43 protein-coding genes and 1 pseudogene are annotated in these 51,683 nt (G+C 44.1%); 21 read left to right on the top strand and 23 right to left on the bottom strand.

Annotation, left to right across the window (positions count from 1 at the left end; translation table 11 throughout):
- Together AC4MRV_RS13755 and AC4MRV_RS13750 are read right to left on the bottom strand one after the other, a co-directional pair.
- Window positions 1-805 (bottom strand): pyruvate formate lyase family protein (locus tag AC4MRV_RS13755; RefSeq protein ID WP_491187901.1); only part of this gene is annotated, 805 nt, incomplete at its 3' end.
- Window positions 806-1,127: 322 nt separating this feature from the next.
- Window positions 1,128-2,675: a DUF3360 family protein gene (locus tag AC4MRV_RS13750; RefSeq protein WP_491187900.1), complete on the bottom strand. Its 1,548-nt coding sequence runs from the start codon at window positions 2,673-2,675 to the stop codon at window positions 1,128-1,130.
- Between the two features lie 664 nt (window positions 2,676-3,339).
- Between AC4MRV_RS13750 and AC4MRV_RS13745 the strand changes: the two genes are divergently transcribed.
- The 5 genes from AC4MRV_RS13745 (at window position 3,340) to AC4MRV_RS13725 (ending at window position 9,325) form a co-directional block, all read left to right on the top strand.
- Window positions 3,340-4,110: an ABC transporter ATP-binding protein gene (locus AC4MRV_RS13745; RefSeq protein ID WP_491187899.1), complete on the top strand. Its 771-nt coding sequence runs from the start codon at window positions 3,340-3,342 to the stop codon at window positions 4,108-4,110.
- A 63-nt stretch (window positions 4,111-4,173) separates the two neighbouring features.
- Complete coding sequence (locus AC4MRV_RS13740; protein ID WP_491187898.1) at window positions 4,174-4,944, top strand: ABC transporter substrate-binding protein; 771 nt, start codon at window positions 4,174-4,176, stop codon at window positions 4,942-4,944.
- Between the two features lie 83 nt (window positions 4,945-5,027).
- Window positions 5,028-5,768 carry an ABC transporter permease gene (locus AC4MRV_RS13735; protein WP_491187897.1) on the top strand — a complete coding sequence of 247 codons (741 nt, stop codon included), beginning with the start codon at window positions 5,028-5,030 and terminating at the stop codon, window positions 5,766-5,768.
- Between the two features lie 3 nt (window positions 5,769-5,771).
- Complete coding sequence (locus AC4MRV_RS13730) at window positions 5,772-6,449, top strand: ABC transporter permease (protein ID WP_491187896.1); 678 nt, start codon at window positions 5,772-5,774, stop codon at window positions 6,447-6,449.
- Between the two features lie 146 nt (window positions 6,450-6,595).
- A complete protein-coding gene (locus tag AC4MRV_RS13725) occupies window positions 6,596-9,325 on the top strand; it encodes an ImpA family metalloprotease (RefSeq protein WP_491187895.1) in 2,730 nt (909 codons plus the stop codon).
- A gap of 49 nt (window positions 9,326-9,374) precedes the next feature.
- On the opposite strand, the gene AC4MRV_RS13720 is transcribed toward AC4MRV_RS13725, so the two are convergent.
- Both AC4MRV_RS13720 and AC4MRV_RS13715 read right to left on the bottom strand, forming a co-directional pair.
- Complete coding sequence (locus AC4MRV_RS13720; protein ID WP_491187894.1) at window positions 9,375-11,057, bottom strand: aspartate:alanine antiporter; 1,683 nt, start codon at window positions 11,055-11,057, stop codon at window positions 9,375-9,377.
- Between the two features lie 192 nt (window positions 11,058-11,249).
- Window positions 11,250-11,519, bottom strand: a complete 270-nt coding sequence (locus AC4MRV_RS13715; RefSeq protein WP_491187893.1) for a GrxA family glutaredoxin — start codon at window positions 11,517-11,519, stop codon at window positions 11,250-11,252.
- A 268-nt stretch (window positions 11,520-11,787) separates the two neighbouring features.
- Here AC4MRV_RS13715 and AC4MRV_RS13710 point away from each other — a divergent pair, with 268 nt between their 5' ends.
- Complete coding sequence (locus tag AC4MRV_RS13710; RefSeq protein WP_491187892.1) at window positions 11,788-13,041, top strand: iron-containing alcohol dehydrogenase; 1,254 nt, start codon at window positions 11,788-11,790, stop codon at window positions 13,039-13,041.
- A 24-nt stretch (window positions 13,042-13,065) separates the two neighbouring features.
- Here the strand turns inward: AC4MRV_RS13710 and AC4MRV_RS13705 are convergent, their stop codons facing one another.
- From AC4MRV_RS13705 to AC4MRV_RS13685, 5 genes are all read right to left on the bottom strand, one after another.
- Window positions 13,066-13,920 (bottom strand): MurR/RpiR family transcriptional regulator, encoded by an 855-nt coding sequence (locus AC4MRV_RS13705; RefSeq protein WP_491187891.1) that lies wholly within the window; start codon window positions 13,918-13,920, stop codon window positions 13,066-13,068.
- 284 nt (window positions 13,921-14,204) lie between these two features.
- Window positions 14,205-15,851 (bottom strand): pyridoxal-dependent aspartate 1-decarboxylase PanP, encoded by a 1,647-nt coding sequence (gene panP / locus AC4MRV_RS13700; protein ID WP_491187890.1) that lies wholly within the window; start codon window positions 15,849-15,851, stop codon window positions 14,205-14,207.
- A gap of 141 nt (window positions 15,852-15,992) precedes the next feature.
- Window positions 15,993-16,505, bottom strand: a complete 513-nt coding sequence (locus AC4MRV_RS13695) for a hypothetical protein (protein WP_491187889.1) — start codon at window positions 16,503-16,505, stop codon at window positions 15,993-15,995.
- 145 nt (window positions 16,506-16,650) lie between these two features.
- On the bottom strand, window positions 16,651-17,556 hold the full coding sequence (locus tag AC4MRV_RS13690; protein WP_491187888.1) for a LysO family transporter: 906 nt from the start codon (window positions 17,554-17,556) through the stop codon (window positions 16,651-16,653).
- Window positions 17,557-17,571: 15 nt separating this feature from the next.
- A complete protein-coding gene (locus AC4MRV_RS13685) occupies window positions 17,572-18,492 on the bottom strand; it encodes an HDOD domain-containing protein (protein WP_491187887.1) in 921 nt (306 codons plus the stop codon).
- A 354-nt stretch (window positions 18,493-18,846) separates the two neighbouring features.
- Between AC4MRV_RS13685 and AC4MRV_RS13680 the strand changes: the two genes are divergently transcribed.
- Window positions 18,847-19,434 carry a TfoX/Sxy family DNA transformation protein gene (locus AC4MRV_RS13680; protein WP_491187886.1) on the top strand — a complete coding sequence of 196 codons (588 nt, stop codon included), beginning with the start codon at window positions 18,847-18,849 and terminating at the stop codon, window positions 19,432-19,434.
- Between the two features lie 123 nt (window positions 19,435-19,557).
- On the opposite strand, the gene AC4MRV_RS13675 is transcribed toward AC4MRV_RS13680, so the two are convergent.
- The 3 genes from AC4MRV_RS13675 to AC4MRV_RS13665 all read right to left on the bottom strand — a co-directional run bounded on the left by AC4MRV_RS13675 (window position 19,558) and on the right by AC4MRV_RS13665 (window position 22,713).
- Complete coding sequence (locus AC4MRV_RS13675; protein ID WP_491187885.1) at window positions 19,558-20,106, bottom strand: hypothetical protein; 549 nt, start codon at window positions 20,104-20,106, stop codon at window positions 19,558-19,560.
- A gap of 164 nt (window positions 20,107-20,270) precedes the next feature.
- The gene (locus tag AC4MRV_RS13670; RefSeq protein WP_491187884.1) at window positions 20,271-20,768 is read right to left on the bottom strand and encodes a response regulator; all 498 of its coding nucleotides are present in this window, start codon (window positions 20,766-20,768) and stop codon (window positions 20,271-20,273) included.
- Between the two features lie 13 nt (window positions 20,769-20,781).
- Window positions 20,782-22,713 carry an ATP-binding protein gene (locus AC4MRV_RS13665; protein ID WP_491187883.1) on the bottom strand — a complete coding sequence of 644 codons (1,932 nt, stop codon included), beginning with the start codon at window positions 22,711-22,713 and terminating at the stop codon, window positions 20,782-20,784.
- A 170-nt stretch (window positions 22,714-22,883) separates the two neighbouring features.
- Between AC4MRV_RS13665 and AC4MRV_RS13660 the strand changes: the two genes are divergently transcribed.
- The 3 genes from AC4MRV_RS13660 (at window position 22,884) to AC4MRV_RS13650 (ending at window position 26,030) form a co-directional block, all read left to right on the top strand.
- Window positions 22,884-24,152 carry a DUF945 family protein gene (locus tag AC4MRV_RS13660; RefSeq protein ID WP_491187882.1) on the top strand — a complete coding sequence of 423 codons (1,269 nt, stop codon included), beginning with the start codon at window positions 22,884-22,886 and terminating at the stop codon, window positions 24,150-24,152.
- Window positions 24,153-24,276: 124 nt separating this feature from the next.
- Window positions 24,277-25,359: a 3-phosphoserine/phosphohydroxythreonine transaminase gene (gene serC / locus AC4MRV_RS13655; RefSeq protein WP_491187881.1), complete on the top strand. Its 1,083-nt coding sequence runs from the start codon at window positions 24,277-24,279 to the stop codon at window positions 25,357-25,359.
- Between the two features lie 110 nt (window positions 25,360-25,469).
- Entirely contained in the window at window positions 25,470-26,030 is a 561-nt protein-coding gene (locus tag AC4MRV_RS13650; protein WP_491187880.1) for a hypothetical protein, read from the top strand.
- 49 nt (window positions 26,031-26,079) lie between these two features.
- Here the strand turns inward: AC4MRV_RS13650 and AC4MRV_RS13645 are convergent, their stop codons facing one another.
- A complete protein-coding gene (locus tag AC4MRV_RS13645; RefSeq protein WP_491187879.1) occupies window positions 26,080-28,398 on the bottom strand; it encodes a YgiQ family radical SAM protein in 2,319 nt (772 codons plus the stop codon).
- 237 nt (window positions 28,399-28,635) lie between these two features.
- Between AC4MRV_RS13645 and AC4MRV_RS13640 the strand changes: the two genes are divergently transcribed.
- From AC4MRV_RS13640 to AC4MRV_RS13625, 4 genes are all read left to right on the top strand, one after another.
- The gene (locus tag AC4MRV_RS13640; RefSeq protein WP_491187878.1) at window positions 28,636-31,095 is read left to right on the top strand and encodes a bifunctional diguanylate cyclase/phosphodiesterase; all 2,460 of its coding nucleotides are present in this window, start codon (window positions 28,636-28,638) and stop codon (window positions 31,093-31,095) included.
- A gap of 98 nt (window positions 31,096-31,193) precedes the next feature.
- Window positions 31,194-33,671: an EAL domain-containing protein gene (locus tag AC4MRV_RS13635; RefSeq protein ID WP_491187877.1), complete on the top strand. Its 2,478-nt coding sequence runs from the start codon at window positions 31,194-31,196 to the stop codon at window positions 33,669-33,671.
- 72 nt (window positions 33,672-33,743) lie between these two features.
- Window positions 33,744-34,424, top strand: coding sequence for an HI_1241 family integral membrane domain (locus tag AC4MRV_RS13630; protein WP_491187876.1), 681 nt, complete (start codon window positions 33,744-33,746; stop codon window positions 34,422-34,424).
- 71 nt (window positions 34,425-34,495) lie between these two features.
- The gene (locus AC4MRV_RS13625) at window positions 34,496-34,696 is read left to right on the top strand and encodes a DUF4250 domain-containing protein (protein ID WP_491187875.1); all 201 of its coding nucleotides are present in this window, start codon (window positions 34,496-34,498) and stop codon (window positions 34,694-34,696) included.
- A gap of 27 nt (window positions 34,697-34,723) precedes the next feature.
- On the opposite strand, the gene metR is transcribed toward AC4MRV_RS13625, so the two are convergent.
- Window positions 34,724-35,635: an HTH-type transcriptional regulator MetR gene (metR, locus tag AC4MRV_RS13620; RefSeq protein ID WP_491187874.1), complete on the bottom strand. Its 912-nt coding sequence runs from the start codon at window positions 35,633-35,635 to the stop codon at window positions 34,724-34,726.
- Window positions 35,636-35,912: 277 nt separating this feature from the next.
- Between metR and metE the strand changes: the two genes are divergently transcribed.
- Entirely contained in the window at window positions 35,913-38,195 is a 2,283-nt protein-coding gene (gene metE, locus AC4MRV_RS13615; protein ID WP_491187873.1) for a 5-methyltetrahydropteroyltriglutamate--homocysteine S-methyltransferase, read from the top strand.
- Window positions 38,196-38,253: 58 nt separating this feature from the next.
- Here metE and ohr read toward each other — a convergent pair whose 3' ends face one another.
- Window positions 38,254-38,676, bottom strand: a complete 423-nt coding sequence (gene ohr, locus AC4MRV_RS13610; protein WP_491187872.1) for an organic hydroperoxide reductase Ohr — start codon at window positions 38,674-38,676, stop codon at window positions 38,254-38,256.
- Window positions 38,677-38,790: 114 nt separating this feature from the next.
- On the opposite strand from ohr, the gene ohrR reads away from it, so the two are divergent.
- Window positions 38,791-39,249 carry a transcriptional regulator OhrR gene (ohrR, locus tag AC4MRV_RS13605; protein WP_491187871.1) on the top strand — a complete coding sequence of 153 codons (459 nt, stop codon included), beginning with the start codon at window positions 38,791-38,793 and terminating at the stop codon, window positions 39,247-39,249.
- A 69-nt stretch (window positions 39,250-39,318) separates the two neighbouring features.
- Here ohrR and AC4MRV_RS13600 read toward each other — a convergent pair whose 3' ends face one another.
- A complete protein-coding gene (locus AC4MRV_RS13600) occupies window positions 39,319-41,205 on the bottom strand; it encodes a bifunctional diguanylate cyclase/phosphodiesterase (RefSeq protein ID WP_491187870.1) in 1,887 nt (628 codons plus the stop codon).
- A gap of 313 nt (window positions 41,206-41,518) precedes the next feature.
- The gene (locus tag AC4MRV_RS13595; RefSeq protein ID WP_491187869.1) at window positions 41,519-42,226 is read right to left on the bottom strand and encodes a DNA-3-methyladenine glycosylase I; all 708 of its coding nucleotides are present in this window, start codon (window positions 42,224-42,226) and stop codon (window positions 41,519-41,521) included.
- A gap of 123 nt (window positions 42,227-42,349) precedes the next feature.
- Between AC4MRV_RS13595 and AC4MRV_RS13590 the strand changes: the two genes are divergently transcribed.
- Window positions 42,350-42,520 carry a hypothetical protein gene (locus tag AC4MRV_RS13590; RefSeq protein WP_491187868.1) on the top strand — a complete coding sequence of 57 codons (171 nt, stop codon included), beginning with the start codon at window positions 42,350-42,352 and terminating at the stop codon, window positions 42,518-42,520.
- 51 nt (window positions 42,521-42,571) lie between these two features.
- Here AC4MRV_RS13590 and AC4MRV_RS13585 read toward each other — a convergent pair whose 3' ends face one another.
- From AC4MRV_RS13585 to AC4MRV_RS13575, 3 genes are all read right to left on the bottom strand, one after another.
- Entirely contained in the window at window positions 42,572-43,171 is a 600-nt protein-coding gene (locus AC4MRV_RS13585; RefSeq protein WP_491187867.1) for a thiol:disulfide interchange protein DsbA/DsbL, read from the bottom strand.
- Window positions 43,172-43,239: 68 nt separating this feature from the next.
- Window positions 43,240-43,599 carry a hypothetical protein gene (locus AC4MRV_RS13580; protein WP_491187866.1) on the bottom strand — a complete coding sequence of 120 codons (360 nt, stop codon included), beginning with the start codon at window positions 43,597-43,599 and terminating at the stop codon, window positions 43,240-43,242.
- Between the two features lie 72 nt (window positions 43,600-43,671).
- Entirely contained in the window at window positions 43,672-44,736 is a 1,065-nt protein-coding gene (locus AC4MRV_RS13575) for a helix-turn-helix domain-containing protein (RefSeq protein WP_491187865.1), read from the bottom strand.
- A gap of 185 nt (window positions 44,737-44,921) precedes the next feature.
- Here AC4MRV_RS13575 and AC4MRV_RS13570 point away from each other — a divergent pair, with 185 nt between their 5' ends.
- Window positions 44,922-45,254 (top strand): DUF805 domain-containing protein, encoded by a 333-nt coding sequence (locus tag AC4MRV_RS13570; RefSeq protein WP_491187864.1) that lies wholly within the window; start codon window positions 44,922-44,924, stop codon window positions 45,252-45,254.
- Entirely contained in the window at window positions 45,251-45,733 is a 483-nt protein-coding gene (locus tag AC4MRV_RS13565; protein WP_491187863.1) for a hypothetical protein, read from the top strand. The genes AC4MRV_RS13570 and AC4MRV_RS13565 overlap by 4 nt, the downstream gene beginning before the upstream one ends.
- A gap of 45 nt (window positions 45,734-45,778) precedes the next feature.
- On the opposite strand, the gene AC4MRV_RS13560 is transcribed toward AC4MRV_RS13565, so the two are convergent.
- On the bottom strand, window positions 45,779-46,627 hold the full coding sequence (locus AC4MRV_RS13560; RefSeq protein ID WP_491187862.1) for a sterol desaturase family protein: 849 nt from the start codon (window positions 46,625-46,627) through the stop codon (window positions 45,779-45,781).
- Window positions 46,628-46,639: 12 nt separating this feature from the next.
- Window positions 46,640-47,662 (bottom strand): DUF2804 domain-containing protein, encoded by a 1,023-nt coding sequence (locus tag AC4MRV_RS13555; protein WP_491187902.1) that lies wholly within the window; start codon window positions 47,660-47,662, stop codon window positions 46,640-46,642.
- A gap of 140 nt (window positions 47,663-47,802) precedes the next feature.
- Here AC4MRV_RS13555 and AC4MRV_RS13550 point away from each other — a divergent pair, with 140 nt between their 5' ends.
- Together AC4MRV_RS13550 and AC4MRV_RS13545 are read left to right on the top strand one after the other, a co-directional pair.
- Window positions 47,803-48,837 (top strand): AraC family transcriptional regulator, encoded by a 1,035-nt coding sequence (locus AC4MRV_RS13550; RefSeq protein WP_491187861.1) that lies wholly within the window; start codon window positions 47,803-47,805, stop codon window positions 48,835-48,837.
- Between the two features lie 201 nt (window positions 48,838-49,038).
- Complete coding sequence (locus tag AC4MRV_RS13545; protein ID WP_491187860.1) at window positions 49,039-50,214, top strand: lytic polysaccharide monooxygenase; 1,176 nt, start codon at window positions 49,039-49,041, stop codon at window positions 50,212-50,214.
- A gap of 60 nt (window positions 50,215-50,274) precedes the next feature.
- Here the strand turns inward: AC4MRV_RS13545 and AC4MRV_RS13540 are convergent.
- A pseudogene (locus AC4MRV_RS13540) lies at window positions 50,275-51,683 on the bottom strand (Hsp70 family protein); the annotation flags it as partial.

The following is a 51,683-nucleotide window of genomic DNA, read 5'->3' as shown; positions in this document are numbered from 1 at the left end:
TTTGAGATTTAACAGCTGCTAGGTAACCGAAGTAAGTCCACTGGATAGCTTCTTGAGCTGTAGTCGCAGGACCAGAAATGTCGTAGCCGTAAGACGCTGCCATTTCTTTCATTTGACCTAGTGCACGGTGCTGCTCTTGAAGCTCTTCACGCAGTTGCATAGTCATCTGTAGATCGTCGCCAGCTTCTAGTTTCTCTTGAGTAGAGTGGAACTGAGCTACTTTGTCCTTCATTAGGAAGTCTACACCGTAAAGTGCTACACGACGGTAGTCACCGATGATACGACCACGACCGTATGCATCTGGAAGACCAGTTAGAACACCAGACTTACGACATTTTAGGATGTCAGGCGTGTAGATATCGAAAACACCTGCGTTGTGTGTTTTACGGTATTCAGAGTAGATTTTTGAAACAGCTGGATCAAGAGTCTCACCGTATGCTTTACAAGAACCCTCAACCATGCGGATACCGCCGTTAGGGATGATAGCACGCTTAAGTGGCTTCTCAGTTTGAAGACCAACGATTGTTTCTAGGTCTTTCTCAATGTAACCAGCATCGTGAGAAGTGATGGTAGAGATAACAGAAGTATCGAATTCTACAGGTGCTTTAGTTGCGTTTTCCTGTTTGATACCTTCCATTACCGAAGCCCAAAGCTTGTTAGTAGCCTCAGTACCTTCAGAAACTAGGAAAGATTCGTCGCCTTCATACGGCGCGTAGTTCTTTTGAATGAAATCACGAACGTTTACTTCATTTTGCCACTCACCTGCAGCAAAACCTTCCCAAGCTTTAGCAAATTGCTCTGCCATGACATACCTACCTTTTTAGTAGAAAAAACACGTACCTATCAAACCATTGAGCCAGTTCGATTCCCATCGCTGGAGCGGTACACTCTTATGAATAACAATATGTATAGCCTCTAAATACTCTTACATAAAGGGCATAAAACTATAAATATTGTCACTACTTTTTACATGGTGTCTTATTAACTTGGTTTCAAGGATAAACTAAAAAAATTCTGTAAACCTTAAACTAAATCAATAAAACGCCCTCTAGCTAAAAAAAATTTAAAAATAGTCCTTGATACTCAAAAAAAGTTGAGAGCCAAACTTGGCTCTCAACATACATCTATTAAAGGAATGCAGGGATGCCGTACTGGCCTTCAAGCATACCAACTGCAAGCATTGCGACTAGACAGATAACAAGAACACCTACAGGGATAACAATCTTGTCAACAAATGATAAACGTGCAGCGCGCTCTTTATCACCAATCAGGCCGTTGTTATCAAGTAGCATTGTTAACGCCCATGCTAGTACCGGGTTAACAACTGCCGAGCCGAAAATACAGATACCAGCAGCTTGAGAGTCTTTAGAATCTTTAACCATCTGCATACCCGCTTCAAGTAACGGAAGTGAGACACCTACAAGAAGAGCAACGCGCATTACTGGTGGCCATACCGCGATGTCCATCGGGAAGCCAAGAATTGCGATGATCATAACCAGAAGACCAAGAAGAATTGCACCACCTGGAATAGGGCGCTTCGCAATTGCTGCAGGGATCATGTATGTGCCCCAAGACGACGTAATGTTACCGCCACCTACCGCGGTACCTACCATTTGACGGATAGAACACATAGTCATAGTGTCATCGACGTCCATCAGTACTTTTTCAGTCTTTTTAGGGTAGTTCAGTTCTTGGAAGATACGATGACCAAGGAAGTCTGGCGACCACATTGCTACCGCAAGGATTGCAAATGGCAGTGATGCAATAAAGTGCTCAGCATTTGGAAGACCTAGCATCCAACCTTCTTCTGTGCTGCCCCACCAGTAAACTGGGTTTAGGTTAGGAAGACCTGTTTCGGTTACAAACTTGATATCAAAACCAGCGCCAAAAACGAGTGCAATCGCCAAACCTGTGAAAGCACAAACTGGAATTGCTAACCAACGTTTGTTTACTTTAGCTAGGAAAGCGTACAGAGCGATAGTCACGGCAAGAACGATAAGGCCAACGTAACCCATGCTACCAGCAGCTACGGTGTCAGATTGAAGACCCACTGCCCAAGCTTGGATTGAGTTTATTTGACTCATGGTACCGGTTAAGCCAAGGAAGATAAGCAAGCCACCTGCTGTACCTTGCGAGGTGAGGTTTACTAGCTTAGAGCCACCTTTAAGGAAGCTTAAAAGCAGACCAAATACACCGATAAGGATTGCCAATGCAAGAGGGTGTGCACCCGCTAGAGCGATGGTGCCGATAAGGGGAATCATTGGGCCGTGGTTACCAGCGAGGTTAGCTTTCGGGTTGATAAAACCAGAAGCTAAAACACAGAACAGTAACGCAGGGATTAGCATTTCTACACGAGCAACTTCGATGGCGAAATCTTTACCTAGGTTTACGTGATCCCATGCTGCTGTTAGACCCTCTGCCCAAGACATCATTACCGCAGAGTACATTGCGATAATACCGATAGTACCTGCAAGTGCTGGTACCAAATCTTCTAATTCGAAACGGAAGTCACGACCCGGTAAGTTAAGACCAAATCGACGAGGCTTCATGATTTGAAGTTCGTGGTCTAAGTAGTCGCTTCGGCTTTCAAAATCGGAAGCTGGACGGTGCAGCTCACGATAGCTCTTGTTTTCGATATCCGAATCAGAGTGCGGTTTATTGACTGCGTCTGACATAGATTCCTCATATTTAAAAAGTTAATGATTCTTGGAAGAGCCGCCCTTAATTATTGTATTTGGGCGTTCTTGTAAAAACTCGCACAGCTTCCTGCATTAAAGTCCTTCTTCTATTGCCATGTAGCGCAAAGCTTGCGTGCTTAAGCTTAGACAATAATAAAGACAAAAATTCGCTTATTGAGGCTTTTATCTTTGTCGCGAGTTTAACGTGCTAACCCTTAAGAGTGATTGATTTAGATCACTTTATGAAAGAATGTGAAAGAAAACTACACAGTTATGGGTTGTGGTTTAAATGGTGTTAATTGAACCTGAAATTAATTTTCATAATGTGAGGTTTATAAGACGAGTTTACTCGTGTGAGCACAAGTTCATATCGATGTGTGTACTAAGATTGAAGTAGATCTTGTTTTTATAAAATTGTTAATTAATCGGTGTTTGGTTAAATGTGTTGCTTGATTCGATTTATGCGAGAAATGAAGCTTTTTAAACTAAAAAGTGAATGTTTAGTCATATGATCTGGCTATATATCTCAAAATTGCAGGTTAATAATTTGTTGCATGTTTTGGGGTCTAGTGCTAGTTTGTATCGCAATGTGGGCAAAACCTCCGCATCAACCCATCAAATTGAACACAGATGGGAAAAATAATAACAGGGAGTTAAGCGCATGAAAGATGTACCAGCGCTAGATATTAAAGATTTACATAAGACTTTTGGACAAAATGAAGTTTTAAAGGGCATCTCATTAGAGGCCCACAAAGGGGACGTTATCTCTATCATCGGATCTTCAGGGTCCGGAAAAAGTACCTTTCTTAGATGCATTAACCTTTTAGAGACACCAACCGCAGGTGAGATTTGGGTTAATGGTGAGCTAATTCAGATGAAAAACAACCGCCAAGGTGAAGCGGTTCCTGCAAACGAGAAACAAGTTCAGCGTATCCGTTCGCGCTTAGCTATGGTTTTTCAAGGATTCAACCTATGGTCTCACTTGACGGTATTAGAAAACGTCATTGAGGCACCTGTCCATGTATTAGGTGTACCTAAAGCACAAGCTATTGAAAATGCAGAGCTACTGTTGAAAAAAGTGGGCCTCTACGAACGTAAAGATTATTACCCAGGTCACTTATCAGGTGGTCAGCAGCAGCGCGCTGCCATTGCCCGCGCGTTAGCCGTAGACCCAGAAGTTATGCTATTTGATGAGCCTACATCGGCTTTGGATCCAGAGTTGGTAGGTGAGGTTCTCGGTGTAATGCGTGATTTGGCTGAGGAAGGCCGAACCATGCTGGTGGTAACTCACGAAATGGCATTCGCTCGTGATGTGTCGAACCATGTGATGTTCTTGCACCAAGGTTTGGTGGAAGAGCAAGGTCACCCCGACAAACTATTTACTAACCCAGATTCGGAACGTCTACAGCAGTTCGTCTCTTCAATTTACTAGCTGTATTAAACAGCGAATACAACATAAGCAATATTTAAAATAAAAAATCACAGGAGTATGGAAATGAAAAAGTGGTTATTAGCAGCAACATTAGCTGCAACAGCAGTATCTGGTGTTGCTCAAGCGAAAGATTGGAAAACAGTTCGCTTTGGTATCGAAGGTGCTTATCCTCCGTTTAGCTGGACTGAAGCCGACGGCTCTCTGAAAGGCTTCGATGTTGATATGGCCAATGCGCTTTGTACTGAAATGCAGGTTAAATGTAAGATCGTTGCGCAAGACTGGGATGGCATTATTCCTTCTCTACTTGCTCGTAAATACGATGCGATTATTGCGGCAATGTCTATTACAGAAGAGCGTAAGAAGAAAGTGGACTTCACTGGCAAATACGCGCTTATCCCTAACAAGTTCATCGCTAAGAAAGGCGCAGGTCTTGATTTTGACAACTTAGACGGCCAAAAAATTGCGGTACAACGTGCAACGACGCACGACAAATACCTAACTGACAACTATGGCGACAAAGTTGAAATCGTTCGTTACGGCTCTTTTGATGAAGCGTACCTGGATCTAGCTAACGGTCGTGTTGCTGCGGTATTAGGTGATGCTTCTGCACTGGAAGAAGGTGTGTTGAATAAGGCTGGTGGCGAAGCATACGAGTTTGTTGGTCCATCACTAACAGATCCTAAGTGGTTCGGTGACGGTTTTGGTATTGCGGTTCGCAAGCAAGACAAAGACCTAACTAAGAAGCTTGATGCAGCGATTCTATCTCTACGTGAGAAAGGTGTTTACCAAGAAATCGCTGCGAAATACTTCAACTACGACGTTTACGGTCAGTAAACTCGATAATAAGGCCGCTGATATGTTCCTAGAGGTAATCAGCGGCCAAGTTATATTTAAGTCTAGGGATCAGGAACTCACCTATGCTAGATCTACAAGGATACGAAGCCTCTATATTTAAAGGGGCCATAGTGACCATAGAAGTGGCACTACTCTCATTACTGCTTGCAGTAGTTCTGGGCATGCTTGGTGCGCTTGCAAAAATGGCACCTTACCGATGGGCGAGAGCAATCGCGACCTTATACACTACGGTCATCCGTGGAATTCCCGATTTAGTCCTCATGATGCTGATTTTCTTTGGTGGACAAATCTTATTGAACAACAGCCTCTATTCGATTAATGAATGGCTTAATGAGTGGTTCGCATCGAGCGATCCTAACCATGAATGGACGTCATACCTACCAGATTACATTGATGTAAGTCCATTCATTGCAGGCGTATTGACTATTGGTTTTATCTTTGGCGCGTACATGGCAGAAACGTTCCGAGGTGCAATTATGGCAGTAGATAAAGGCGAGCTAGAAGCGGGTAAAGCTTACGGTATGAGCCCAATCATGTCTTTTCGTCGTATTCTATTACCCCAAATGATACGTCATGCACTGCCTGGTTTTGGCAACAACTGGTTGGTATTACTTAAAACTACAGCGCTGGTTTCCATTATCGGCTTGGAAGATATGGTTCGAGTGAGCGCATTAGCGGCTGGCTCGACAAAAATGCCTTTTACATTTTACATGGCTGTCGCAATGGTTTTCCTATTGTTCACCAGTATCTCAACCGGTCTTCTTAAGATCGTTGAACGTAAATTTAGTATTCATGCGAGGTAGAATATGGACTTTTCATTGATCGTTGAAAGTTTACCAATCTATCTTGAAGGCCTTTGGACAACAGTATGGTTGGTGTGTCTGGCCCTTGTGATCGGTTTATTTGTAGCAATACCACTAGGTGTAGCGCGAAACAGTCATAATTATTTTATTTCAGGCCCAAGCTGGGCGTTTATCTACTTTTTCCGTGGTACTCCACTTTTGATCCAGCTGTATCTGATTTACTACGGAATGGACCAATTTTTTCCGGTTAAAGATACGCTTTGGGAAAACGCATGGTTTTGTGCTTTGGTCGCGTTTGTATTGAATACATCAGCGTACACCGCTGAAATTATTCGTGGAGCGATTAACGGGTTGCCAAAAGGTGAGGTAGAAGCAGCGAAAGCTTATGGCATGAGCAACTTTATGACTTATCGCCGCATTATTTTGCCAAGTGCATTGCGCCGAGCACTTCCGGCTTACAGTAACGAAGTCATCTTCATGCTGCATGGTAGTGCGGTTGCAGGTATTGTCACCATCGTGGACTTAACAGGCGCGGCACGTTTGGTGAACTCACGCTATTACGCACCTTTCGAGTCATTTTTAACGGCAGGTCTGTTCTATATGGCGTTGACCTTTATGATCTTATGGTGCTTTAAACATGCCGAGAAGCGCTTCTTAGCCTACCTAAGACCACTAAGCTAATGATGATAAACGGCACCTTCGGGTGCCGTTCTTATTTGAGTTCTGTTATCGCGCTTCAAACTTTTTCATTCGTTTTCTATCTCAAGATTACTTTGCATCACTGCTTCTTTACACTCCCTAGAAATACATAAACAAAAATAATAAAAATGAGAAAAATGCATATATACAAAGGATTAGCGGTTACTTTATCTCTTGTGCTAATAGGCTGTGGCGGCGGCGGAGGGAGTGCGGAGAGCACTTCACCTGAAGCGATCACAGATGTAGAGCGCGCGTTACGCTCAGGCAATGCGCTTGAAGTAAAAGATTCGAGCGAGTTTATCTTGCACAACCAAGCATTGGTAGAGAGCTATAAAAAACAATTTGATCAGATAAAGAATACCATCAATGGGGATACGACGGGTCTGTTTTGGGACCCAACTCATGACGCAGCGATATTGTCGCCAACCTATGGTTTCAATGATTCCATCTTACTCACCAACAAGGCAATGCAAGATGGATATTCAGACCAATCTCTTTCTATAGGGGTTGCTGGCTTGGGTGATAATGCAAACCGCTATGCAGTACTAGCAAGTAACCCGTTTCGGACAGCTAAGCGGTTCCCTTCCTCTCTTAACGACCCGATGGCGCAGTGGATGGAAAACCTATTAGTTTGGCTGAATGGTAGGGCGATATCAGGGCAAACCGATGTCGTGATTGCACAGATGGATCAGTCTTATTATTTTCCGGATGAAATAGCGACACGGGAATGGCTAGATGCGCGTTTCAATAATGCGGTGCATTACAACTTAGCAAATGAGTGTGATGGAGCAGCTTTACTTAACTGTGTAGAAAATAACCCTGACTTATTGATTTTGTCACAGCATCTTCAGTCGGGGGATGCACTTGATCTGGTGGAGCAAGCAGTAAATCGGGCTCAGCAGTTGAATATTCCTATTTTGTACCTTCACTGGGATGGAGGTATGACAGAGCTTGGTCAATCATTGTTTAACACCTTCCATATCAATTATGTTGGTGATAACTATTGGCGAAAGTTGGGGGTTTCAGATTGGAATCCCAACGTGCTACTTAATTCAGTACCACCTCATATTGAACAACAACAAGCATTGTTAAAACGTCTGAGAGAGGACTCGTTTAGTGTTGATTTAAGTTTATGTGATGATAAATCGTGCCCAGATGAATCGAATATGGGGCTAGAGTTTTACCCTGCGGCTCAAAGTATTCGAGATCAACTACGTAACTTAGATGAACAAGGTAATAGACTTTTTGATTCTGCGAGTTACGAATATGAAAAATTGCTGATTTTGCTGGCAGACCACTACCGACAAGATGTCCAATATCCTATGGACAAAAACACGACAGAGAGAATTGATTTCTTACGTTCTTATTTTGCCGATCATGTTCAGTACAATAGCAGGGATGTAAATCCATCCCAGCCGGATATGGGAAATTTTAGCCGCAGCACTTTTGGAGAGGAAGTGGAACGCGTGACCCATTTGGTTGAACTGGAATCAAAACGAAGTTTTCGTTCTGCAGGTGTTTATGCTTTACCCGGAGAAACCTTTACCGTAACTCGCAATGATAATTCGCCAGTTGTTACTAAAATCGTGATGAATACTTTGCGCAGTGGGGCGACACACGAGTTTTCAGACAATGGTTACAAACGACCAAAATTACTGACTTCATATGCGTATACGGTTAAACCTGGGCAAACTATCCATTTAACCTCATCGTATGGTGGCCCTATTCAGGTGCAGTTTGATGTGAATGACCTGCCAGTAAAGTTGAGTTTTAAGGGGGTAGCGCTTCATCCAGTTTGGCGTAGCAACGAAGATAACGAAAGTTTTGTCGCTAAACTGAATGCGGATCTGTTTGACTGGGCAGAATTAATAACCCCAGGATTTGAGGTTCATTCTAAATCCGAGAAAATGATTGAATCAGTGGGGTCGGAAGATTGGGCTCAACCCGCTGATATGGCGCTGGCCACTGAACGTTACATGCACAATTTCCCCCATGCCTTGGCTGGTTTTCAAGGCCCAGGCATTGATCGAATCGATGATATTCATCAGTATGCTGAAGACAAGGGCTGGCAGATAGAGACCATCGATATCGTCAAACATATGAACGCAGATCAAGCCACGTGTGGTTACGGCTGTTCGGGCAATCCATACGATGCTTATTGGGCTTTCCATCCTTTAGGCCATGGTGACCTACATGAATTGGGGCACGGCTTGGAAAAGGGGCGTTTTAGGTTTGCAGGATGGGACGGCCATTCGACGACTAACTATTATTCTTACTACAGCAAATCACAATATTTTAAGGATACAGGCAAGGTATCAACATGCCAAAGTTTGGACTTTGAAGGGCAGTATCAGCTCTTGCAGCAGAGCCGCCAAGAGGCGGATCCTAACGCGTTTATGGCAGCACAAAACAAGACAGAATGGAGCTGGGGAGCGAGAGTTTTTATCCAGATTATGATGCAGGCACAGCAACAAGGCGTGATTGATAATGGCTGGCACTTACTTGGAAGACTGCACATATTAGAAAGGGAGTTTAATCGCCTAAAAGGAGATGAAGCGGTTTGGTTAGCTAACCGAACCAACCTCGGTTTTTCAAGCTATAGCCGTGACGAGGCAAACGCCATCAACAATAACGATTGGTTGTTGGTCGCATTTAGTACTATCACGAATCGAGATATGCGTGATTATCTGAACATGTGGGGGTTTAGTTTCTCAGATAAGGCAAAGTCTGAAGTTATTGCGAAAAGCCTTCAACCTATGCCTTTAAGCTATTTTGCGTCGAGCAGCACTGGGTATTGTCAGCAGGAGTTTGCTCAAACCGAGATACCGGTTGACGGGACAACGATTTGGCCACTTTAGGTCGAAACAGAAAGAGGAGGCAATGCCTCCTCTTTTTATTCATGGATAATTAACTAAGAATAATCAAAATAGTACCAGCTAAGGTCATTAAGATATTAGCTATGGCGTACGTACCCGCGTAACCTAGTGCGGGAATGGTTGATTTTGCGTAGTCATTCACAATGTCCATGGCAGGGGCACAAGTACGAGCACCAATGATTGCGCCAAACAGCAGAGCACGGTTCATTCTTAGAATATAGGCACCCACCAAATATGCGCAAACAACAGGAACAACACTAACCAAGAAGGCTAACCCTATAACTTGTACACCCACTTGCGAGAGGTGTTCGAACATTTTTCCACCAGCGCTTAAACCAATACCGACCATAAAAATCATCAGACCCAGATCTTTAACCATGTTCAGTGCGCCTTGAGGTACGTACCCAAAAGTAGGGTGGTTCGCACGTAAAAAGCCCAGAGTAATCCCTGATAGCAATAGGCCAACAGCGTTGCCTAATCCAAACGAAACTTGGCCGAATGTCATCGTGATTAAGCCGAACATAATCCCAAGAATAAAGAAGCTACAAAATGCCAATAGGTCAGCCATTTGGCTGTGAATGGAGATGAAACCGATTTTTTCAGCGAGTCCATGAACACGACTTTTTTCACCGCTCACTTGTAGAACATCCCCTTTAGCTAAGACGATGTCTAAATCCATAGGCATTTCGATTTGAGCTCGCACAACGCGATTTAAGAAACAGCCATATTCAGATAAGTTAAGATCAGAAAGGCGCTTTCCTGCAATAGAATCGCTTTTAACAACGATTTCTTCTTCCGCGATTCGTAAGTCGAGAAGGTTACGATCAAAAACCTCTTTACCGTTTCTAAAGCTAGGATCGAGCCTTGCGTGGCTATCAGGGAAGCCAACTAACGCGATCTCATCACCTTCTTGTAAGATTGCATCCCCGTCTGGATGGGCAAGGATACCGTTACGGCGAATACGCTCGATGTAGCATCCGGTTTGACGATAGATACCTAGCTCGCGCAGGTTTTTTCCGTCAGTCCAGTCGATGAGCTCTTGGCCAACGCGATAAGCGCGAATAATCGGCAAATATACCTTGCGTTGGCCCGTACTGCCTAACCCTCTTTCCTGCGCGATTTGTTGCGCAGAATCCGATAGGTTTTGTTTCTGCAGTTTCGGCAGTAGCTTAGCAAACATGATCATGCTGATAAGGCCAATTAAGTAGGCCATGGCGTAACCAACAGATAGATTTTCCAACACTAAAGAAAAATCCATATTACGCGGTACAGTTGCTAATCCCGAGTTAAGTGCATCTTGAGCGCCTACTAGCACAGGGGTTGACGTCAACGCACCAGCCATCATACCGGCTGAAAGTCCAAAATCTAATCCCAAATAATGGCTAGCGAAGTAGGTAATGAACACCGCAGTCGAGAGCACGACCATACTCAAAATGAAGTAGTGTTTGCCATCTCTAAAAAAGATGCCAAAGAAGTTAGGGCCCGCCTCAATACCAACACAATAGATAAAGAGCATAAATCCAATGGTGAGAGCATCAGCATTAAAGGTGAAACCAAGGTGGCCCATTACCAATGCGGTGACCAACACACCGATTGAATTGCCAAGTTGAAGGTTTCCAAAACGAATTTTGCCAATCGCTAGGCCGATGGCGAGAACCACGAAAATGAGGAGGATAGGGTTTTGCTCAAGCAAGTGTACGACGTCAATGTTCACTGGGCAGGTCTTGTATTAGTGCCGGGATAAGATAAGTGTGCGAATTGTATCTCAATATTACAAAATGAATAGTGAAAATTTTTATATTTTACCATTAGTTTACTTAGCCAAATGCTTGATGGGTTAGTGGTAAATCTATGATGTTGAAGGCATAAAAAAAGCCGCATTTAGCGGCTTCATTTTGAGTATTGATTACTTGTCGTCAAAAAGACCTAGGTGCTCTTTCGCATACGCTTCGAAGTCATCACAACCACCAATATGGTCTTGGTCGATGAAGATTTGTGGAACTGTCTCTACAGGTTTACCAACAGTTTTCTCTAGATCCGCTTTTGAAATACCTTCAGCATGAATATCAACGTAACGGTAGTTGAAGTCATCACGTTTTGCTTTCAGTGTTTCAGCGTGCTCTTTTGCGCGAACACAGAATGGACAAGCTGGGCGACCAAAGATAACTACGAACATATGTCTTTCTCCTATATTTTGTTAACAGCAACTATGCCCGATTCAGAGACGGAAATAAAGAAGCATTTACCTGTTGTTTCGATAGATGAAACCTATTGATGAAATTTTGATCTGCAGTCTAAACTTATCGGTATAAAAAGCGAATTAAGTCGATAAAACGGTATTTTTTGTATGGCTATTTCGTGCAAGGTGCACTAGTTCAATTTAATTTGCTAACGACACAGGCATGCTAATTACAGATTAAGTTAGTCCAAGGAGTGTGCTGGTTATGTTTCAGTTTATGACCTCAACCCGAATCATCTTCGGCGAAGGAGCGCTTCATTCTTCTCTCTCTGTCCTCAATCAATTTGGGTACAGTGTGATGCTTGTTTCCGGTCAAAGTATTGAGCGTGCGAAGCCAATTATCCACTATTTAAACTCGCAAGGGATGCGCTACCAGCACGTGGCGATTTCAGGTGAGCCTAACATTACTATGGTCGAAGAAACGGCATTGGTAGGGCGAAAGTTCAAACCGGATATGGTTGTTGCTATTGGCGGAGGTAGCGTTGTTGATATGGGTAAGGCATTGGCTGCCATCATTCCTAATCAAGGGGATGTTTATGACTACGTCGAGGTTGTCGGACGAAACGTCCCCTTAAAGTCCAAGCCTTTGCCTTTTATTGCTATTCCTACGACTGCGAGTACGGGCTCAGAAGTGACGAAAAATGCAGTTCTTCGTTCAGGGCAAGATCAAGTGAAAGTTAGTTTGCGAAGCCCAGATATGCTTGCTGACGTAGCGATCGTTGACCCAACATTAACCTACGGTACAGACATATATACATCAGGGCGGGGAGCAATGGATACGTTCACTCATCTGATGGAAGCTTATGTGTGCGGCGATCCAAATCCCCTAACGGACATGATATGTGAAGAAGGACTTCGCAGACTGAGTCGCTCACTATTAGCAGGTTGTTTAGAAGATGACTATCGAGCCAGAGCTGATCTGTCATTTGCTTCAATGCTTGGGGGGATGGCCATTACCAATGCTAAGCTAGGGGCAGCCCACGGGCTCGCTTCCGCATTAGGAGGCAAACTCAATGCGCCTCACAGTATTATTACTGCTCGATTAGCACCGCATGTAATGGCAGAAAATATTAAAGTTGCTCGGAAACTTGGGCGAAGTGACTTGTTGAGCCGATACAAAAAAATGGCTCAAATATTAATGGAACGCGAAGAAACGACCATAGAGCAAAGTATTACTTGGGTGAGTTGGGCGTTGTCCAAGCTTAACTTACCCCAGCTCAGTCAATTTGGCGTATGCGCCACCTCTTTTGAATTGGTAGCGGAAGATGCTCTAAAGTCGATAGCGATTAAAGGCAATCCGATACCGTTAACGAGGGAACGTTTGATCTGTATTCTTGAACAAGTCTGTGAGTGTAACGGCGAATGTGAACACAAACAGGAAGATGCAGTGATGTCGCAGACTACTTTATTACATAGTAGTGCTCCGCTTGAAGTGAATAAGATATCTAAGACGCAATAAAAAAGGAGCCGTTAGGCTCCTTTTTTAGAATTGAGATAGCTTGTCGTATCGAGAGTCTTTTAGCGCATCTTTCACACGTTTTAAGTTTTCTCTAAAACCAGTTCCACGTCGTAATGTAAAGCCTGTTGCTAACACATCAATGACCGTCATTTGTACTACGCGACTCGCCATAGGCATGTAAACGTCAGTATCTTCTGGTACATCAAGAGAAATGGACAGAGAGCTTGCTTTATCAAGCGGCGAGTCCTTCGCAGTAATCGCAATGACTGTTGCACCATTCTCGCGAGCAAGGTTCGCGATTTCAACCAAACTCTTTGTTCGTCCAGTATGAGAAACCAAAACAATCACATCGTTGTCGGTACAGTTGATGCAGCTCATGCGTTGCATCACGATATCTTCGAAACAAGTAATTGGAATATTGAAGCGAATAAATTTGTTTTGCGCGTCTTTTGCCACAGCTGACGATGCACCTAAGCCGAAAAACGAAATACGCTTCGCTTGAGTCAGTAGATCAACGGCACGGTTAATCTGCATCGAGTCGAGGCTGTTTTTAGCGACATCTAAACACGCCATTGTGGATTCGAAAATCTTATGGGTGTAGGCATCTGGGCCGTCGTCTTCTTCTACGTTTCGGTTTACATAAGGAGTACCATTAGCCAAACTTTGCGCCAAGTGAAGCTTAAAGTCTGGGAATCCTTTTGTGTCTAAACGTCGACAGAAGCGATTAACAGTCGGCTCACTAACGTCTGCCATTTTTGCCAGCGTAGCAATACTAGAGTGAATCGCAGTCTGAGGTGAGGCCATAATTACTTCTGCCACTTTGCGCTCTGACTTGCTGAAATTCTCTAGATTTTTCTGAATTTTTTCTAATGTGTTCATAGTGTTCACGAGGGTAAGAGAACAACTCGCCAGATATACCAATCGAGCTTTGTCGAGAGGAAACAAACTGTTCCCTAATAGGTACTCACTATCTAGCGCCATGAAGCCAGTATAAACCTAAGCCATAGGTTTACAGTAACATTTATCCGCTTAAATTGGTGATAATATGACAAGCCTCAAACTAAATTTTGTGAAAACTACACAAATGAATTAATGAGGCTCTGGTTTCATAGCTTGTTTAGCTATTCTTGTTGGTCAAATTACAAGATTTAAGAAAGAAACTTTCATTCTGCGTTGATATTTTCAACGATAGATTCAATTTTCGACATCAACTTAGGTGCTGTTTTGGCAATTTCTCTTTGCTCTTCCAGTACTGAACTGAGTATGTCTCGACCTGTTAACGGGTTCGCAAGCACCACACGGAAAACGATGGTGTTTAATCGGTCCCATTGACTAGGGTTCAATCTGGTTCTGGATACGAATGATTTACCCGTTTCACGTTGGCGCTTCTGAATAAATTTAGTTAACTCATTGAGAAGCTCATTTAGTTCGGCCTTTTGGGTTGCATCGGCTTGCTCGAGAGCTTGGCGAACGTGTTCTGGGACGTAACGGTAAGTCAGTAGACACAACTCAGGTTCAGATACCAGTTCGAAGTCAGGCTGCTGCTTGATAAGCGAAGCAAAGTATTTTGCTTTTTCGATGCTTTGATCAATTAAAAGTTCGTAACCAGGTCGACTAATGATGTGCATAGCCGCATAGACCAGCATTGCCATGCCTGAGCGAGAACCTTCTAGCGTATGGCTACCTAAATCTTTAGAGCCCTTGCGCAGAATATATTGAGCGTGGTGCTCGATAGACTTCATCGCGTCGGGGTTTTTGAACAGCACCATTCCTGCACCCATTGGGATGTACAACTGTTTGTGTGCATCAATCGTGACAGAGTCCGCGAGCTCAACACCATCTAATAACTGGCGATAGTTATTAGACATTAACGTTGCTCCCCCCCATGCAGCATCAATATGAAAGTGGCAGTCTTGATCTGCACAAATTTCAGCAATTTCACGCAGTGGGTCAATGCTGCCTGTTTCTGTGGTGCCAGCAACACCAATGACAGCAAAAGGTTTGATATTTTGAGCTTTAAGCTCTGCAATTTTATCTCTTAGAGCTTGAGGTACGATGCGGTTATTACTATCGGTTTTAACCGCAACAAGACCTTCTTGGCCAATTCCCAATACGTCAGCGGCTTTTTTAAGAGAATAGTGGCCGCGTTCAGAAACTAATACAGCTAATCCTTCATAGCCATAGTGTTTCATCGCCTTAAACAGTCCTGCTTTCTCGACACCTTTAAAGTCACCTTGTGCTCTCAAAGCGTTATTTCGTGCTACCCAAAGCGCGGTAATGTTGGCGATAGTGCCACCAGAACAGAAGGCACCCAGAGAGTGGTTCGCACTGTGCATCCACTTTTGATAGAAGCCATCATCACGCTGATAGATGAGTCGATGAAGCATGCCAAGTACTTGGCGCTCAAGAGGAGTGAATGCCTTAGACGTCTCTATTTTTACCAAGTTTTGGTTCAGGGCTATCATAATTTTTGATAGCGGCATTAAGAAATAAGGCAGAGCTGACGTCATATGGCCAATAAAGCTTGGTGCAGACGTATGAACAGAGTGTGATACAAGGGTATCAAGCAGGTGCTGGGTATGGTCTGAGACAAACTCAGGTTGTTCAGGGATCGCAGCATTGGAGAAGTCTTTTTCGATTTCTCTCAGAGGCTTTTCTTCGGCGACGATATGCTCTCGAAGAAACTTATTTAAGTTACGCGATAACTCTTCGTCAATTTTGGTTAGCGTTGAGTCTGGCCCTTCAGGTACTGTGAAGATTCGGAGTAGGCTCTCGAAGCTCACATCAGCCGTTTTGTGTTCAGATACCATACAGCTACATTGCTCTAATCTTTTTTGTTGCAAGCGGGACAATCTAAACGAAAACGGGAACAAAGTCCCGTCTTAAATTAGTCAAACTTAGTTTTAACTACGCCAAATTGGTCGCGATTTGTGCGAAATTTCGGCAATAAGTTATTTGCAGTTAATCGACTCTAACTCTTTGATCGCTTTATTATAGCGTTGTAGTGCGGAATCAATCTTTGTAGGGTGGCTTAGCAGATCAGCGAATGCAGAGCGTAACTCGTAATTTTTCTCATGTGGCTTTGATTGGCGGTCATTGAACGTGACTTGAGCTAACTGGCCAAGTTCGTCGCTACGAGAAGCGAGCACTTTAATGTCTTTTTGCTCTAACTGTAACCATGCTTCAACTGGCTGGCCCGAAGCCACTTTTGTAGCATCATTCTCGAGATAATATCTAACAGCTGCGCGATTGAGCTCAAAGTGGTTAACTCGACCATTTAAAAACCAGTCCGAAACTTCTTTTAAATCGGGATATTGTTCAGCAGTCAGTTTTGCTAGATCTTCATACCAATGCAGGGATGCATCGATATAAGCGTCGTATTTCTTGGATAAGCAAGCGTTGTCCGCTGCAAAAGCCATAGATGAAGAGGCACTTAATAGCAGCGCAACGATCAGGCGTTTCATAATGATTCCTTTTGAATAATAGTTATTTTCTATTTCTATCTTGCCATTATCTGGCATTTGAGTAGCTGACTTTAATTTAGTAGTTACTAAAGTAACCAAGGGCATCGCGGTTAATATAGTGAATTTTTAACTCAAATCCTGCGATCTAGCTTGCAAGAGAGACAAAGAACAACATCATTACCGGCACAAGTAGACTCAAGATAAAGCCGCTTACAATAGCGATAGGCACACAACGCACGCCACCAGTGGTTTGTATGACCGGCAGAGTAAAGTCCATTGCCGTCGCCCCAGCATAGCCGATAGCAGTACAAGGCTTTGTTCTAATAAATAATGGGATGAGGACCAGAGCAATCAACTCTCTTAGTAGTTCAATCATGAAAGACGCTCCTCCATAAATTGGACCGAAAGCATCGCCCATTAGAATCCCAGCAAGGGAATACCAACCGAAACCAGAAGACATAGCCAGTGCTTTAAACAGATCAATATCTAGGATTTGGGAGGCGATAACCCCGCCGAGCATCGAACTTGCAATTATGAGTAGCGCGATAATCATTCCATGTTTATTGAGCAGTATTTGACGTAGAGTCAAACCGCTGTTTCGTAACTGGATACCTATGAAGAAGAGCAGTAAGAACAGAATCCATTCGCTAGCAGTATCGACCCAACTTAAATCAAACGGGACGGCTAAACCAATGAGCAAACCACCACCGACTACCAGGATGAGCTTCATGGATTCCATGGCCATGCTCGATAAAGGTAGCTTGTTATTCGCGGTATCTGTTTTGATTGGAAGTAGTTTATCAACTAACGGTAGAACAGCGAGATTCGCCAAGCTCAAGCAAGTGAAGAAAACAGCGGTATACTTCAAAATAACTTGTAGGTTTTGGCCTAGATTATCAAGCGCAGCTAAGCTTAAACCCATCAGCGCCAAAATGACGTAAATAAGGTTAGACGTTGTTGCGTTAATAGTGTCGAGAAGTGACTTTTTTGAAACTGATATTAAATACCCCACGACAAGTGGGGCAAAGATAAACAACATCCCTGAGAACATGATACTTCCTGTGTATTACAATCCACTCGCGCTGATTAGCTCGTCTATTTGCGCGTTGAACTCAATATCACTTAAATTACTGAGTTTGTACAGTATATCTGCACCTGTAACATCAAATTCTACCGTATGTTCGTCTATGTTTTCGTCTTGACGACGGAACATTAGGATGTGATTAGCGATTCTAGCAAGGTCTAAATAGCTGACAGCTTTTTCTGATGCTTTGATGGCGTGATTGGATGCCACTTCCAAGAAGTCTTCATCGAACCCCCAACTCTCTAGTACCAGCTTGCTTGCGTTCGAGCATTGGTTATCAAAGATCTGAAAAGCGATATCTTCGTTTAGGTAATTGCCATTCTCTAAGTAGTGGTGATATTCATTAACAATACAGAACAAGCCGATATCGGCTAACAGGCCTGTCAGTAGTGCTTTATCTGATTCTAAGTGAGCATAAGAGCGAGAGCCGCTCTCACGGAATCCTCTAGCGACTAACACCATAGTTGCTGCAAGTTCTCTCGAATTCATAGCACTTTGAACAAGAATCTTATTACACGAACCACTTAGATTAACCGAGTGTTTAAGTTGTTCGATTGCTTGAGCGGTAACGATATCTCGGACACGAAGAATACCCAAACGGGAAACGGCAGTGACCAAATCCGTGCACGTGATATTTCGACGATTGAAAATGACCGAGTTAGCGACTCGTATAACAATTGCAGCTAGACCTGGGTCTTCAAGTAATGAGTCAGCGACATCTGCAACCGTCGTAGTATCTTGAGTACACAAACGTTGAATCTTTAGAACTACGTCAGGTATTGGGGGTAGAGAGATCTTTTTGCTAGCAATCGAATGTTCAATCAGCTGAGAAAACTCTGACTCGATGCCTTTAATCAATAGATCTTTATTCTGTGGAAGCCAGTAAAACGCTAGATGATTCATACAATAATAGAGAGTGAATTTAACTTTTACAGTGTAACGTTTCTTGACGTATTTAAGCAAACAATTGCTTTCTAATATTGATATTTTTCGTAATGATTTTTTAGTATGCATTAACCATTTTATTTGTATGGTTAATGAGCTGGGCGTGATTGACTTCTCATTAAAATCTTATTTAAGTTCAATCGATGTGACCTATGCACAGACTTATTTCGTTTCGTTAACTATCATTTGAATACTTACTGAGGTTAAACAAACAATACTATTAATTCTATAGTTTAGCCGTCAGGTTTTTCGCTTATAACTGCTGCTATCTGGTGATCATAAATAATCGGGGTTTCGATATTTGAAGGATCAATGGATATGACAGAGCAACATTTTATTCAGTACGTAAACAAGTTTGGTACGTTTCAAAAGCGTTCGATGTTTGGTGGAACAGGATTGTTCAGGGAAGATGCCATGTTCGCTTTGCTAAGTGCAGACAAAATCTTTATTCGTGGTGGGGACCAATTGGATAAAGAGTTTTCGACGCTTGGTTGTGAAAAGTACCGCCACGTAAAAAAACAAACCACAGCTACTGTAAATTATTATGATATTACAGTGTTGTTTGAAGAGCGCAGCGAGCGTCTCGATGAACTGGTTCATCAGTCGATAGAGTTTTCTGTATCTGAGAGACAGTTCAAGCGTTCAGCAGCGAATCGACGCTTGCGTGATTTGCCGAACATGCAGCTCACTTTGGAGCGCATGGTCAAGAAAGCTGGTATCGATGACGTTGAAACCTTTATGGAGTTGGGTGCTCCGGCAGTATTTTCTAAGGTTCAGCAGGCTTATGGCAATGATGTCGATGTCAAATTGCTATGGAAATTCGCTGGAGCGATTGAAGGTATTCACTGGAAATTGATTCAAGAGCCGCGTAAGCGCCAGCTACTTGCTGGATGCCAATAGTAATGTGATAACGTCCTAGAGGCGCTGTTCACACATTTGCAACAGAGACGTTATCCAAATATTAAATAATAAAAAACCGAGGGAAACCTCGGTTTTTTTGTATTTCTATATTCAGTACTTTGCTTAGAACTTAAAGCGTGTAGTGAACATTAGCTGATCACCGTACGTATCGTTAATACGCGCTTCACCGCCAATAGAGAAAAGTTCTGTAGAGTGGAATCGAGCGTAAGCAGAACCAATCCAATCTTCTTCACTGTCGATAGAGGTGTAACCAACCTTGCCACCAACTTCCAACTGTGGACCAAGCCACTGACGAACACCTAGGTTTAGCTCAAGACCTGTGTCTGTGCCACTTGAATCTTCGGTGTCGACAAGACGGAAAAGCATCTCACCAGTAAAGTCAGCCCAGTTATTGATTGGGGCGTGGAAACCGAAGCCAGCGCCAGCGTCAAAGTCACCTTCGAATTCAGAGTCTATACGGCCAATCACGTGCGCGTTAGGGTGAACGGTTTTGCTCATTGCAGCACCAAACGTCACTGGACTAGCACCGATACGCGCTTCAACGTAGTCGTAGCTAAAGTTACTCATTACTGTTGGGCTGTTTGGATCAACTTGTGCAAAAGATTGACCAGATGCTAGCACTAATGCTGCTGCTAAGATTGTTTTACGCATAAGGACGATAAACCTTTATCTTGTTAATTTCCTTGGTCTTAAGCGACGACGCGCCATGACGATAAATCGACATCATAATGCATCCCGGCGATCGCCACTATAAAAATGTCATTGTTTTGTCGTGTTATTGGAGCTATTGCAAGCAATATGCCAAAAGTGCTTACTTACTCACCGTAATTTAAACGATTTTTCGCCATAGCTTCAAAAATTTTCTCTGTGTTAAGTACAGATGCCCAAGGCATTAATTCAGGTTCATTATCAATCATAAACAGAGTGAGTTGTTCCGTGATTACTTTCCGTAACTCCTCGCCTCTCCAGGGCTTAGCGATGTAAAAGTGGAGGCTAGAATTGTTGATTGCTTCAACGGTATCTTCTAGCCCAGCCTGGCCCGTCAGGAGAAGTTTTCGAGTAGCTTTAGTCGTCTCACTCTGGCTAAGCTCAATGAGAAAACTAATACCTGTTTGTTCCGGCATAATGTGGTCGCAGAGAATAAGCGCCAATTTAGTGCCGTCCTGTTCGGCTTCCTCAATGATCTGCTTTGCCTCTTGGACAGATTCTGCCGCTTCTAACGAAAAATGCTCTTCGAAGTCATCCAAATCTTGAACAACGCTATCGAGTACTTCTCGTTCATCGTCGACACATAAGATTAGATATTTGTTCATGTTTGGTTCCTCGTTATTCGTTAGACTGGGCAAACGGCAGCCACACTGACAATGTTGTGAATTGGTCTTGTTGAGATTCTACGGTAATGAATCCGCCATGCTGTCTCACTATTTGTTGGCAGACAGAAAGACCAATGCCTAGGCCAAAATTGCCTTCTTTCTTAGTAGTAAAATTAAGCTCGAAAATTTGCTGCTGTAGTTCTACAGGAATGCCGTGGCCGTTATCTTTGAAGCTAACTACAAACCATTGTCGTCTGTCACGTTGCTTCAATTCAGTGGTGATCGTCAGTTGACCGCGTTGTGGGAAAGCATCAATGGCATTGGAAATAAGATTGGTCCACACTTGCTGGAGCGCGATCGGTAAACAGTAAACAGATTCAGTGGAACAGTAGTTCTTTTCTACTTTATGTACCTTCAGTTTGCTTTCGAAGATCACGAGTGTGTCTTCGATACCTTCATGTATATCAGCATTAAGAAACCTTTCGTCATCTGAGCGTGCATAACCTTTAAGACTTTTTACCATATCAGCGATTCTAAGCGCGCAGACGTTTATAGACCTTAGCGTAGCGCCAGCAAGATGGTAATTTTCTAACTCTTCTAGCTCTTGTAGTAAGTTAGCGTCTCCTTGTTTAGCTTTTGTAAGCCAATCTTGGTCGGTAGAGAGGTTCAGTTTCACTAATTTTTTTGCGACTCTGCGTTGGTGAATCTGCGCATCGACTTGTTTGACTTGATCTCGCTCCTCGGCAGTAGAGCGGGGTGTAGATGTTAATGCTCGAGTTAATACCTCTAAGTTTTGGCGGTTGTCGTCTTTTGTAGGAGAAGAGACTAAAGTCTGTATCTTATTCGTGAGTGTTTCGGTTCCTCTGAGAATGGCCGCGACAGGGTTGTTGAGTTCGTGTGCGACACCGGCTATAAGTTGGCCTAGCATCGCCATTTTTTCTCTTTCGATGAGTTGCTTCTGAGCTGTTTCCAGTGATTCCAAGGTTTTTTGCAGCTCTAGCTTGGTCGTAATGCTTCGTTGCAAACGACGGTTAAAATGACGCAGTAATAGGTTGGTAAAGAGCGGTAGTAGCTCCGTGTTAGAATGCATCACTTCAGCGAACACTTCTCGCTCTAGCTTAATCACTTCTGTAGGTTTTAAGGTAATCGCCGTTGAAAACGACGGTTCCCCAGTAACAAAAGACATCCCCCCAACAATGTTTCCTTGAGTATGTCTCACTACCTCTCTTTGCATGCCTATATCGTCTCTCTTATATAGGGCGACTTCACCTTTGGTGATAAACCAGAGGTAGCGGTTTTCCTCTCCTTCGCGAGTCAATAGGTGCTCAGCAGAATAAGCGCGGCAAGCATGGTTCTCATCTTTCTCTGCGAAAAATGTTAATAAAGCGTCTGTAACTTGTTGGGCGAGTTCACTATCAGACAGGCGATGGTGCTCGCTGATAAAACCCTCTCTATAGGAGCGCATCTTGTTATCAATATGAGCGCGCAATAGACGCTGGTGGTCAAGGATCTGACTATAGGCTAAGAGGTTGTCGGCATCGTTTTCTAAAATAAAGGTAGTCAGTTCTTTTTGGACTGTTTTCCTGACAAGGTTGTCCTGTAAAGGCTTAGTTAAACAATGATCCAAACGACCATCATTAACCGCGGACAAAATGGCTTGAATATCTTGCCCACAACTAATTAGGATCTTGCGCGCCTCTTGGGTGTGGCTCATCTTATCGAGTTGAATGAGAAAATCAGCGCCATTGAAGTTTTCGTGGTGACTCGCAATAACCAAGGCGACAGTCTGTTTCTGTTCGAAACAATAATCCAGCGCAGCATTAGCATCTTCGATGGTATCCGCTGTATGGAGGTCAAAGCGAGTAGCAAAAGGGCTAAGTTCACGGCGCAGTTGTTCTACACTAACGGGATTATTGTCAAGGCACAGGACAGCAAATTGATTCACACTTCGCCACTAATGTTATATGTACATGAATTCACTCTAACAGGCTCTTAGAAAAGTTATTGAGAGCTAGGTATTAGATTGTTCGTTCATTTGCTCTATATGCCAATACTCTGATTTATCTCAATGTTTTTTGGTGTACACTGAATAAAACCCATTATAAAGAAGATAACATGCATCAGCTTAAAAAATATGGCGCGATTGGCGGCGCTATTTCTCTAGCATTATGTTGGCCGCTTGCCGTTGGTCAGATTGGCCAAAACGTGATTTCAGATGGTGTTGACCAGCTCAACACTAGCTCGGTAACGGCAGAAATTGTCAGTTATGAACGAGGTTATTTATCATCAGAGGTTCAGACTCGCTACACGGTGAACGACCCTGAGTTGATTGAACAACTTGCGATTGATGGCTTACCGAATCAGTTTGTCGTTAATAGCCACATTTCCCATGGCTTACTTAGCCTAAAAGCGCATTCTGTTTTAGATAATATGGATGAGTTACCCATAACTCTCGACACGGTTACGCAGTTAAACGGTAATACAGACTTCACGTTAGCGCTGGACTCATGGCATCAAGCGACCGAAGGAAATGATGGTGCAATGGTTTCAATAACTCCGTCACGGCTTACAGGTCACGCGACAGTGCTAGGTGAAATTACCTACGACTTGAGCATCCCATCCATTGAGGTGGACTTTAATTCGGGCGAGAAGCTGCTGATTGCTGATGTTAAGGGCAATGGTCAAGGCCGAAAACAAAATGGTTTTTGGTTGGGAGAGCAGCAAATCAGCGTTGGCGATATGTCAGTCGCTGATTCTGCCCAAATCGAGCTATTCGGCATGAAAAATGCCCAATACGATTTTTCATCCTCTGTTGAAGAAGCTTCTCAGCGTGTAAGTAGCCAGCATGTAGTGGGTGTCGAGGACTTAGTCACCGCAGAAGGTAAAGTTGACAAACTGTCGCTTGATCTTGAGCTAGGCGATCTGGACAGCAACTCGTTTGAGCGCCTTCTGGAGCTGTATCAGAGTAATCCTATTTTGACCGCGGAAGATATTCAAACTGCGATTCCATATGTAGAGACTCTTTTTGCCAAAGGTTTTTATCTGTCCATGAACAAGATGGCGTTAACGCTTGGTGAGAAAGGCGAATTTGAAAGTAAGTGGAAGATTACGGTTCCGCAGGGAACAGATAATGTCACTCAGAACCCAGCGATGATCTTACCGTCTCTTACAGGTAACTTAGATACATTTTTCTCCAATGACCTTGTTGAACAATACCCCTTTATCAAACAAGGGGTAGATGAAGCGATCGTTATGGAGTTTGTCGAGCAAACGGAGAAAGGTTACCAAATTCAAGCTGAGCTAAAAGATGGTAATTTGATTTTCCCTAGTGGTCAGGAAGTGCCTCTCATGGCGTTGCTTCTACCAGCAATGATGCAACCATAAGTTTTGTTTTTCTGCGTTTATTTAGAAAAGAGGTCTTAAGACCTCTTTTCTTACTTTTTATCGTAGAAAAAACGTGGTATTAATCGAGTTAGTTTTAGATAAAGCACGAGCAAGGAAAGTCAGAATGGATAATGTATATAACTTTAGCGCGGGCCCTGCAGGTTTGCCTAAAGCAGTGATGGAGCAAGCGCAAGCCGAATTTATTGATTGGAATGAACTTGGAACTTCAGTGATGGAAATAAGTCACCGCAGTAAAGAGTTTATTAAGGTTGCTGAAGATTCAGAGCAAGATTTGCGCGATCTACTCAATATTCCGGATAACTACAAAGTCCTATTCTGCCAAGGCGGCGCGCGAGCGCAGTTTGCCGCCGTACCTCTAAACCTACTTGGGCAAGCTAAAAAAGCGACTTATATTGATGCTGGCTATTGGGCTGAGAGTGCTATCGACGAAGCGCGTAAGTATTGTGATGTTGACGTATTTGACGCGAAAGCCACTAAAGACGGCAAGACAGCGGTGCGAAGTGCGAGCGAGTGGGTAATTGACTCTGAGTCGGCGTACGTTCATTTTTGTCCGAATGAAACCATTGATGGTGTTGAAATCAGCGAGCTTCCTGTTACCGATAAGCCAATTGTAGCGGACATGTCATCAAACATTTTGTCTCGCCAAATTGATGTCTCTAAGTATGGTGTTATTTACGCTGGTGCGCAGAAGAACATTGGCCCTGCGGGGATTTGTATTGCTATCGTACGCGATGACTTACTTGATTTGGCCCATGAACTTCTTCCAAGTTTTATTAGCTACAAAACCTTGGCAGAGAAAGACTCAATGTTCAATACGCCACCAACATTTGCTTGGTATCTATCAGGCTTAGTTTTCAAATGGTTGAAAGCGCAAGGTGGCGTTGCTGCGATGGAACGAATCAACCAAGAGAAAGCGACTCTATTGTACAACGCAATAGACAGTTCGGATTTCTACCGCAATGAAGTACACCCTGATAACCGTTCTCGTATGAATGTGCCTTTCCAACTTGCTAAGCCAGAACTCGATGGCCTTTTCTTAGAGCAAGCGAAAGAGAAGGGCTTGGTATCTTTGAAAGGTCACAGAGCGGTAGGAGGAATGCGAGCGTCGATCTATAACGCGATGTCTTTGCAAGGCGTACAAGCGTTGGTTGAATTTATGAAAGAATTCGAAGAGAACAACGCTTAATCAAGGTGCGTTCTTTATTGAAGGCCTAGCTATTTAGTTAGGCCTTTTTTGTTTGTTATCGCCGACGAAACGGGTACAAATAGACTAAGCTATTAACTAAGTTATCACTAATGTTCTGGTTAATTGTGACTATTCATCAGCGAAATTTGATGGCGCTTTGTGCAGCTGTTTCGGGCATTCAAATCTTACTGTTAGGTTTTACCTTACCTACTCTAGTTAGTACGGTCCTAATTTGTGGTCTTGTCGGTATGGCGATGAGAACAGCTGAAAAGGACGCAAATGACACACTACAACGTGTTACGACATCGTTGACAGATTCCATTCTCCCAGAATTAGAACAACAAATCCGGTCTGTGCAGCAGCACTCTCATCAAACACTCGCTGACGTGTCGAGTGCATTAGTACGTTTACAGAAATGTCGTGCTGTGTTGGACAAGATCCCCGATAGGGCACCGAAAGATATTAAGCTTGCGCTTAAAGGGATGACGTTAATGCAGAACGAAATGTCGCATTCACTGTCTGAAAGTAAGCACCTTGAGGCGGAAAACAAACAGTTAGTTAAAGGGATGGAGCTGACTCGTAGGGCGTTAAAGCGTGCTCGTTTCTCCCATTGGCAAGAAGAGCACCTACTTGACTCTATTAAATCAAAGCGTATGGATACGTCATTGTAGCTATCTCACTTAATAAAAATCGCAGCCGAAGCTGCGATTTTTACTGATGTTAACGGTGTTTAGGCTTACGGTTTCCGCTAGGCTTACCGTTGTTTCCAGCTTTGCCTGCTCCTGTTGGTTTGCCACCACGGCTATTTTGCGATTTCGAAGCTGGGCCAGAGTTATTTGGGCGTCCCCCTTGAGGCTTCCCGTTTCTTGAGTTTGATTTGCCAGATCCTTTGGCCTCACCGCGATTACCACCGTGCATTTTTTCGAAGCCAGGTTGGCTCTTTGTATGCTTAGTTGCAAAACGCTGTGAACCATGACGGCCTGATTTACGGCGCTGGGCAGGCGTTTTCGCATCAAGGTCTTCAGCTGGGATCAAACAACCAGGTTTATCTCCGATCAAGTGCTTTTTACCCATATTAATCAGGGCTTCACGGATCATTGGCCAGTTAGCTGGATCATGGTAACGCAGCAGCGCTTTATGCAGTCGACGTTGGCGCTCTCCTTTCGCGACAGGCACTTCCTCACGCTTCTTGTATTTCACACGTTTAAGCGGGTTTGTCTCTGAATAGTACATCGACGTTGCGTTACACATTGGCGATGGGTAGAAGTTCTGTACTTGGTCACACTCAAAGTTGTTTTTCTTCAACCACAATGCAAGGTTGAGCATGTCTTCGTCTTCGGTACCTGGGTGCGCTGAGATAAAGTAAGGAATTAAGTACTGCTTCTTACCTGCTTCTTCACTGTACTTCTCAAACATCTCTTTAAACCGATCGTAAGTCCCCATGCCTGGTTTCATCATTAGATCCAGAGGGCCTTTTTCGGTATGTTCGGGAGCGATCTTTAAGTATCCGCCCACGTGATGAGTGACAAGCTCTTTCACGTATTCTGGAGACTCAATAGCAAGGTCGTAACGAACGCCAGAAGCAATCATTACTTTCTTCACACCTTTCACTTTACGCGCGGCACGGTAAAGATCAATGGTGTGTTTGTGGTCGGTATTCAGTTTGTTACAAATACCAGGGAAGACACACGATGGGCGACGGCAGTTCGCTTCGGCTTTCGGATCGCTACAGCCTAAACGGTACATGTTAGCGGTTGGGCCGCCAAGATCAGAAATTGTGCCTGTAAAGCCGGGTACTTTATCGCGGATTTCTTCCAACTCGTTGAGGATAGACTCTTGAGAACGGTTTTGAATGATACGACCTTCGTGCTCAGTAATAGAGCAGAACGAACAGCCACCAAAACAGCCCCGCATGATGTTAACCGACGTTTTGATCATGTCGTAAGCCGGGATTTTCGCTTTACCATACATAGGATGAGGTACGCGAGCGTACGATAAGCCGAATACGTAATCCATCTCTTCCGTTGAAAGCGGAATTGGGGCTTGGTTTACCCAAAGCTCACGATCACCATGACGTTGAATCAATGCACGCCCAGAATAAGGGTTTGTCTCTAAGTGCATGATTCGACTCGCATGAGCGTATAGGATTCTGTCGTTATTGAGCTTTTCAAACGGCGGAATACGTACCGCAGTTGTCGCGGCATCGTGACGAGATGGGCGAATTGTGATCGGCTTTGCTTCAGGTTCTTGTTGCTTAGCTTTGGTATCGCATTGCTCTTCAACCGCATATGGATTGGGCGGGATGAACGCTTCTTTACGTGGTTTCTCGATTCGTGATGAATCAATCACATTGTAGCCTTCTGGAGCGGCAGGAAGGTTTACTGCTGTACCACGTATATTGGTTAATGTAGAGATCTCTTCGCCATCAGCAAGACGGTGAGCAACTTCAACAAGCGCACGTTCAGCGTTACCGAATAACAAGATATCTGCTTTTGCGTCGAACAGCACTGAGCGTCGTACTTTATCTGACCAATAATCGTAGTGCGCCAGACGACGTAAACTTGCTTCGATACCACCGAGAACAATTGGCACGCCTTTGTATGCTTCGCGACAACGTTGAGAATAAACTAAAGTTGCGCGGTCAGGGCGTTTGCCACCTTCGTTGTTTGGCGTGTAGGCATCATCATGACGCAGTTTTCTATCTGCTGTGTAGCGGTTAATCATGGAGTCCATGTTACCGGCGGTAATTCCAAAGAAAAAGTTCGGTTTACCTAACGCCATGAAAGCATCTTTATTGCTCCATTCTGGTTGAGCAATGATCCCTACGCGGAAACCTTGCGCTTCAAGTAAGCGACCAATGATGGCCATACCAAAGCTTGGATGATCGACATACGCGTCACCGGTTACAATAATAATGTCACAGCTATCCCATCCGAGAGCATCCATCTCTTTTCGGCTAGTAGGAAGAAAGGGAGCGGTACCAAAGCACTCTGCCCAATATTTCTTTTGCTCGTGAATAGGTGTGTTTTCGCTGTACATATTTTGCTCTCGGATCCAGGGAGCGCGAATTATAGCGGCTTGGCGCGTATCTATCTAGCCCAACATATCCATAGAATATAGGCGGATTTAATCCCAGGCTTGTTTAATATCGTATGCTTAATCATATGTACAAGTTTTATCGACTATTTGGCGGATTTGTTGAAGAACTCATGTCCTGATTGATCTAAATAGGATAGATTTGTCGTTAATATAATTATTAAACTGGTTTGGTATCTTATGGATGATATCGAAGAAAAGCGCAATCAGTCAGGTGATGCAGCGCTATTTGAACAGCCTATGCATGTTGTTTACGACTGGGAAATGAATCTTGGCCGAGGCATCTTCTCGTGTGATGAAGAAGGGAAAAAGCTCCTATTTGGGGACGTTCTGGACAACATCTCGATAAAGAAATTGATTCAACTGGTCCCTCTTCAGCAAAGAGAAACAATTAAGCACTCTTTTCAACAAGTTCTGCGTGATGGTGAAGACCGTTTTCTGCAATGTACTTTGTTAACTCCTCAGCATCTTTTTGTCTATGTAGAACTCGCTATTTACCGAGTGGACGAAATGCATTTAAAAGGCACTCTTTCACCTTGCTTTATTGTACCTAGTGCTCATGAAGCGGCAGAAATCTTCTATTCAGTTTTTGAAAACTCACATCATGGCGTTTTAGTCACCGATTCTGAAACTCGGATTATGGCTTGCAATCGATATTTTGAGGAAATGACAGGCTATTTGAGGAATGAGATTGTCGGATTGAAAACCAACATATTCAACTCTTCCAACCATGATGATGAGTACTATCGCGAGTTGTGGCACTCCATTGAAAACAAAGGCTATTGGAGTGGTGTGATTTTGTCGCGTAATGCGAAAGGGGGGACATTCCCACAAAGTATTACCATCCAAAAAATATCATTAGGTAAGGGCACTGAGTATTACTTGGGTTTTTGCACAGATTTATCCCAAGAGTTTGCACGTATTGAAGACATGGATTTAGGGGGCGTTGATGTTCTTACTCAACTGCCGACTGCTGAGAGTTTCCTAAATGATCTCGTGGTTAAATGTCGCAGCATTGACCCCAATGCCACTCTATTAGTACTCGCAATTCACCCTCAATTTGATACGCACAGTGGCAAAAAAAGCAAACAACAGTTTGCAAGTTATTTGAAAGAACAAACCAGTGCTGCGTTTTGTGGTTATATGGAGAAAGGTCGTTTTTTGGCTTGTATTCCGGTCACGATAGACAATCCTAGCCACAAAGTCCGCGATATTGCCAAATCTCTAACGACATTCTTTCACTGCTTCAAACATGCCCCCAAAGGCGTCTACGAGGCCGTCAAATCTGGGTTACTTGGAGTTTCGATCTATGGCGTGGATGCGACATCTCCGAGTCGTATGATATCTCACGCTTGTCAGGCAATTCTCGAACTTCACTCCGGAGAGAGCCGACGGATAGCTTTCTATGATCACGACATACACTTGCAAATTGAACGCAAGAAGCGACTGGAAGCTCATGTGCAAAAAGCAATCAGCAACGAAGAAGTGGAAGTGTATTTTCAGCCGATTGTGAATGTCGCTAAGCAAAGAATAGAGAAGTTTGAAGCTTTGTGTCGGTTACCGCCTTTAGAAGGCGAGGAAGTGACGACCGATGAGTACATCCGTATTGCTGAAGATGTCCATAAGGTGGTTTTGCTTGATGATATGGTATGCAGTTTGGCATTTAGACAATATAAGGAATTGAAACAAGCATTTGGAGAACATATTGGTCTCGCGGTAAATCGACGATTAAACAGTAAGTTAGACGTTGTTGATGTGTTGAAACATACTGTTAAGGTGCTTGATAGTGAAGAAATGCCGCCTAATAAGCTAACCATAGAATTTACGGAGAGTGCCTTTCTAGAAAGTGACGTACGTAGCCACCACATATTAAAGATGCTTCGGGATTCAGGCGTTGAAATTGCTGTGGACGACTTTGGGACGGGATGTGCTTCTTTCCACTATTTACCTCAAAGCTACTTAGATTTAATCAAGATCGATAATCGGTTTATTACCAACCTGGAGCCTGAGAGTAATGAGTATTTTACGGTCGATACTCTCGTAAAACTAGCGCATCAGTTCAAAGTGCGTGTAATCGCCGAAGGTGTGGAGACAGAAACCGCATTTAACGTTGCTCGATCTATTGGCGTAGATTACATGCAAGGTTATGTGTTTGCGAAACCAATGCCGATCGAAGAGATCCTTGCACACCCCAATTACCTCTCATGGCCCAATGAAGTCAAAGTGGTGAGTGACCAAACAGTGAGTGAGCTCGTCAACAAACAGTCGCATCACTTGGATCCAGGAGACCCACTGTCTTTAGCTTTTCAGTATTTTGAAGGCATCGAAGAGGACTACTTACCCGTGGTCGATGGGAAGCGTTGTGTGGGTATCGTAGAGCGCTCAGTCATGAACTTACACATGACGCCAAATATGGGAACCGATTTGGAAAACAGCAAGGAACGTGACAACTGGAATAAAAGCGTAAACCGTATGATGACACCTGTTGAAACCAAGTTAGAGTGGACTGAACCATTAACTTGTATCAATGAATTGATCGAACAACAGAAACCTTTTCCTTGGGTATTAGTAGATGAAAATGACGCTTTCAAAGGATTAGTGGAACTAAAGGCGGTATTCCAGTTTGTTGCTCGGCGCTAAATTAATTTATTAAATAGTCAATTAATGCTTAGGTGCTAGGCAAACTCTTGTTCTAAAGTTAAATGTGGGTGACACAACGATAAGGTGAGCAAAGGACGATGCTTCGCGGGCCTAAAGTACTCGATACTAACTTTAGTCAAAGTGCTGACTCAACGTTGATCTCAATTGAATGGACTTGGGATATCAAACATCACAAGTTGGATGTCGATCGACGCGCGTTGGGTCAACTACTTCACTCTCGACTTCCGGAAGTGTCAGGCAATGTCATTTTGTCGTGCTTGGATTATAACGATCAGGCCAAATTTATCGAGCTCATCAAAGAAGCCTGCTCTAGCCAGCAAACATTAACCTATGCATGTTGTATGACCCTCGATGGCGATCAATGTTGCTATGTGAACTTTTCCTTCTCTGGTACAAGCAACTTAACGGTCGAGGGGCATATCACCCCGTTACTTTATTTTTCTGTCTCAACATCCCTGTTTAATGAGTTTTTTCAGCAGTTGTTTGAAAACCCGCACCATGGCGTAGTTTTGCTCAATGGCAGTAAATCCATGTTGGCATGCAATACTTACTTTCTTAATCACACAGGATACAGCGCGCGTGAGCTGTTGATGAAACATGTAAATACTCTTGACTCAGAGAAGCACAGTGAGGAGTTTTACCAAAATATCTGGCGTGAAGTAGAGGAGAAAGGTTACTGGTCCGGTGTCGTCCTGATCAAGCAAGCGCGTGGTAAGACAATTCCACAAGACCTGACCCTTCAGCGAGTAAGTTTTGGTGGGCAGACGTTTTATTTGTGTTACTACCTAGATTTGTCAAAGAACCTATATCGAGTCGCAGATATAGAATTAGGTGGTGTGGAGCTGCTTACCCAATTGCCGACGGAATCTCAATTTACTCATATGGTGGCAAAGCGCTGGATCAGTGAAAATTCAGAAGCGATTAGTATGGTTGTTGCGTTTGTTCCATCGTTCGAGCAGTCCGATGATTTTGAATTGAAATCGACGCTTTCAGAGCACCTTTCACGCAATCGTATCGCTCAGCAAGTGGGCTACATTGGCAATAATCATTTCGTTGCGTGTTTGGAGTGTCCCAAAACAGACTCTCCTGGTCAGGTGCGTATTATCCATCAGACCATCCGCCGCTTTTTTTCGACTCTGAACCATTCCGCAGGGAAAGTCATTCATCGCGCAATCTTAAAAGGTAAGGTCGGGGTTTCTGTGCTAGGGCATGATACCTATAACCCTAAACTGTTGGTCAGTCATGCTGTTCAGGCCCTATTGGAGCAGAGCAACAACAGCCAAGGGCAAATCACTTTTTATCATGGAGCGATTCATAAAGAAGTATTACGTCGAAAAGAGCTTGAAGAGTGGGCGACAAAATTGATCAAGTCGCAGAGTATTGAAGTGTACTATCAGCCCATTGTTGATGTAAGAACGTGGGATATTGTTAAGTTTGAGGCTTTAAGCCGTTTTAAAGGCCCGAATGGTCAGCTTCTCAATACTCAGGAAATGGTGACAATAGCAGAAGATCTTGATTTAGTTTCAGATTTAGATTGGTGTGTGGGCAAAAAAGCGTTGGAAGAGCTTACCGAAATTCAGGAAAGGTTTGGCGCTAAACTCGGTGTCACAATTAACCGTTCACTCAATACAAAACTGGAAGTGGATGAAGTGTTACAAAGCGCGGAATCGTTGATTTATCAATACGCAAAGACACCAGATTTAGTCACCATCGAACTGACCGAAAGTGCCTACTTTGACAGTGAATCTCGCCAGTCTTCGTTGATTAGAAACATACGCCGTAAAGGCGTAAGTATCGCGATTGATGATTTTGGTACTGGCTATAGTTCGTTTAGTTATCTCAGCGACTCTAACTTTGACTTATTGAAAATCGATAGAGAGTTTGTAGTCGATATTAAGATTGGCTCCCATAAGTACTTTATCGTCAAAATGATTACAGAACTTGCGCATACCCTGAGTGTAAAAGTTGTCGCTGAAGGCGTAGAGACTCGCCATGAGCTCGAAGTTTTATGCGGGCTAGGGGTCGATTTTATTCAAGGCTACTTTTTCTCTAAACCACTACCAATGCAAGAGTTAGAGAAAGCTTGGGGTTACTACGATAAACTGGAAGACTTTCTTAGCCGTACTTCTAGTATGCGCAAAGTAGGTATCTTAAGTATCACTCAAACCCATATCCCAACGTTAGAGCCAAGGGATACGCTGGAGCGAGCGCTCATGCTGTTTGAATCGGGCCATTATAACCTCCAAGTAGTGCCCATCATTGATGGCCAAACCTGCTTGGGGATTGTAGGCAGGAAAGAGCTTAACTACCACATCACCCCAACATTAGGTACCAAGCTAGAAACCACGCGAGATTTGACTATTGCTAAGAAACGCCTAAACCAGGTGATGCAGCCGGACGTATACAAAGTCTCGTATCAAACAAAGCTCATCGAGATCTCAGACATTATCCGCAGCGGGATTAAACTTCCCTGGATAGTCGAGAATGAGTTGGGAGAGTACCTCGGCATCGTAACTACGCAAGATGTGTTGAACTACTTTGCGAGTCTGCGCTAATCGCTAAGCTAACACCCAAGCGGTAAGTTTGTTATTATCCGCTCCCATCAAATTCAAATAGAAAGTTACATCATGTTGCAGCAATTATTAGCCGTGGCCGCTCCGATGCTTCTGGGTGCACAGCTTATTTTGACTCTTATTCTTATCAAAGGTGATATCTGCCCAGGTCAACGTGGCCGTATTCACAAAGTGCTTCCAGCGATCGCAGTACTTTGGCTTGCTGTTGCCTCTCTAAAAATCGAAGCAATGATGGTTGTGTTTGCCATCGCGTATTTTTACTCTCAGGTGCAGACTAAGAAGACGCGCGATCAAGGGCCAATTTGGGTGATGTATCTTGCCAATGGTCTAGCTCTCTCTTACGTAGCGATCATGATTGTAGAGCAAGGGAGTGTGGCTGGTGGGATTAATGTTTTCGCACAATTATTACTATTAGGGGCGTTGTTTGCTCACCTATTGTTGACGGTTGCTAGAACGCGTTTACAAGCATTTCATCGTATTCTCCCTGTTTCAGGCGTTATTTCAGCGATGCTGATGACGGTCGCAATTGGGCTCAAAGCCGCTTCTTTGGATGAGCAAGTACTCACACAAGTTATGCAGCCACTTCTAATTGGGTTTGGTCTGATGATTGCAGCAGTGGTGGTTTGGTGCTGGCATATGCTGCTTTCACGAGATGTGAGTAAGCCGCAGTTGGGTTTCGCGCTTGCAGTTATGATGCTAGCGGTAACATCAAATCAAGCGTTGTTTGCACTTTAGATCAGCCTCACTTTTCTTTTGCTGATTTATAGCTAGTCTTGTTGGTAGATGTACTAAAAAGGAGCACGGCTATGGATCTGAGTAATGTGAGCAGCTTAGATAGCATCATTCTGCTTGGTATTGTTAACGAAAAGCTAAGGCTGGAATGTGATAGCTTTGAAGAACTGGTAAGTATGTACGAAATGGATGTGGAGTCTGTCGTTGGCAAGCTCGATGTGCTCGGCTACCAATATGATCCATTAACCAATCAGTTTAAGTCATACCCAAGATAATGTTAAAGGAGGCATATGCCTCCTTTTTTATACGGTTTTTATGCCATCCAAATGGCTTTTCGATTGCTGACGAGCGGTAGTGAAAAACGCTTGTAGGTAGTGTTTATCTTTGTCCGAATGGCGCGTTGCGGCAAACAGCCTTCGCCATAGCCCTTGGCCGAGTGGGATGCTGGTAATAAGGCCCTGGCGGGAAAACTCGCTAATTGCCCAGTTTGGTAGTGCTGCGACGCCAAGCCCTGCTGAAACCATCTGAATCAGCATCAGAGTATTGTCTGCTTGCTTCCATTTCGCGGGCTCGATACCAGCAGGTTGAAGAAAGTGCTTAACCACGTCAAGACGACTTTTCTGTACTGGGTAGGAAAGCATGGTTTGATCCGATAGGTCTTCTGGCTCAATAAACGCTTTACTTGCTAAAGGGTGAGTCGTCGATGTGACCAAGCGCATTTCAAAGTCAAACAATGGCTCATAATGCACCTCTGAACGTGGCGCGATATCGGAGGTGATGACTAAATCGAGCTCACCTCCAACCAGTGCCGGTAAAGGTTCAAAACCAAACCCAGAAGAAAAATCTAGTGCGACACTTGGCCAAGTGACTTGATATTCACGCAGCGCCGGCATCAACCACTGAAAGCATGAATGGCACTCGATGGCCATGTGGAGTCGTCCATTCACATCCTCTTTCAGGCTCGCTAGTTCATTTTCTGCTTTTGCTAAACGGGGCAGCAAATCATCGGCAAGTCTTAACAATATCTTGCCTTCCGACGTGAATTTCACCGGCCGAGTTTTACGTAAAAACAGCTGTCCTCCAATTCGTGCTTCCAAATCTTTTATCTGGTGCGAGAGGGCAGATTGCGTTAGGTGCAATGTCGTTGCAGTGGCAGTCAATGAGCCGGTATCACGCAAAGTGGTTAATGTTTTTAGGTGCTTTAGCTCTATCATGAAATCCCTTCAGGCTGAGTTTGTTAGCATGAGTATTTTTAACTTACGCTGTTTTCTAGGATGTGTAAACATCTAGACGTCTAAAATATTTTGCGTGTTAGATTTGAAACAAGCTTCAACTGAATTCTTCAAACATGAAGAAAATTAATAAACAAGTTGAATATTTGGAGATTGTTCGGTCAGGAGATTAGCGAGATAGTTTAGCCATCCAGACATCTTAGGGTGTGCTGAACTAAATTATCAAATCGTTAAGAATCAGAATGACAGGACGAATCACATGACAACAACGACTCATATACTTGGCTATCCGCGCATTGGTGAAAAACGAGAACTAAAATTTGCACTTGAGAAATATTGGCGAGGTGAGATTGATCAAGCCGAGCTAAGATCAGTGGGCACGGATTTGCGTGCGAACAACTGGAATACCCAGCAGCAAGCCGGCTTAGACTTTGTAACAGCTGGAGATTTCGCTTGGTATGACCATGTACTCACGACCACTTTGTTACTAGGTCATGTACCAAAGCGCCATCGTTCAGGTTTTCCTGATTTAGATACGCTGTTTAAGGTCGGTCGTGGTCAGTCGCAAGACAGTTGTGGTTGCTCTGGAAGTGCTGCTTCGGATATGACGAAGTGGTTTAATACCAATTACCACTATATCGTTCCAGAATTTAGCCAAGACGATAAGTTCGAAGTCAGTTGGCCGCAGCTGTTTGAAGAAGTGAACGAAGCAAGCAAAGCCGGTCATAAGGTTAAACCCGTTCTACTAGGCCCAATTAGCTACTTGTATTTGGGGAAAGAAGTTGATGAAGGCTTTGATCGATTAACATTGTTGCCTCGCTTGCTCACCGCCTACCAAGCGATTTTGGCTAAGCTTGTTAAGCAGGGAGTCGAGTGGGTCCAAATCGATGAACCCGTTTTAGCTTTGGAGCTGGATAAACCTTGGTTGGACTCTTTCAAGTTGGCTTATCAGGTGATTCGGACTGATGTAAAAGTGCTGCTTACCACTTACTTTGACTCGGTTCTTGATAGCTTGGATAAAATTATTGAGCTTGATGTTGATGGTCTACACATTGATCTCTCAGCATCACCAGATCAGCTCGATCAAGTGGTAAATAAGTTGCCTGCAGACTGGGTGCTCTCTACTGGTGTGGTTAACGGACGTAACGTATGGAGAGCGGATCTAAGTGCTCAGCTGGCTATACTCCAGCCGTTGAAAGACAGTTTGGGCGATAGGCTTTGGGTGGCGAGCTCGTGTTCGTTGTTACACAGCCCCGTTGATCTAACTCTTGAGACTGAGCTGTCTGAAGAAGTGCGCAGTTGGTTTGCGTTCGCGAAGCAGAAAGTTACCGAAGTCGCTTTGCTTGGCAAAGCGTTAGATGGCGATCAAGACGCGATTTTGGCGTGTGATACCTATAGCGCACCCATTCAAGCGAGAAAAACGGCGACGCACGTTAATAAACCTCAGGTACAGGCACGCCTAAATGCGATAACCCACCAGCTGGCGGAGCGCAGTGCTCCTTATGTTGAGCGTGTAGCTCATCAACGTGAAGTATTGGGGTTGCCCCTATTTCCGACCACAACCATCGGTTCTTTCCCACAAACCAGCGAAATTCGAGTGCAACGTAGCGCGTTTCGTTCAGGTCAGTTGTCATCAGCGGAATACGAAGTGGCATTAAAAGGACATATTGAAGATGCTGTTAAACGTCAAGAAGCGTTAGATCTGGATGTCTTAGTGCATGGGGAAGCTGAGCGTAATGATATGGTGGAATATTTTGCAGAAAACTTAGCGGGCTTCCAAACCACCAAATTTGGCTGGGTGCAGAGTTATGGTTCTCGCTGTGTTAAGCCTGCAATCGTAGTGGCAGACATTGAGCGCGAGAAGCCTATTACTGTCGGTTGGTCGACTTATGCTCAATCGCTCACTTCTAAACAAATGAAAGGTATGCTGACAGGGCCTGTGACCATTCTATGTTGGACTTTTCCTCGAGAAGACATCACACGCAAACAGATCGCAGAACAACTGGCACTGGCGTTACGTGATGAAGTCTCTGATCTGCAAGAAGCGGGTATCAATATTATCCAGATTGATGAGCCAGCAATTCGAGAAGGTTTGCCGCTGAAAAAGCGCGATCACAAAGCGTATTTGCAGTGGGCTGTCGACGCATTTAAGATTTCTGCTGCCAGCGCAAAACCTGAAACTCAGATCCACACTCACATGTGTTACTCAGAGTTTAACGAAATCATTGATTCGGTTGCTGCACTCGATGCAGATGTGATTACCATTGAAACTTCGCGTTCGAATATGGAACTACTCAAAGCGTTTGAAGAGTTTAACTACCCTAATGAGATAGGCCCCGGTGTGTACGACATTCACTCGCCAAACATACCAACTCAAGAATGGATCGAAGAGTTGATCAATACTGCGGCGAAAAAGCTCCCGGTGGAGCGCTTATGGGTTAACCCTGACTGTGGTCTCAAGACACGTAATTGGGCTGAAACAGAAGCGTCATTGGCCAACATGGTGTCAGCTGCGAAGAAACTACGTAAAGAATTTGCTTAGATTACTTGAGTGATCTGCAAAAAGCCGACTACTGAGTCGGCTTTTTTACGTTAAAAGGTTAGATAGCTTCGCCGTTTACAGTAACGTTTACATCAACATTACCGCGGACTGCATTTGAATATGGGCAAACTTGGTGGGCAACTTTCGTCAGCTCAAGAGCTTGTTCTTGTGGCAGTTCAAGTTGTGCAGCAAGAGTGACGGTCAAAGCGAAACCACCATTCTCATTTGGGCCAATACCGACTTCAGCGGTAACTGGGGCATTCTTTAGTGTGACTTTCGCTTCTCGAGCTACATGAAGAATTGCGTTAGAAAAACAGGCTGAGTAACCCGCAGCAAAAAGTTGTTCAGGGTTAGTTGCTGCGCCACTGCCACCCATTTCCTTTGGATAAGCAAGTTCAAGATCTAAAAGTCCATCATCTGTTTTTACTTGACCATTACGACCTGCCAGAGCAGTAGCTTGAGTTTTGTATAGGGTAGTCATGGTTCGTTTCCTTATTGATTTGTATTGTGTGCAATTTAATTGCTTGCAATCTTATATCGAAATTAATGTAGAATGCAACTATATTGTGCGCAATTTATTTTTTTGGGTGATATTATGAGTGAATGCCAAACACAACCGAGTTTGAGTGATGACGAGAAATTGTTATTGGATAATCAGGTCTGTTTCCCACTCTACAGTGCGGCAAATGCGGTGATTAGAGCCTATCGCCCGCTGTTGGATAAATTGGACCTGACTTACTCACAATACTTAGTGATGATGGTGCTGTGGGAGCAAGATGGTGCGAGTGTGAAAGATGTCGGCTCTCGGTTGCACTTAGATTCTGGGACACTAACCCCTTTGCTAAAGCGTTTAGAAACAAAAGGCTATGTAGTAAGAGGGCGAAGCGAAACAGATGAACGGGTGAGAGTATTGAACCTAACTTCATCAGGACAAGCTCTTAAACAAACTGCGTGCGCAGTGCCGAATGCGATGAAATGCAAGATAGACTTAGAACTTGATGAACTCATCTCGTTAAAGGTGCTTTGTGAGAAAGTGCTAAGTAAGCTGAGTTAATGGTCCCCATCGAGGTGATGGAGCTAAAAGTCTATTATGTTGGCGAATAAAGCCAACGCTATTTCCTAACTACAAGCGGCTTGTCAATTGCACAGAGAAGTCGTTTGCCGGAACAGCCTTACCATATAAAAAGCCTTGAGCGTAGTTGCATTCTTCGGTTCGAATGAAGTCTTCTTGATATCGTTCTTCTACACCTTCTGCTATCACCATCATATTGAGTTTATGTGCCATTGCGATGATGGCTCTTGTTAGCTCACGATTGTGCTGATTATGTTCCAATTGATTGATAAAACTCCGATCAATTTTTAGCGTATCAAAAGCGTATTTCTGTAGATAGCTGAGCGAAGAGTAACCTGTACCAAAGTCATCAAGAGAAATGCTGACGCCGAACTGACGTAACTGAGCGAGTACATTTTGTGCGTACTCTTCATCTTGGAGCAAAATGCCTTCTGTAAGCTCCAGTTCAACGCATTTTGCTGGCAATTGGTAAAGATCAATAATGTCTTGTAAGTGCTGGACAAAGTGTCGCTCTCGGAACTGGATAGGTGAGATGTTAATCGCCATTTTGAACGAATGTGGTGATGAGCGATGCCATTGTGCGGCTTGTTTCAGCGCTTGATGCAAAACGAAGTAGCCGATTTCAATAATTTGGCCGTTACTTTCTGCTAAAGGAATAAATTGATCTGGAGAAACTTGCCCCAGCGTTGGATTATTCCATCTTAGTAGCGCTTCAGCACCGATGATTTTCCCTCCTTGTTTCAAACAAATGATCGGTTGAAAATGCACTTCAAGTTCGTTATTCGTTAGCGCTTCAGAAAGGTGTGATTCAAGTCGTAAGCGCTCTTCTGCGGCTTTTTGTGCGGCAAAGTTAAAGTATGAGACCTGCAATCCTTCATTTTTGCCTTCACTCATCGCAGAACATGCTCTCTGGATTAGGCTGAATGAGTCTGTTGCATCCATAGGGGCCAACGCGACCCCTACATGACATTGCAAATTGAAAGTCATATCGTTGACGTTAAAAGGTTGAGTGCACGCTTTAGTAATGCGTTCAATGACTTGTTCTTGTATCTCAGGCTTACGCGGGTGTTGGGCTGCTAGGACAAAGTCTGACCCCACTATTCTTGCCAGTTTCCACGTCTTAGGGAGTTGGTAGCAGATCCGTTGGCTCAACGATGACAAAACCTGATCACCGAACATATAACCATAGCTTGCGTTAACGAACTTAAAGTTTTTCAAACTGAAGTAGATCAGAGTGATTTGCTCATCATCTTCCAAAGATGCCATCTGCTTTGCGAGATCGTCCGCCAAAGTAATTCGGTTGGGGAGTTTAGTGAGAGGGTCGTAATGGAGGTGAAAATCCAAGTGGCTTTCAGCGGCTGTGCGTTGTTCGACTTCTGTGAGCAATCGGCTACTTAAATCAGCCAGTGTCTTGGTTCTTTCTGCGACTTTGTCTTCCAGTTCTTGGTTGAGTTGGGCAAGCTCTTCTTTGCGGTATAAGGTCTCCAGTTGACCTTCAATGGCAGTTTGAAAACGACCTAGCAGTGACATCGCGTCTTCATCAAAGTAGCGCTCTTGGCTATCAAGCATACAGATGGTTCCAAAGGGGGTGTCATCTGGCCAAAATACAGGTAAGCCGCAGTAACAAATCATGCCCAATTTGATGTCTGGATTGTGGTCCCATTCAGGGTCATTGAGCGCATTGGGGACGTTCAACATACGCCTCTCGCTAATCACGGTTTCACAGTAAAGGCCATGCCCAAGCGAGTCTTTTGCATTTTGTGTGTAGGGGTTGTTGTCGCTTCGACTGCTGGAGAATACTTCGATTTCACTTTCGTGAATGCGCATGATAAGAGCCGCGGGGCATTGCGTCATTTTGGCGACTAAATCTACGATTTCTTGCCAGCTTTTGAATACCGAATCAGGAACGATTAATTGAGAGGTATCTATGTTTGCCATGACGCTTGTCCCATGTGTAGTCGCGTTGATGTCCATTCAGCGATGAGGCGATAGGATCGCTTAATTGAGTATAGGTGATATCAACCCATAACCGCTGTGAATGTATAAAGGCTTTCGAGCTAATACTTGTTATAGAAAGTCAGGAGTTTTAAAGCGCCAATTTCAGATCACATATCTTGACGCCTTTTATGAGAGGGCAGGCTTAAATACCTGGAAGTCATTCGTAATTTGAATGTAAGTGAGCCTGCAACAGCTGGTCATATTGTATTAAAGAACTACTCACAGCAGTTTGAGATAAGCTGATTTTCTGGAATTACTGCTCTTCAATTGGGCTTTGGACTCGGTTGTCGCCGCCGCTAAAAGCAATGGTTTGGCTGATTTGAGTGAGACTAAAGCCACTTTCATTTTGCCAGTGGGCAAATGCTTTGCTTGCCGCGTCGAGTGAACGTTTAGTGTCTCTGCCGCCTTCAATTACTTTGTAACTGCGCAGATAATCTTCGACATCGCCCGACAGAATAAAAGTATCAACACCAAGTTGACGAAGGCTATATGGCCCGGTGTTACCACCAAGTCTTTGACCATGCTTTTTCAAATACAGCCATAAACCAGTAATGTCTTCATTCGGCCAGTTGGCCACCATTTGACCGAAGCTCCCATGATTCAATGAGGCTTCGTAAATCATTTGCGCGTTGGCTTGGATCGATTTGACTTTTGCGTGGTGGCGGATGATACGAGTATCTGACGCTTTGGTATCCCACTGCTCATCGGAAATCATCAACAGAGGTTCAATCTTGAAGCCAAAAAACAGTTCTTCAAAATTTGGCCATTTGTTGCGTACCACTTTCCACGAGATGCCACTTTGAAACACCTTCATACTGAAAGCTGATAGCCAGCGGTCATTGGGAATTTGAGCGATCTCTTCTCGGCTTAAAGGAGTGCTCAAAATAGAATTCAGTTGTTTTTCGCCACCTTTTCGCTCGGCGGCTCGTTGGTAGATATCTGCGAACTTTTCCAAGGTCAAAGTAATGACTCCTTCATTGAGTTATTGATACAAATTAACTGGGCTAAGACACTAATTTACGACTCGATGACATTTTAGAACGACATGAAAATAAAGTCAGTGACAAAACTGACGGAGTTGAAAATGAAAAAAGTATGTCTTGCTGTATGTCTTACAGCATTGTTAGGAGGCTGCCAAATCACCAGTGTGGAAGGAGAATACAAAGATGTCGAGGTTAAACTAAAAAGCAAAGAAACTCACACTAGCAGCGGCAAGTTCTGCCCCCCAGGTCAAGCGAAAAAAGGGAACTGCTAACACATAAACAAAGGCCAGCGAATGAGCTGGTCTTTGTTTGTTTGGGCGAGGTTATAGAGTGAGCAGGTAATTAACTAGCTGATTGTACTCTTCAAAAGAGCGAATCTGATCCGGCTTTACTATGTACTTGTTGTTAACGAGTACACCAGGTACACCAGTTAAGGTACTTTGCTTGAACTGCTTGTCGAAGCCTCGTTGCATGGAATTGACTACAAAGCTGTTGTAAGCAGAATCAAACTTTGCCGCATCAACACCATTATCAATGAAGATTTGGCGCAGTGCCGTTTCATCTTGCGGCGCACTTCTTAGCTCGTGAATCTGTTTAAACATGGCTGGTACCATGGTTTTCTCTGCGTCTAATGCCACCATAGTCGCATAAGATTTTGCCATGGGAATCGCCATGTCGTTACCCATAAATGCGACATGTACTTTTTCAAACTTTGCTCCTTCCGGTAGCGAAGCTTTTAGGTTATCAATAACAGGTTCGAACTTGTAACAGTGAGGGCAGTAGAAAGAGAAAAACTCGGTCACTTTCGGTGCTGATGACTTCTCTACATCCAAAGTCTTGTAGTGTGTCCCTTCTTCGAATTGTGCCGCATGGACATTGAACACGACGAGTAGTGTCGTAAATAGTGCAAATAACTTCTTCATTGCATAATCCTAAATTAAGTAAATAAATCTTTTCCGTCAGCATTCGTTTCTGACGTTGTTAACTGAATTTAAGAGGCAATAATCGGAGGTCGAAAAAGGGTTTGTACTCGAGCGATGGCTTTGTGGTTTTCATCTTGTCCAATTAGAGCAAGAGAGGAGAGCGGTAGGTAGTGAGTTCCCATTGACTGAGCGCATGGCATCTTTAATAAGCAGATGGAAGCGCAACAGTGATGATTCGTTTGTTGCTGGGAGTGATCTTGCTGCGGACACTCTAATGGGTGAATAGGGGCAATCGCATATAAATCACTTGTTGAGTGAATGTCATGTTTCCAGTTTTCCTCACCGGCTTGCACACTTACCGCTACGCTGGTAAAAAACAGCGCAAACACAGTAAGAAAAGTAATACAAAACTGGCGTTTAATGGGCAACAAAACATCCTCTGAGATTCTTCGTCGCTAGCTTAACTGATTTATGAGTAAATAAAAACGCTACAGTTTCAGCTACGTGTTAGTGAGCCCATTCCCAAGCTGTAGCGTCCTATATTGAGTAGGGGTCATTCCACTGACTCTGGAGAATTCTCGGTTGAAGTTCGATTTACTTTGAAAACCACAGTTAAGAGAAATTTGGGTAACAGAGTCTTTTGTTTCGGTGAGCGCTTGCTGCGCGTGCTTGATTCGATATTCGTTAATTAGTTTGGATATATTACGTTGGTGGATTTGATTTACGGCCATAGAGATCTGTTTAGCTGGATAACCGAGCTTTCTGGACAGTTTAGATAGCGTTAACTCTGGGTCTAAGTAACTTGATTTAAGTCGCATGTTATCGTCGAGTGCTTGAACGATCTCGTGAGCCTTCTGTTTGGAAAGGGAGTTATCCTCGATTTTAGTCTCTGCGCTTTTATCCAGTGTTTTACCTGTTGGTAGCTCTAAAGCTGAGTCTGCTGGTTCCGTCGTGGTGTTAATCGCTGTGGTGATAACGGCTACTGATAAAATTGGTAGAAGTATCAAGTGGGCGATAGTAAGTATATAGGTCGCGTATGCGCCTTGATTGATTGCGAAATCAATAGAAATTGCAGCGTCAACCGCCGCAGATAAAAGTAAGCTAAAGCCCGCGATTAACTGTGAGCGTTTAACAGACTCCCAATGTCCCAAAGAGACATTGACCATCACTTTGCTACGGCATGCTTGGCGAATCAAAGCTCCACCATAAATGACATATATCAGGGTTAGGATGAGATCCACGGGGAGAGCGATTTGAGCTTGAACGAGCAAAGTTAATGCAATGATGAAGGGCGCTATGACATGCATTTTTGAGTAACGATTCGTTGTCGCATGAGCAAACGTGAGCCAAGCTGCAACAGGAATCATGCTCGCAAGAATGGGTTGTAGATAATGGAATATGGGTAATGGCAAAGACCAACGCAGTCCAACAGTGGAAGTCGTAATACAGCATAAGAGCAAAAATCCACAGGCGGTTTTTGCATGCTGAGAATGGCGCAGATACAGAGTGACCGCAATCAGGGCAAACAACATTGCGACCACGAATGGGATGGGAATTGCCAACATCACTTTATCCTTAATTATTGACTGCGTTATCTCAATACGACTTTTGCCTAAGCATAAACAAATGCTTGTTTTATAAAAAGCTCCCAACTAACTAAAATCGGTTTTTGGACGACCTTAAACCTGTTTTAGGACGATTTATCCGAACTCATTTCCTACATTGTCCCTCGGTATTTAAGGAGGGCAGTATGTCATTTTACTTATTAGCTTGGAGACGAGCCTTTGATATTAGAGGTCGCTCATCTCGCAAGGAATTTTGGTCTTTTATATTCGTGCATCTCTGTATTGCACTGTTTGTCATCGCTTTGGATTTATCAGGGGACGAGCCAATGCATCTTGATGTGGTCTATGAGGTAGCGTGCTTCATCCCACTCGTGTCACTCATTGTTCGTCGTTTACATGATATTGAGTTAAGTGGATGGTGGGGATGGGTGTTTATCATTCCTGCAATAGGCCCGGTTTGGTTGATTTACTTACTAGCAAAACCCGGTTTGCTGCAAGACAGGAGTACGGTGCAATGAAGAACTGGATGATGATGTTCATTTGTGCACTCTTGTCTGGAGACTCGGTCGCAAAAGTGGATTTAGCTGTACCCAGTGACGCCCTCGGTGTCTTTACTGTTTCTTCTATGACGCAAGGAGAGTTGCTATGGCTAAAAGGACGTGTAGGTGAAGGAAAATACATCAGTGTTGATGGTCTCGGTCGGCATTGTTCACTTAAAGTCCCTATCGTATTAGGTGAAGTGGGAGAGGTCAGTGTCGGAATTGAAACTGTGGATGGGTTATCAATTGTTGTCACAAGCCACGAACTCAATAAAGCACTAATGGCAGGTCAACGAGTGACAAGTGGTGATTGGGATTTGTCGTATACGGCGCACTCTCCTGGAGTCGATGGTTACATTGTAGGGAGCATTAACTCGTCAGAAAGTTTTGCTCTCAACTCCAGAAGGCGTTGGATATCTTGGTTGCTCGAAGATAAGCCAACCCCAATATGTATGTAGAAAGCATTGAGATCCGGTACGTTGCAGTCCGGATCGCGTGAACTATTAATCTTTTGGCGGTGAGAGCAATATGCTGAGCCGCTGTCGAAAGGGCAGTGGTTTGCCAAATGCCGCAGACCACATCTCTTTCCATTCATGGAATGTGACTGTGATTGGATTGAAGCTGTTTACGGGTTTTGTGATGCCGTAACGAACAGGCTCAGCTTCTGGCTCAAAAGTCCCAAACAGCTTATCCCATATGATTAGCACTCCTGCGTAGTTCTTGTCTATGTACTGTGGGTTGGTACCATGATGCACGCGATGGTGAGAAGGCGTGTTAAAGATGAACTCAAGCGGCCCCAAGGTACGAATCCATTGTGTATGAACAAAGAATTGTAAGCCGAGGTTGAGCAAAACAACGAAGATGACCCACTTTGGCTCGAAACCGATAATGACCAAAGGCACCCAAAACAGCCACATGCCAGCTAGTGGGTACATCAAACTTTGCCGAAATGCGGTGCTGAAGTTCATGTTTTCAGAGCTATGGTGGGAGACATGGGCAGCCCACATCCAGCGTACGCGGTGGCTAGCTCGATGAAACCAGTAGTAGCAAAAATCTTGTAATACCATCAGAGATAGGAAACTGAGGACCGTCATCGGAATATCAAACATCCGCCAATCGAATAACCAAAGATATAGGTTGACGATAAGCAATCCGGTAATTAGGTCAGCAATCTGATGCATTCCTGCAAGTGTGAAATTGCAAAGAGTTTCAGGTAATGAATAGCGTGAGTTTTCTGGCAGTTTTTGCCTGCGTTGACCAAGCCAATACTCTGCAAGCATACAGAGGACAAAAATAGGTGCGAGAACGATCAACAACCATTCTGGGTGATTGACTAAACTATCGATTGTCATCGGTACTTCCTCCTACCAACGTGCAAAATGGTCTTCGGTAAGCCCTAACACATTGTTGAGTGTATGGACTTGTCCAGTGTTATCTGTGACTGTTCCTGAGAAGTGGCCGATAAACTGACGAAAGTTACTTTTGAGTAACCAGAGGTTTAGCTTTTCACTGCGCTTATTTTTGGGCTGAAACTGTAAGTCGATCTGTCCCGACTCTGAAGTGATACGCCAGATGGCATTTATGTCATCGCGCTGAAAATGAAAATGGACAGGACCAAGTAAATGACGCTCTCCATTGATCCAAACAACGTTTTCGCAACTGCCTGTTTCATTAACGCCTGCGGCGAGGTTTAAACCTACGGTGGTACCAGTTATTTCTGCACTTATGCTTGCCCAACGCCAACTTGTTTCTCGGCGCATATATCCAGCGGAAAAGTCGTAACCAGCAAGGGCGTGTTCGAGATCAACAGGACGACCATTAACGATCAGTATGCCTTTCAATTTCAGAGCATTATGTTTTTGAGTGTAGGTCCAGCCGGAATAACCAGTAGGCGTACACATTGAGAGTGGTAAGCTTGAGTCTTCGCCACTTAAGTATAGGTCGGCTGTAACATTGGCAGTCTTTATTTCGACTTGCCACTCCCCTTGGCGAATATGAAATTGAATTTTTTGGTTAGCTATCCAAGCGGTACCTTGATAAGAAGAGCGAGACATTCCTTTACCAAAATGGAGCGGTCGCAACCAAGTTTGTTCGACGAGTTTATCTTCTTGAACGTCGTAGATATAACAAAATGATGAACTTAGATAACGAATATCAGCAATGGCGACACCAATTACATAACGCTTGGTAAAAATGCTCACGAACTGGAATTGTTTATAGTGGAAGTATTTGCTGAGCCCACTGGCTGGTTTATCCATTACCGTTCGGTAGTCAAACGCTCCAATCGCAAGCTTTTTAGGTATGCCGTTAAAATGTCCAAAGAGTGGTTTGCCATCGTTGCAAATCAGCGCATCTGGTGCGTTCAAATTATCTTGTCTTAGAATCATTTGATTTAACCATTTGTTCACAATTTCTTCATTGTGACTTGAATCGTGACCATCGATGAGGTCATATTCGGACATAATTAAAAGAAAGATCACTAATTTTTAATTAGAGGAGGGCTTAATTTCACATTGGAGGAAAGAATTTGGAGTTAATTGCGCAGTATTTGCCGAGTGACCCGCGCGAACCTTTAGGTGCTCTCGATATCGCTTTATTGACGAATGCACTAGAGCGAAAAGGGGCGAATGTTGACGGGTTAATGAAAGAACTTGGAATAATCAGATGTGATTGGACTGGCCACGATGCGGTGATGAGTTTTTCGGATAAGCTCCGTTTGTTTCGTGCAGTTTGCCATTTGTATCCCGATGAGGGCATAGGTTTACTTGCAGGAGAGCAGGCTAGCTTGAATCACTTTGGGGTCTTGGGTTACGCGATTAGGACCAGCCCTTCCGTTTTGGAGGCTGTCAAAACGGGCTTTAAGTATCTTAGACTAAATGGCCCATTGTTTTTGGTTCAACTATTGGTGGACGAAAATCGCGCGATTATCCATATCGAAGAGGCAATGGATATTGGTGATTTGCTGCCATTTTGCAGCGAGTTCTTCTTAACAGCCGTTATCGCTATCTATCACCAACTGACAGGACAAAAACTGACTTTATTAAACTTAAAGCTTCCTTATGCAGAGACTGCTTATTTAAAGCGATATCAGCAAGCTTTTGAGTGCCCAATTCAATTCAATCAGCCGCATATTGAATTGAGCATTCCGCTTGAGTCGCTGCATCTTCCGATAGCCAAGTATGATGCTATTGCTTTGAGCCATTCACTGCGATCGTGCCAGTCCGTTATAGAAACACTTGAATCACCGGAGTCTCTTGTTCAGCAGATAAAGCTGACTTTATATCAGCAACCTATGGAACTTCCCACGCTAGAGCAGATTGCCCAAAACTATGGTTGTTCTTCACGGACTTTAAGGCGTGAGCTGGCAAAGCATGGGGTGAGTTTTCAATCATTGCGTAGCGAAGCAATCTGTAACCTTGCAACGGAGATGTTATTGCAAACGGAGTTAACGGTTGACGAGATTGGATTTCGTCTCGGTTATAGCGACAGCGCTAATTTTCGTAGGGCGTTTCGTTCGTGGACCAAGCTAACGCCTTCTGCATTGCGTAATCAACTTAAGTAGGCATGAGCCTCCGCCTTGAAGTGGCTCGTAAAGATTCGTCGGTTGCTGTTATATGCGACAAGAATGTTGGAAAGCACTCTATGCTATAACAAACTTTGACTATTAATTCGCCAGCCAAATAAAAACATCCTGCTAGTTTTGTGGTGTCCATAGTTAACTGCTTGTTTTTGAGCAGATTGTCAGCACATTTAAGGATGAATAATGAAAACTAAATTTAAAGTCGCTATGTTGAGCGTCGGCATCTCTTCGGCGTTCATATCGTTTAATAGCAATGCACATGGCTGGGTTGAGTTTCCAAATGCTCGTCAAAACATTTGTTATGAAGATGGCGGATTCTGGACCAATGAAATTCCAAATTCAGCATGTCAGGCCGCGTTTAATGAGTCTGGCGCGTATCCTTTTGTCCAGCGAAGCGAGGTTGCCGCGAACGTACCTAACTATCGCGATATGGCTCATGTAAAAGCAATCGTTCCAGACGGCCAGTTATGTTCAGCGGGCGATGCGGCGAAGAAAGGGTTAAGTATCCCGTCAACGCATTGGCAGCGCACTAATGTCAATCCGGATGAAAATAACCAGATTGAATTGGTCTTTTTTGGCAAAGCGCCTCATAACCCTTCTTACTGGGAGTTTTACTTAACCAAACCAGGCTACGATGAAACGCAACCTTTAACGTGGGACGATTTAGAACTCATAGACACAGCTGGCGATGTGCCTGTCGATGCTGAGAAGCGCTACCGAATGAAGGTCACGTTTCCTGCAGAGCGCACAGGTGATGCCATTCTTTATACGCGTTGGCAACGTATTGATGTAGCGGGTGAAGGCTTTTACAACTGTAGTGACATTACATTGAGAGGAAATGGCACTACGCCGCCAACGAACCCCGGAGAGCCAACAGATCCAGGTAATAATCTAACGGCTCTAGGTTACTTTGTTCCTCAAGGCTTTGGGCCTGTAGAAGCTGGCGATACCGTGCGTTTCCGCACCTTTGATGCGTCAGGTCAGGAAATTGTTGATATCAATCACCCGATTAGTGCCAACAATACAAACACATGGGCGGCAGAGCTGGCGGATCAATTTAACTCGCAGCAAACGGGCGATTGGTATGTGGGTATTTGGCATCAAGAGATGAACCACTATATGTTCGACTCATCAAATATTCACGCTAATCAAGTACTAGCACCAAATGGAACATACAGCTATGCACTGTCATTGATTAAAGCGGATGTACCGCCAGTAGAACCGGTCAATCAGTGGAACAAAGACGCGGTTTATACAAAAGGCGACACCGTGACTCATAACGGTAACGAGTGGACGGCGCAATGGTGGACCACTGGTGAGGAGCCTGGAACCACGGGAGAGTGGGGCGTCTGGCGTTAATACTAGACGTTAGTGAACAGTTAAAAAAACTGCCAGCATTGCTGGCAGTTTTAGGTTGGATTAATGGTTGACGAGCGTTAGTCCACTCGGCAGTGCATCACCAAAGACCCGCTTCGACTCGCTCTCAGACAGCTCTTTGACTTCTTCAACCAGTGATACCCAAGATTCTGGTACCTTGCTTTGCTTCAGCTTAGCCAATACTTTTTCGCGATAGTCATCTGAAATATCGAATAGGCGGTCACCCGTCTTACGACAAATCATTACGGCTGCAAACGCGATCATTGGCTCTTTTTGCCAGTTCTGTTGAAGCAATTTAGGTAACCACTGTTCCGCTTGCTCACGAGGAACGACGTTATGCTGACTGCCATACAAAGGTGTACGAGACGCCAAGCGACCCATTGCCCACCAGTGCGCTTGTTCGAACTGGTTATGGTTGATGGCTTTGCTCAAGAACCACGTTGCCAATAGAACTTTGTCTTCGACTTCTAGATGCTCCAAAGATGCAGATAGGCGCACCATGGACTCATAACCCATATCTTGTGCCGCTTTGGCCGATTGAGGATTCTTCATCGCACCAGGGTGTAGGTATTTTGCGATATCGGCTAAGATGGTCTCTTGTTGATCTTGGCTTAGACCACCTGCGATACGACGCCAGAAGACCCACCAATCCGTCCAGCCTTGGTGGTTTTTAAACTGGATACCTTGCTGATATAGTCCCCATACCTGCTCGATACGCCATGAATCCGTGGCATCGCCAAAGCCCGGACGCAGTGCAAAACCTGCCAAACGAAGCCAGTTTTTCTCGTGCTGTTCAGAGCGACGGCGACGCTTGCGACCTTGCGCAAACGCATCGAATAGTTGACGTAAGGTCGTGAAGTCCCATTCGTCGCGCTTGCCAAGTTTTTTCTCAAGATCTTTGGCTAAGGTTTTGATCTCTTTACCATCAGCGCTTTTTTTATTGCCACTGTAGATTCGACCGATCAGTTCTTTACACTCATTGAGGCGAGGGTGCAGTTCAACCTGATCGCCTTCCTCGGTTTGCTTATTACGAACTTCGAATTCAAGTTCCCAACGTTTGCTGTCTTCTTCTGCGCTGACACATTCCATCTTAAGCGTGCCGACTTCGGTCAACTGACACGCAAGTTGTACTTCTACACGCTCTTTCTGGTTGGCTTGCAGTTCGGCACCTTCACCTTCAAGGGTGGTGATATAAGGCGGTAGAGGAGCAAACAAGTCAGGGTCAACGTCAACCATCACACCGTTTTGAATTGCGGTGTTATTGGTTAAGGTGTCGTGGGTAGAAGTCAGCAGGTTAAAGCGGACGGGTTCACCTAGGGTAAGCGAGAAGCGACGACCACTTAAGCGGATCTCGTGACCTTCTTCTGTGCCTTTTGCGAGCAAACAGAGCGCTTTACCCATCTTGTTCTTTTCTTGAAGATGCAAGAAGTAAGAACGGGCTGCACCACCAC

Source organism: Vibrio sp., from assembly GCF_984391705.1.
The sequence above is the reverse complement of the archived record's forward strand: the minus strand, read 5'-3'. Positions and strand labels throughout refer to the sequence as shown.

Bases quoted from the DNA above. Each gene is read 5' to 3' on its own strand.
- AC4MRV_RS13750 (WP_491187900.1), bottom strand. From the start codon at position 2,675: ATGTCAGACGCAGTCAATAAACCGCACTCTGATTCGGATATCGAAAAC.
- AC4MRV_RS13745 (WP_491187899.1), top strand. From the start codon at position 3,340: ATGAAAGATGTACCAGCGCTAGATATTAAAGATTTACATAAGACTTTT.
- AC4MRV_RS13740 (WP_491187898.1), top strand. From the start codon at position 4,174: ATGAAAAAGTGGTTATTAGCAGCAACATTAGCTGCAACAGCAGTATCT.
- AC4MRV_RS13735 (WP_491187897.1), top strand. From the start codon at position 5,028: ATGCTAGATCTACAAGGATACGAAGCCTCTATATTTAAAGGGGCCATA.
- AC4MRV_RS13730 (WP_491187896.1), top strand. From the start codon at position 5,772: ATGGACTTTTCATTGATCGTTGAAAGTTTACCAATCTATCTTGAAGGC.
- AC4MRV_RS13725 (WP_491187895.1), top strand. From the start codon at position 6,596: ATGAGAAAAATGCATATATACAAAGGATTAGCGGTTACTTTATCTCTT.
- AC4MRV_RS13715 (WP_491187893.1), bottom strand. From the start codon at position 11,519: ATGTTCGTAGTTATCTTTGGTCGCCCAGCTTGTCCATTCTGTGTTCGC.
- AC4MRV_RS13710 (WP_491187892.1), top strand. From the start codon at position 11,788: ATGTTTCAGTTTATGACCTCAACCCGAATCATCTTCGGCGAAGGAGCG.
- AC4MRV_RS13705 (WP_491187891.1), bottom strand. From the start codon at position 13,920: ATGAACACATTAGAAAAAATTCAGAAAAATCTAGAGAATTTCAGCAAG.
- panP (WP_491187890.1), bottom strand. From the start codon at position 15,851: ATGGTATCTGAACACAAAACGGCTGATGTGAGCTTCGAGAGCCTACTC.
- AC4MRV_RS13695 (WP_491187889.1), bottom strand. From the start codon at position 16,505: ATGAAACGCCTGATCGTTGCGCTGCTATTAAGTGCCTCTTCATCTATG.
- AC4MRV_RS13690 (WP_491187888.1), bottom strand. From the start codon at position 17,556: ATGTTCTCAGGGATGTTGTTTATCTTTGCCCCACTTGTCGTGGGGTAT.
- AC4MRV_RS13685 (WP_491187887.1), bottom strand. From the start codon at position 18,492: ATGAATCATCTAGCGTTTTACTGGCTTCCACAGAATAAAGATCTATTG.
- AC4MRV_RS13680 (WP_491187886.1), top strand. From the start codon at position 18,847: ATGGATATGACAGAGCAACATTTTATTCAGTACGTAAACAAGTTTGGT.
- AC4MRV_RS13675 (WP_491187885.1), bottom strand. From the start codon at position 20,106: ATGCGTAAAACAATCTTAGCAGCAGCATTAGTGCTAGCATCTGGTCAA.
- AC4MRV_RS13670 (WP_491187884.1), bottom strand. From the start codon at position 20,768: ATGAACAAATATCTAATCTTATGTGTCGACGATGAACGAGAAGTACTC.
- AC4MRV_RS13660 (WP_491187882.1), top strand. From the start codon at position 22,884: ATGCATCAGCTTAAAAAATATGGCGCGATTGGCGGCGCTATTTCTCTA.
- serC (WP_491187881.1), top strand. From the start codon at position 24,277: ATGGATAATGTATATAACTTTAGCGCGGGCCCTGCAGGTTTGCCTAAA.
- AC4MRV_RS13650 (WP_491187880.1), top strand. From the start codon at position 25,470: ATGTTCTGGTTAATTGTGACTATTCATCAGCGAAATTTGATGGCGCTT.
- AC4MRV_RS13645 (WP_491187879.1), bottom strand. From the start codon at position 28,398: ATGTACAGCGAAAACACACCTATTCACGAGCAAAAGAAATATTGGGCA.
- AC4MRV_RS13640 (WP_491187878.1), top strand. From the start codon at position 28,636: ATGGATGATATCGAAGAAAAGCGCAATCAGTCAGGTGATGCAGCGCTA.
- AC4MRV_RS13635 (WP_491187877.1), top strand. From the start codon at position 31,194: ATGCTTCGCGGGCCTAAAGTACTCGATACTAACTTTAGTCAAAGTGCT.
- AC4MRV_RS13630 (WP_491187876.1), top strand. From the start codon at position 33,744: ATGTTGCAGCAATTATTAGCCGTGGCCGCTCCGATGCTTCTGGGTGCA.
- AC4MRV_RS13625 (WP_491187875.1), top strand. From the start codon at position 34,496: ATGGATCTGAGTAATGTGAGCAGCTTAGATAGCATCATTCTGCTTGGT.
- metR (WP_491187874.1), bottom strand. From the start codon at position 35,635: ATGATAGAGCTAAAGCACCTAAAAACATTAACCACTTTGCGTGATACC.
- metE (WP_491187873.1), top strand. From the start codon at position 35,913: ATGACAACAACGACTCATATACTTGGCTATCCGCGCATTGGTGAAAAA.
- ohr (WP_491187872.1), bottom strand. From the start codon at position 38,676: ATGACTACCCTATACAAAACTCAAGCTACTGCTCTGGCAGGTCGTAAT.
- ohrR (WP_491187871.1), top strand. From the start codon at position 38,791: ATGAGTGAATGCCAAACACAACCGAGTTTGAGTGATGACGAGAAATTG.
- AC4MRV_RS13600 (WP_491187870.1), bottom strand. From the start codon at position 41,205: ATGGCAAACATAGATACCTCTCAATTAATCGTTCCTGATTCGGTATTC.
- AC4MRV_RS13590 (WP_491187868.1), top strand. From the start codon at position 42,350: ATGAAAAAAGTATGTCTTGCTGTATGTCTTACAGCATTGTTAGGAGGC.
- AC4MRV_RS13585 (WP_491187867.1), bottom strand. From the start codon at position 43,171: ATGAAGAAGTTATTTGCACTATTTACGACACTACTCGTCGTGTTCAAT.
- AC4MRV_RS13575 (WP_491187865.1), bottom strand. From the start codon at position 44,736: ATGTTGGCAATTCCCATCCCATTCGTGGTCGCAATGTTGTTTGCCCTG.
- AC4MRV_RS13570 (WP_491187864.1), top strand. From the start codon at position 44,922: ATGTCATTTTACTTATTAGCTTGGAGACGAGCCTTTGATATTAGAGGT.
- AC4MRV_RS13565 (WP_491187863.1), top strand. From the start codon at position 45,251: ATGAAGAACTGGATGATGATGTTCATTTGTGCACTCTTGTCTGGAGAC.
- AC4MRV_RS13560 (WP_491187862.1), bottom strand. From the start codon at position 46,627: ATGACAATCGATAGTTTAGTCAATCACCCAGAATGGTTGTTGATCGTT.
- AC4MRV_RS13555 (WP_491187902.1), bottom strand. From the start codon at position 47,662: ATGATTCTAAGACAAGATAATTTGAACGCACCAGATGCGCTGATTTGC.
- AC4MRV_RS13545 (WP_491187860.1), top strand. From the start codon at position 49,039: ATGAAAACTAAATTTAAAGTCGCTATGTTGAGCGTCGGCATCTCTTCG.